Source organism: Bradyrhizobium sp. Ses1 (assembly GCF_059512365.1).
Window position 1 is genome coordinate 1 of the sequence record NZ_JCAMOQ010000008.1, and the last position, 54929, is coordinate 54929.

At 62.1% G+C, this 54929-nt stretch carries 56 protein-coding genes and 2 tRNA genes (1 of these 58 running past the window's edge); 29 read left to right on the plus strand and 29 right to left on the minus strand.

Features of this window, described 5'->3' with window-relative positions; translation table 11 throughout:
• Positions 1-231 precede the first annotated feature (231 nt).
• On the minus strand, positions 232-456 hold the full coding sequence (locus AC5ZG5_RS12030) for a GCG_CRPN prefix-to-repeats domain-containing protein (RefSeq protein WP_080663701.1): 225 nt from the start codon (positions 454-456) through the stop codon (positions 232-234).
• A 244-nt stretch (positions 457-700) separates the two neighbouring features.
• Positions 701-1396 (minus strand): ArsR/SmtB family transcription factor, encoded by a 696-nt coding sequence (locus AC5ZG5_RS12035; protein WP_028164064.1) that lies wholly within the window; start codon positions 1394-1396, stop codon positions 701-703.
• 179 nt (positions 1397-1575) lie between these two features.
• On the opposite strand from AC5ZG5_RS12035, the gene AC5ZG5_RS12040 reads away from it, so the two are divergent.
• From AC5ZG5_RS12040 to AC5ZG5_RS12050, 3 genes are read left to right on the plus strand one after another with little or no spacing between them, the layout of a single operon-like run.
• Positions 1576-1884 (plus strand): NIPSNAP family protein, encoded by a 309-nt coding sequence (locus tag AC5ZG5_RS12040; RefSeq protein ID WP_456645520.1) that lies wholly within the window; start codon positions 1576-1578, stop codon positions 1882-1884.
• Between the two features lie 31 nt (positions 1885-1915).
• Positions 1916-2266: an antibiotic biosynthesis monooxygenase family protein gene (locus AC5ZG5_RS12045; RefSeq protein WP_130230338.1), complete on the plus strand. Its 351-nt coding sequence runs from the start codon at positions 1916-1918 to the stop codon at positions 2264-2266.
• A gap of 33 nt (positions 2267-2299) precedes the next feature.
• Positions 2300-3115 carry an isocitrate lyase/PEP mutase family protein gene (locus AC5ZG5_RS12050; protein WP_456645519.1) on the plus strand — a complete coding sequence of 272 codons (816 nt, stop codon included), beginning with the start codon at positions 2300-2302 and terminating at the stop codon, positions 3113-3115.
• Between the two features lie 64 nt (positions 3116-3179).
• On the opposite strand, the gene AC5ZG5_RS12055 is transcribed toward AC5ZG5_RS12050, so the two are convergent.
• Positions 3180-3587 (minus strand): hypothetical protein, encoded by a 408-nt coding sequence (locus tag AC5ZG5_RS12055; RefSeq protein WP_130230342.1) that lies wholly within the window; start codon positions 3585-3587, stop codon positions 3180-3182.
• Positions 3588-3974: 387 nt separating this feature from the next.
• On the opposite strand from AC5ZG5_RS12055, the gene AC5ZG5_RS12060 reads away from it, so the two are divergent.
• The 7 genes from AC5ZG5_RS12060 to AC5ZG5_RS12090 all read left to right on the plus strand — a co-directional run bounded on the left by AC5ZG5_RS12060 (position 3975) and on the right by AC5ZG5_RS12090 (position 13376).
• Positions 3975-7466, plus strand: coding sequence for an indolepyruvate ferredoxin oxidoreductase family protein (locus AC5ZG5_RS12060; RefSeq protein WP_456645518.1), 3492 nt, complete (start codon positions 3975-3977; stop codon positions 7464-7466).
• A 246-nt stretch (positions 7467-7712) separates the two neighbouring features.
• On the plus strand, positions 7713-8870 hold the full coding sequence (locus AC5ZG5_RS12065; protein ID WP_130230346.1) for a thiolase family protein: 1158 nt from the start codon (positions 7713-7715) through the stop codon (positions 8868-8870).
• Entirely contained in the window at positions 8870-9259 is a 390-nt protein-coding gene (locus AC5ZG5_RS12070; protein ID WP_028164057.1) for a Zn-ribbon domain-containing OB-fold protein, read from the plus strand. The genes AC5ZG5_RS12065 and AC5ZG5_RS12070 overlap by 1 nt, the downstream gene beginning before the upstream one ends.
• Positions 9260-9459: 200 nt before the next feature.
• On the plus strand, positions 9460-10320 hold the full coding sequence (locus AC5ZG5_RS12075; RefSeq protein WP_456645517.1) for a MaoC family dehydratase: 861 nt from the start codon (positions 9460-9462) through the stop codon (positions 10318-10320).
• 183 nt (positions 10321-10503) lie between these two features.
• On the plus strand, positions 10504-11382 hold the full coding sequence (locus tag AC5ZG5_RS12080) for an SDR family oxidoreductase (protein ID WP_456645516.1): 879 nt from the start codon (positions 10504-10506) through the stop codon (positions 11380-11382).
• A gap of 106 nt (positions 11383-11488) precedes the next feature.
• Positions 11489-12445: a dihydrodipicolinate synthase family protein gene (locus AC5ZG5_RS12085; RefSeq protein ID WP_456645515.1), complete on the plus strand. Its 957-nt coding sequence runs from the start codon at positions 11489-11491 to the stop codon at positions 12443-12445.
• A 130-nt stretch (positions 12446-12575) separates the two neighbouring features.
• On the plus strand, positions 12576-13376 hold the full coding sequence (locus AC5ZG5_RS12090) for an NUDIX hydrolase (RefSeq protein WP_456645514.1): 801 nt from the start codon (positions 12576-12578) through the stop codon (positions 13374-13376).
• A 134-nt stretch (positions 13377-13510) separates the two neighbouring features.
• Here the strand turns inward: AC5ZG5_RS12090 and AC5ZG5_RS12095 are convergent, their stop codons facing one another.
• On the minus strand, positions 13511-14878 hold the full coding sequence (locus AC5ZG5_RS12095; RefSeq protein WP_456645513.1) for a hypothetical protein: 1368 nt from the start codon (positions 14876-14878) through the stop codon (positions 13511-13513).
• A 572-nt stretch (positions 14879-15450) separates the two neighbouring features.
• On the opposite strand from AC5ZG5_RS12095, the gene AC5ZG5_RS12100 reads away from it, so the two are divergent.
• Positions 15451-18132 carry a PAS domain S-box protein gene (locus AC5ZG5_RS12100; RefSeq protein WP_456645512.1) on the plus strand — a complete coding sequence of 894 codons (2682 nt, stop codon included), beginning with the start codon at positions 15451-15453 and terminating at the stop codon, positions 18130-18132.
• A gap of 203 nt (positions 18133-18335) precedes the next feature.
• Here the strand turns inward: AC5ZG5_RS12100 and AC5ZG5_RS12105 are convergent, their stop codons facing one another.
• Positions 18336-18686, minus strand: a complete 351-nt coding sequence (locus AC5ZG5_RS12105) for a GrlR family regulatory protein (RefSeq protein ID WP_028164051.1) — start codon at positions 18684-18686, stop codon at positions 18336-18338.
• Between the two features lie 365 nt (positions 18687-19051).
• On the opposite strand from AC5ZG5_RS12105, the gene AC5ZG5_RS12110 reads away from it, so the two are divergent.
• Positions 19052-19390: a hypothetical protein gene (locus AC5ZG5_RS12110; RefSeq protein WP_245474950.1), complete on the plus strand. Its 339-nt coding sequence runs from the start codon at positions 19052-19054 to the stop codon at positions 19388-19390.
• 150 nt (positions 19391-19540) lie between these two features.
• Here the strand turns inward: AC5ZG5_RS12110 and AC5ZG5_RS12115 are convergent, their stop codons facing one another.
• Positions 19541-19927 (minus strand): VOC family protein, encoded by a 387-nt coding sequence (locus AC5ZG5_RS12115; protein WP_456645511.1) that lies wholly within the window; start codon positions 19925-19927, stop codon positions 19541-19543.
• A gap of 339 nt (positions 19928-20266) precedes the next feature.
• On the opposite strand from AC5ZG5_RS12115, the gene AC5ZG5_RS12120 reads away from it, so the two are divergent.
• Both AC5ZG5_RS12120 and AC5ZG5_RS12125 read left to right on the plus strand, forming a co-directional pair.
• Positions 20267-20863, plus strand: coding sequence for a hypothetical protein (locus AC5ZG5_RS12120; RefSeq protein WP_456645510.1), 597 nt, complete (start codon positions 20267-20269; stop codon positions 20861-20863).
• A gap of 244 nt (positions 20864-21107) precedes the next feature.
• Positions 21108-21605, plus strand: coding sequence for a hypothetical protein (locus AC5ZG5_RS12125; RefSeq protein ID WP_456645509.1), 498 nt, complete (start codon positions 21108-21110; stop codon positions 21603-21605).
• A 16-nt stretch (positions 21606-21621) separates the two neighbouring features.
• Here AC5ZG5_RS12125 and AC5ZG5_RS12130 read toward each other — a convergent pair whose 3' ends face one another.
• The 4 genes from AC5ZG5_RS12130 to AC5ZG5_RS12145 form a co-directional block, all read right to left on the minus strand.
• Positions 21622-22002, minus strand: a complete 381-nt coding sequence (locus AC5ZG5_RS12130) for a hypothetical protein (RefSeq protein WP_028164047.1) — start codon at positions 22000-22002, stop codon at positions 21622-21624.
• 326 nt (positions 22003-22328) lie between these two features.
• Entirely contained in the window at positions 22329-24569 is a 2241-nt protein-coding gene (locus tag AC5ZG5_RS12135; protein WP_456645508.1) for a xanthine dehydrogenase family protein molybdopterin-binding subunit, read from the minus strand.
• On the minus strand, positions 24566-25582 hold the full coding sequence (locus AC5ZG5_RS12140) for an FAD binding domain-containing protein (protein ID WP_456645507.1): 1017 nt from the start codon (positions 25580-25582) through the stop codon (positions 24566-24568). Before AC5ZG5_RS12140 ends, AC5ZG5_RS12135 begins: the two co-directional genes overlap by 4 nt.
• Positions 25579-26094 carry a (2Fe-2S)-binding protein gene (locus AC5ZG5_RS12145; RefSeq protein WP_456645506.1) on the minus strand — a complete coding sequence of 172 codons (516 nt, stop codon included), beginning with the start codon at positions 26092-26094 and terminating at the stop codon, positions 25579-25581. The genes AC5ZG5_RS12140 and AC5ZG5_RS12145 overlap by 4 nt, the downstream gene beginning before the upstream one ends.
• Positions 26095-26753: 659 nt before the next feature.
• On the opposite strand from AC5ZG5_RS12145, the gene AC5ZG5_RS12150 reads away from it, so the two are divergent.
• Positions 26754-27683 (plus strand): cupin domain-containing protein, encoded by a 930-nt coding sequence (locus AC5ZG5_RS12150; RefSeq protein WP_456645505.1) that lies wholly within the window; start codon positions 26754-26756, stop codon positions 27681-27683.
• A 1038-nt stretch (positions 27684-28721) separates the two neighbouring features.
• A complete protein-coding gene (locus tag AC5ZG5_RS12155) occupies positions 28722-29711 on the plus strand; it encodes an alpha/beta hydrolase (RefSeq protein WP_456645504.1) in 990 nt (329 codons plus the stop codon).
• A gap of 9 nt (positions 29712-29720) precedes the next feature.
• Here the strand turns inward: AC5ZG5_RS12155 and AC5ZG5_RS12160 are convergent, their stop codons facing one another.
• From AC5ZG5_RS12160 to AC5ZG5_RS12170, 3 genes are all read right to left on the minus strand, one after another.
• Complete coding sequence (locus AC5ZG5_RS12160; RefSeq protein ID WP_456645503.1) at positions 29721-31538, minus strand: glycosyltransferase family 2 protein; 1818 nt, start codon at positions 31536-31538, stop codon at positions 29721-29723.
• A complete protein-coding gene (locus tag AC5ZG5_RS12165; RefSeq protein ID WP_456645502.1) occupies positions 31535-33262 on the minus strand; it encodes a sugar nucleotide-binding protein in 1728 nt (575 codons plus the stop codon). The genes AC5ZG5_RS12160 and AC5ZG5_RS12165 overlap by 4 nt, the downstream gene beginning before the upstream one ends.
• Positions 33263-33428: 166 nt before the next feature.
• On the minus strand, positions 33429-33581 hold the full coding sequence (locus tag AC5ZG5_RS12170; RefSeq protein WP_456645501.1) for a hypothetical protein: 153 nt from the start codon (positions 33579-33581) through the stop codon (positions 33429-33431).
• A 338-nt stretch (positions 33582-33919) separates the two neighbouring features.
• On the opposite strand from AC5ZG5_RS12170, the gene AC5ZG5_RS12175 reads away from it, so the two are divergent.
• On the plus strand, positions 33920-34309 hold the full coding sequence (locus tag AC5ZG5_RS12175) for a DUF1330 domain-containing protein (protein ID WP_130228670.1): 390 nt from the start codon (positions 33920-33922) through the stop codon (positions 34307-34309).
• Between the two features lie 67 nt (positions 34310-34376).
• Here the strand turns inward: AC5ZG5_RS12175 and AC5ZG5_RS12180 are convergent.
• Positions 34377-34448, minus strand: a tRNA-Arg gene (locus AC5ZG5_RS12180).
• Positions 34449-34529: 81 nt separating this feature from the next.
• Between AC5ZG5_RS12180 and AC5ZG5_RS12185 the strand changes: the two genes are divergently transcribed.
• From AC5ZG5_RS12185 to AC5ZG5_RS12195, 3 genes are all read left to right on the plus strand, one after another.
• Positions 34530-35108, plus strand: coding sequence for a bifunctional transcriptional activator/DNA repair enzyme AdaA (locus AC5ZG5_RS12185; protein WP_456645521.1), 579 nt, complete (start codon positions 34530-34532; stop codon positions 35106-35108).
• Between the two features lie 18 nt (positions 35109-35126).
• Entirely contained in the window at positions 35127-35597 is a 471-nt protein-coding gene (locus tag AC5ZG5_RS12190; RefSeq protein WP_456645500.1) for a PaaI family thioesterase, read from the plus strand.
• A gap of 164 nt (positions 35598-35761) precedes the next feature.
• Positions 35762-36580 carry a pentapeptide repeat-containing protein gene (locus AC5ZG5_RS12195; protein ID WP_456645499.1) on the plus strand — a complete coding sequence of 273 codons (819 nt, stop codon included), beginning with the start codon at positions 35762-35764 and terminating at the stop codon, positions 36578-36580.
• A gap of 237 nt (positions 36581-36817) precedes the next feature.
• Here AC5ZG5_RS12195 and AC5ZG5_RS12200 read toward each other — a convergent pair whose 3' ends face one another.
• The 3 genes from AC5ZG5_RS12200 to AC5ZG5_RS12210 form a co-directional block, all read right to left on the minus strand.
• Positions 36818-37051: a hypothetical protein gene (locus tag AC5ZG5_RS12200; protein WP_130230565.1), complete on the minus strand. Its 234-nt coding sequence runs from the start codon at positions 37049-37051 to the stop codon at positions 36818-36820.
• Between the two features lie 1308 nt (positions 37052-38359).
• Positions 38360-38635: a hypothetical protein gene (locus AC5ZG5_RS12205; protein WP_456645498.1), complete on the minus strand. Its 276-nt coding sequence runs from the start codon at positions 38633-38635 to the stop codon at positions 38360-38362.
• 460 nt (positions 38636-39095) lie between these two features.
• Positions 39096-39842 (minus strand): hypothetical protein, encoded by a 747-nt coding sequence (locus AC5ZG5_RS12210; RefSeq protein ID WP_456645497.1) that lies wholly within the window; start codon positions 39840-39842, stop codon positions 39096-39098.
• A gap of 1017 nt (positions 39843-40859) precedes the next feature.
• On the opposite strand from AC5ZG5_RS12210, the gene AC5ZG5_RS12215 reads away from it, so the two are divergent.
• The gene (locus AC5ZG5_RS12215) at positions 40860-41087 is read left to right on the plus strand and encodes a hypothetical protein (protein WP_456645496.1); all 228 of its coding nucleotides are present in this window, start codon (positions 40860-40862) and stop codon (positions 41085-41087) included.
• A gap of 294 nt (positions 41088-41381) precedes the next feature.
• The gene (locus AC5ZG5_RS12220) at positions 41382-42077 is read left to right on the plus strand and encodes a hypothetical protein (RefSeq protein ID WP_456671250.1); all 696 of its coding nucleotides are present in this window, start codon (positions 41382-41384) and stop codon (positions 42075-42077) included.
• 696 nt (positions 42078-42773) lie between these two features.
• On the opposite strand, the gene AC5ZG5_RS12225 is transcribed toward AC5ZG5_RS12220, so the two are convergent.
• Positions 42774-43004 (minus strand): hypothetical protein, encoded by a 231-nt coding sequence (locus AC5ZG5_RS12225; protein ID WP_456645494.1) that lies wholly within the window; start codon positions 43002-43004, stop codon positions 42774-42776.
• A complete protein-coding gene (locus tag AC5ZG5_RS12230) occupies positions 43001-43663 on the minus strand; it encodes an SOS response-associated peptidase (RefSeq protein WP_456645493.1) in 663 nt (220 codons plus the stop codon). Before AC5ZG5_RS12230 ends, AC5ZG5_RS12225 begins: the two co-directional genes overlap by 4 nt.
• A gap of 242 nt (positions 43664-43905) precedes the next feature.
• Here AC5ZG5_RS12230 and ku point away from each other — a divergent pair, with 242 nt between their 5' ends.
• The 4 genes from ku to AC5ZG5_RS12250 all read left to right on the plus strand — a co-directional run bounded on the left by ku (position 43906) and on the right by AC5ZG5_RS12250 (position 46025).
• On the plus strand, positions 43906-44829 hold the full coding sequence (ku, locus tag AC5ZG5_RS12235) for a non-homologous end joining protein Ku (protein ID WP_456645492.1): 924 nt from the start codon (positions 43906-43908) through the stop codon (positions 44827-44829).
• A gap of 20 nt (positions 44830-44849) precedes the next feature.
• Entirely contained in the window at positions 44850-45071 is a 222-nt protein-coding gene (locus AC5ZG5_RS12240) for a hypothetical protein (RefSeq protein WP_456645491.1), read from the plus strand.
• A 25-nt stretch (positions 45072-45096) separates the two neighbouring features.
• Positions 45097-45708, plus strand: a complete 612-nt coding sequence (locus AC5ZG5_RS12245; protein ID WP_456645490.1) for a cell envelope biogenesis protein TolA — start codon at positions 45097-45099, stop codon at positions 45706-45708.
• Positions 45709-45791: 83 nt separating this feature from the next.
• A complete protein-coding gene (locus tag AC5ZG5_RS12250) occupies positions 45792-46025 on the plus strand; it encodes a hypothetical protein (RefSeq protein ID WP_130231616.1) in 234 nt (77 codons plus the stop codon).
• 43 nt (positions 46026-46068) lie between these two features.
• Here the strand turns inward: AC5ZG5_RS12250 and AC5ZG5_RS12255 are convergent, their stop codons facing one another.
• Both AC5ZG5_RS12255 and AC5ZG5_RS12260 read right to left on the minus strand, forming a co-directional pair.
• Complete coding sequence (locus AC5ZG5_RS12255; protein ID WP_456645489.1) at positions 46069-46335, minus strand: hypothetical protein; 267 nt, start codon at positions 46333-46335, stop codon at positions 46069-46071.
• A gap of 148 nt (positions 46336-46483) precedes the next feature.
• Positions 46484-46678, minus strand: a complete 195-nt coding sequence (locus tag AC5ZG5_RS12260) for a DUF3072 domain-containing protein (RefSeq protein WP_130231618.1) — start codon at positions 46676-46678, stop codon at positions 46484-46486.
• Between the two features lie 98 nt (positions 46679-46776).
• On the opposite strand from AC5ZG5_RS12260, the gene AC5ZG5_RS12265 reads away from it, so the two are divergent.
• Entirely contained in the window at positions 46777-47010 is a 234-nt protein-coding gene (locus AC5ZG5_RS12265; RefSeq protein WP_456645488.1) for a hypothetical protein, read from the plus strand.
• A 179-nt stretch (positions 47011-47189) separates the two neighbouring features.
• Here AC5ZG5_RS12265 and AC5ZG5_RS12270 read toward each other — a convergent pair whose 3' ends face one another.
• The 4 genes from AC5ZG5_RS12270 to AC5ZG5_RS12285 all read right to left on the minus strand — a co-directional run bounded on the left by AC5ZG5_RS12270 (position 47190) and on the right by AC5ZG5_RS12285 (position 49501).
• Entirely contained in the window at positions 47190-47405 is a 216-nt protein-coding gene (locus AC5ZG5_RS12270; protein WP_456645487.1) for a hypothetical protein, read from the minus strand.
• Positions 47406-47688: 283 nt separating this feature from the next.
• Complete coding sequence (locus tag AC5ZG5_RS12275) at positions 47689-48576, minus strand: hypothetical protein (RefSeq protein WP_456645486.1); 888 nt, start codon at positions 48574-48576, stop codon at positions 47689-47691.
• 481 nt (positions 48577-49057) lie between these two features.
• Positions 49058-49134 (minus strand) — tRNA-Arg (locus AC5ZG5_RS12280).
• Positions 49135-49231: 97 nt separating this feature from the next.
• Complete coding sequence (locus AC5ZG5_RS12285; RefSeq protein ID WP_130230579.1) at positions 49232-49501, minus strand: hypothetical protein; 270 nt, start codon at positions 49499-49501, stop codon at positions 49232-49234.
• 223 nt (positions 49502-49724) lie between these two features.
• Here AC5ZG5_RS12285 and AC5ZG5_RS12290 point away from each other — a divergent pair, with 223 nt between their 5' ends.
• The gene (locus AC5ZG5_RS12290) at positions 49725-50168 is read left to right on the plus strand and encodes a hypothetical protein (RefSeq protein WP_028164026.1); all 444 of its coding nucleotides are present in this window, start codon (positions 49725-49727) and stop codon (positions 50166-50168) included.
• 806 nt (positions 50169-50974) lie between these two features.
• On the opposite strand, the gene AC5ZG5_RS12295 is transcribed toward AC5ZG5_RS12290, so the two are convergent.
• From AC5ZG5_RS12295 to AC5ZG5_RS12305, 3 genes are all read right to left on the minus strand, one after another.
• Positions 50975-51253 (minus strand): histone, encoded by a 279-nt coding sequence (locus tag AC5ZG5_RS12295; protein ID WP_456645485.1) that lies wholly within the window; start codon positions 51251-51253, stop codon positions 50975-50977.
• A 165-nt stretch (positions 51254-51418) separates the two neighbouring features.
• Positions 51419-52987 (minus strand): adenylate/guanylate cyclase domain-containing protein, encoded by a 1569-nt coding sequence (locus AC5ZG5_RS12300; RefSeq protein ID WP_456645484.1) that lies wholly within the window; start codon positions 52985-52987, stop codon positions 51419-51421.
• 267 nt (positions 52988-53254) lie between these two features.
• Positions 53255-53914: a peroxiredoxin gene (locus AC5ZG5_RS12305; RefSeq protein WP_456645483.1), complete on the minus strand. Its 660-nt coding sequence runs from the start codon at positions 53912-53914 to the stop codon at positions 53255-53257.
• 390 nt (positions 53915-54304) lie between these two features.
• Here AC5ZG5_RS12305 and AC5ZG5_RS12310 point away from each other — a divergent pair, with 390 nt between their 5' ends.
• On the plus strand, positions 54305-54877 hold the full coding sequence (locus AC5ZG5_RS12310) for a hypothetical protein (protein ID WP_456645482.1): 573 nt from the start codon (positions 54305-54307) through the stop codon (positions 54875-54877).
• Positions 54878-54912: 35 nt separating this feature from the next.
• Here AC5ZG5_RS12310 and AC5ZG5_RS12315 read toward each other — a convergent pair whose 3' ends face one another.
• Positions 54913-54929, minus strand: partial view of an alkaline phosphatase family protein gene (locus tag AC5ZG5_RS12315; protein ID WP_456645481.1) — the end only. The gene runs 1822 nt beyond the window's last position; 17 of the gene's 1839 nt are visible here — the last part of the coding sequence; its start codon lies beyond the right edge, outside the window; the stop codon is at positions 54913-54915.

A 54929-nucleotide genomic window follows, 5' to 3' on the forward strand; every position in this document is an offset into this window, starting at 1 on the left:
CCCAAGGCTTCCTCCTAAAAGAAAGCCTTGAATCACGTTCCGTCTGATTTGAGAATCCCAAGAGTCCACACAGCCTAGAGCTTCGGTTCTGATGGAATCAGATCCGAAGCTCTAGATTCTAGTTTTGACGCGTTTTCTGCGCAGATAAGTCTACGCAATCTGCGTAAACTTGATTGCTATGCGAACCGGAGTCCACTTCGCTCGAAAACGCTCTACGCTTTAACGACAAGTTTAGAAAGGCCGGCAACGGCCATGGCGCCAAATGAAGCCGCGGGGGCAGACGCGAGGCGCCACCACCATTCTCGGTGCAGGCCGCACGTAGACGGCGCGGTTGGGTCGGCAACCGCCATACGGACCACGGTGAAAGCCGGGGCCGCAACCGCCCGCCGCGTTTGCGGAGCTGAAGCTCGCGACCATGCCAGCCGCAACGACAGCCGCCGCCAGAACATACTTCATTCTTTTTCTCCCATTGAGTTCTCGCCGCACTCGAATGCGACAGTGATTCGCCGCGCTGGAGTGTCGCAGACGCCGCATCACTTGTCGCGGAGCATAGTTTCCAGGGCTGAATGCGATGTGAACGGAGCGGTTACTTCTTACCGTGGAGCAAAGAAACCTGCTACCAAGTTAGCGTTCTGCAGCATTTGCCGGTGCAAATGACGAAGCAATGACGGCGCCAGTTCTTCGCTGCGCTCGCGTGCCGCTATTCGCCAGTCCCGAATAGCGCAGCAAATCGCTTTTCGCCGTTCCGCGAAAAATTCACCACGCGGCTGCCCGGCGTCGTGTCGCGCGCCGCCCATTTCAACTCGGTGAAGCGCTCCATGATCGCAGCGCCCAGCGTGCCCGCCAGATGATGCCGCCGCTCGCTCCAATCGAGGCACGCCTTGCATACGGGGCGGCGAGGATGGAGTAGCGCGTCGGCGTCGATCTGCAGCGCCTTCGCGATGAAGCGCTTGCCTTCGCCGGTCAGCTCCATCGCGTCCTTGCTCTGCCGGATCAGCCGCTGCTTCTTCATGCTGTCGAGCATCTGAACGCCGAGGTCGCCCGCGAGGTGATCGTAGCAGATCCGCGCGCGGCGGAGCGCGGGGTCCTTCGGCCCGGTGCGCACGCGCATGTGGCCGGCGCGCGCGGCAAGCCCCGCAAGCCCCTCCAGCACGCCTGCGACGTCGGTGCCGGTGAGGCGGTAATAGCGGTGGCGGCCCTGCTTTTCCGGCTCGATCAGCCCGCCAGTTTCGAGCTTGGACAGATGCGAGCTCGCGGTCTGCGGCGTAATGCCAGCTTCCTGCGCAAGCTCGCTCGCGGTAAGTGCCCGGCCGCTCAACAGCGCGGTGAGCATGTTGGCGCGCGCGGGGTCGCCGACCAGCGACGCGACCATGGCGATGTCAGGACCAGCTTTCATACTTCGATCTTAGCCGAAGCATTAGCGTCGAGCAAGGCGTTATCATTCGCGCAACCTGATCGAAGTGTCGCACCGGTGCGAGGTGTCGCACCGGTGGCGACGAGGCGGTCCATCATTCCGCGTGCGCGGACGGATGCTTCCGCCTTCGCCCGCAACGACGCAAGCTGTGGGAGCAACCCATGACCATCACCGCGTTCATCCGCTACCAACTCGATCCCTTCAAACGCGCGCAGTTCGAGGAATATTCCAGGCGCTGGCTCACCATCATTCCCAAATGCGGGGGCGATCTGATCGGCTACTTCATGCCGCACGAGGGCACCAACAACATCGCCTTTGCGCTGATCTCGTTCGAAAGCCTTGCCGCCTACGAGGCCTATCGCGCACGGCTGCGCGAGGACGCCGAAGGCATGGCCAATTTCAACTTCGCCGAGGAACAGAAATTCATCCTGGCCGAAGAGCGGACTTTTTTGCGCCCGGTTACGTTGTAGACTGTCGCCTTCCGGAACGAGGGAGGTGCCGATGATTGCCGTGATCTTCGAGGTCTGGCCGAAGCCCGAACTTCGGCAGCAATATTTCGATCTTGCCGCCGAGTTGCGGCCGATCCTGGAGAGCATTGACGGCTTCATTTCCGTGGAGCGCTTCGAGAGCTTGACCGAGAAGGGAAAGTTCCTGTCGATATCGTTCTTCCGCAATGAAGCCGCCGTCGAGGCCTGGCGCAATGTGGTGGAACATCGCAGGTCTCAGGCGAAGGGCCGCGCGGTCATATTTGAGGACTACCGGATCCGGATCGCCAGCGTGATCCGCGACTACGGCATGAACGATCGCGCGCAGGCGCCCAGGGACAGCCGTGCCGTTCATGAGCCGCACTAGCTCGCAATACCAATCATCGAAAGGAGAGCAACCATGCCGGTCACGATTGCCGAGAAGCGCGCTGCGTTCAGGAAGCTGCATGAGAGCGGCTGCTTCATCCTGCCCAATCCCTTTGACGTCGGCAGCGCCCGCGCACTGCAGCAACTCGGTTTCAAGGCGCTCGCCTCCACCAGCGCCGGCTTTGCCTGGACCATCGGCAAGGCAGACAACCGCGTCACGGTCGATGATGTCGTGGGCCATCTGACGGCGCTTTGCGCCGCCGTCGATCTGCCCGTCAACGCCGATTTCGAAGGCGGCTTTGCCGTAGAGCCGGACAACGTTGCAACCAACGTTGCCCGCGGCGTCACGACAGGGGTTGCGGGACTCTCGATCGAGGACTCGACCGGCGATGCGGCAAAGCCGCTGTACGACTCCAGCCTGGCGGTCGAACGCATCAAGGCCGCGCGCAAGGCGATCGACGCCGAGGATAGCGGCGTCCTGCTCACCGGCCGCTGCGAAGCCTTCCTGTGGGGACGGAACGATCTCAATCTCGTCATTGAGCGGCTGCAAGCCTATTCCGCCGCCGGCGCCGATTGCCTCTATGCGCCCGGCATCAAGACGAGGGACGAGATCGCGGCGGTCGTGAAGGCGGTGCATCCCAAGCCCGTCAATCTCCTGATCGGCGCCTCCGGCCTGTCGCTGCGGGAAGCGACCGATCTCGGCGTGCGCCGCATCAGCGTCGGCGGCTCGCTGGCGCGCAACGCCTGGGCCGGCTTCATGAAAGCCGCACGCGAGATAGCGGAGCAGGGAACCTTCACCGAACTCGCCCACGGCTATCCCGGCGGCGAGCTCAACAAGATGTTCAAGTAGCGGTTCTACAAGAAACACGGCGGGCAGATCATGCCCGCCGTGCCTGCGAGAGTGTCGATACCTCTTACTTATTGCTGTCCGGTTTGGCCGAACGGTCGATCTCCTGGCCGGTCGGATTCGACTGCGGTGGTGTCGGGCGGTTGGTCGCCGCGCCCGTCGTCGTGCCGGGTTCGGTGTTGGCCTTCGGCGTGGTCGATGGAGATGCGGGGTTGGCCGGCTGGTTCTGCGCGCTCTGCGATGGCGGCGTCGTGCCGGCATTGTTAACGGACGTGTTGTTCAGGCCATAGAACACTGCGCCAAGCACCACCGCGATCGCAATCGCGAACATCGCGATCTTCGCACCACTTGCCGGGCCCTCGGCAAGCTCCGGATCCGGCTGCAACTCATTGTCCAGATTGTTGAGACGCGCCTGATGGCGGATCTCGTCCTCGGTCATATTGCTGCGGTCAGGGTCATTCGGTTGGTATGCCATTGGGGTTCCTCCGTTAGCCTAAGTTACAACTCGCGAGCGCTCCCTGACGTTCCCGGTCCCTGCGTGCTGCACGTCTTCGTCGAAGAAGAATGCACTGCACAAAAACACTTGAGCGAGAATCGCGCCGGCCGTTTGACGCCATGCCTGCATCCGCCCACCTGCTGTCGGCCTTCCGGGCACCTTACGGCGTTTCGCGCAACACCCCTCCGGCGCACGAAGCGAAAACAAACCCGGTCATTCCAGGCACGAAATTGCGAACTTCGAAAGCGAGCTGCTTCAGCACAGAATTGTGCTGCGCGGCCTTTGAAAACCGACATAGACTGGTTCTAAGGCGCTTGGATGACTAGCTAAAATCAGTCGCTGCGACCAAGGATTACGAGGGCTTAGATGGGAATCAACCAAGGTCCGATCAGTCTCGACCAGAAGTATACTCAGGGCACCGGCCATATCTTTCTGACCGGCATCCAGGCCCTGGTCCGTCTGCCGATGGCGCAGATCCGCCGCGACCGTGCAGCCGGCCTCAACACCGCGGGCTTCATCTCCGGCTATCGCGGCTCGCCGCTTGGCGGTTACGACCAGCAGCTCTTTGCGGCGAAGCACCATCTTGAGCAGTACAACATCAAGTTCCAGCCTGGCGTGAACGAGGACTTGGCTGCCACGGCGGTCTGGGGCTCGCAGCAGCTCCACCTCTCGCCCGGCGCCAACTACGACGGCGTGGTTGGCATCTGGTACGGCAAGGGCCCAGGCGTCGACCGTTGCGGCGACGTGTTCCGCCACGGCAATGCGGCGGGCTCCGCCAAGCATGGCGGCGTGCTGTGTCTGGCCGGCGACGACCATGGCGCCAAATCCTCCACTGTGCCGCACCAGTCCGACCACGCCTTCATCTCGGCGCTGATGCCCTATCTCTATCCGTCCAGCATCCACGAGATGATCGAGATGGGTCTGCTCGGCATCGCGATGTCGCGTTACTCCGGCTGCTGGGTCGGCATGAAGGTGATCACGGAGACGGTTGAGACCACGGCCGAGATCGACCTCAGCGACGAGATGACGCCATTCGTGATCCCGACCGATTTCGAACTGCCGCCTGATGGCCTGAACATCCGCTGGCCCGACGACCGCTTCGAGCAGGACCGGCGCCTGCAGGACTACAAGGGCTATGCGGCGATCGCTTTTGCCCGCGCCAACAAGGTCAACCGCATCACCATGGATTCGCCGAACGCGCGCTACGGCATCATGGCCTCAGGCAAGAGCTACGAGGATATCCGCCAGGCGCTGCGCGAACTCGGCATCACGGAGGAGATCGCCGCCAAGATCGGCATCCGGCTCTACAAGATCGGCATGCCTTGGCCGCTGGAGCCGGAAGGCGTGCGCAACTTTGCCGTCGGCCTGGAGGAGATCTTCATCGTCGAGGAACGGCGCGAGATCGTCGAGAACCAGGTCAAGCAGGAACTCTTCAACTGGCGCGACGACGTCCGCCCGCGCATCGTCGGCAAGATGGACGAGCACGAGAAGCGCTTCCTTACTTTCGCTGCCGAGCTCAGCGTCGCCTCGCTCGCGAGCTCGCTGACCGAGCGCCTGCTTCGACTCAATCTCAACCCTGAGATCGCCGAGATGCTGCGCGCCAAGGCCGACTGGTTCAACGGCCGCCAGGCGACGCAAATGCAGGCGACATCCCCGATCGCCCGCGTCCCGTATTTCTGCTCGGGCTGCCCGCACAACACCTCGACCAAAGTGCCGGAAGGCAGCCGCGCGATGGCCGGCATCGGCTGCCACTTCATGGCGCTGTGGATGAACCGCAACACCGAGACCTTCACCCACATGGGCGGGGAGGGCGTGCCGTGGGTCGGCATCGCGCCGTTCACCAACGAGAACCACATCTTCGCCAATCTCGGCGACGGCACCTATTTCCATTCCGGCATTCTGGCGATCCGGCAGGCCGTCGCTTCCAAGGCCAACATCACCTACAAGATCCTCTACAACGACGCGGTCGCGATGACCGGCGGCCAGCGTCACGACGGCGACCTGTCGCCGCAGCAGATCACCTTCCAGCTCCACGCCGAAGGCATTCGCGAGATCTACCTCGTCTCCGAGAATCCCGACGCCTATCCGGCCAGCACCATCGCGCCCGGCGTGAAGCTCGCCCATCGCGACGAGCTTGAGAACGTCATGAAGGCGTGCCGCGAGTTCAAGGGCACGTCCGCGATCGTATTCGTGCAGACCTGCGCCGCCGAGAAGCGCCGCCGCCGCAAGCGCGGCCTGATGGAGGATCCGCAGCGCCGCGTGCTGATCAACCCGGCCGTCTGCGAGGGCTGCGGCGACTGCTCGGTGCAGTCGAACTGCATCTCGGTCGAGCCGCTGGAGACTGAATTCGGCCGCAAGCGCACCATCAACCAGTCGACCTGCAACAAGGACTATTCGTGCGTGAAGGGCTTTTGCCCGTCCTTCGTCACCGTCGATGGCGGCAAGCTGCGCCGCCGCGCGCCGCCGGATCTCGGCGCCATCGGTGACCTGCCTGAGCCGCCGACGCGGCCGTCGCTGGAGCGTCCGTATAATATCGCGGTCGGCGGTGTCGGCGGTACCGGCGTGCTCACGATCGGCGCGCTGCTCGGCATGGCCGCTCATATCGAAGGCAAGGCCAGCATGATCCTGGACATGTCGGGCCTCGCGCAGAAGGGCGGCGCGGTGCTGAGCCACGTCCGGCTATCAGATCACCCGGCCGACGTTACCTGTTCGCGCATCGTCACCGGCACCGCCGATCTCGTGCTGGCCGCGGACGAGGTGGTCGCGGCGTCCAAGGAGACGATCACGCTGTGCGAATCCGGCCGCACCGCCGGCATCATCAACAGCCATGTGATCCCGACCGCGGACTTCATCCTCAACCGCGACTTCAACTTCCAGGTTCGCAAGGTCAACTCGGTGCTGGAGAACGCACTGCGCCAGGACTCCGCCTTCTTCGATTTCACCAGGCCGGCCGAAGCCCTGCTTGGCGACAGCATCGCCACCAACATCATGATGATGGGCTACGCCTATCAGAAGGGCCTGTTGCCGCTGTCGGCGGCGTCGATCGAGCAGGCGATCGAGGTCAACGGCGTCTCGATCAAGATGAACAAGGAGGCCTTCCAGCTCGGCCGCCTTGCCGCCGCCGATCCGGTGCGGCTGGCCGCGATGATGAAGGACCAGGACGAGCCGGTCGCGCCGAAGACGCTGGATGCCATGACGCTGGACGAGATCATCGCCCACCGCAGCGCCCATCTCACGGCGTATCAGAGTAGCAGGTTGGCAAAACGCTATCGCAAGCTGGTCGACCAGGTGCGCGATGCCGCCACCAAGGGCGGCCATGGCGAAGCGCTGCCGCGCGCGGTTGCGATCAACTACGCAAAGCTGCTCGCCTACAAGGACGAATACGAAGTCGCGCGTCTCTTTACGGACGGCAAGTTCGAGCATCAGCTCCGCGAGCAGTTCGAGGGCGATTTCAAGTTCAGCTTCAATCTCGCGCCGCCGATCCTGAGCAGGGGCCTCGATGCTCAGGGCCGCCCGAAGAAGCGCGCCTTCGGTCCGTCGATGCTGAGCGTCTTCCGCGTGCTGGCCAAGCTGCGCTTCCTGCGCGGCACGCCGCTCGACCTCTTCGGCTATAGCGCCGATCGCAAGCTCGAGCGCGATTTGATCGCAGGCTACGAGAAGGACGTCGCGACCGTGCTCGGCCTGTTGTCGCCGGTCACGGTCGACACTGCTGTCGAGTTGCTCTCGCTGCCCGATCGCATCCGCGGTTACGGCCCGGTGAAGGAAAAGGCGGTGCAGGACGCAAAAGCCCGCTACGCCCAACTCGCCGCCGACCTCGCCAACCCGCCGCCAGCCCCGAGGCAAATGGCAGCGGAGTAGCGTCGGGCCACGGCGCCGCTGCTTCCTCCTCATGGTGAGGAGCGCGTAGCGCATCTCGAACCATGAGGCCCCACTGTCGCCCACGCCCATCCTTCGAGACGGCCGCTTCGCGGTCTCCTCAGGATGAGGTCGGAGAGTGCGGCCACGACCGCTTCCCTCTCGCCGCACGGAATATTTCCGCGCTTGCCAAGGCCTGCCTGACGGTCCAGAAAAACGCTCGCACCAGAAACGCCAGCGGAGAACGAGTTGACCATCAAAGGCAAGGCTTACATTGCCGGCATCTATGAGCATCCCACCCGGCATGCTCCCGATAAATCCACCGCGCAGCTCCATGCCGAGGTCGCCAAGGGCGCGATCGAGGATGCGGGGCTCACCAAGGACGATATCGACGGCTATTTCCTCGCCGGCGATGCGCCCGGCGGGCTCTGGCCGATGGTCGATTATCTCGGCTTCAACACCAAGAAGTTGCGGCACGTCGATTCCACCGAGACCGGCGGCTGTTCCTACCTGATCCACCTGGGTCACGCAGCCGAAGCGATTGCTGCCGGCAAATGCTCGATCGCGCTGGTGACGCTCGCCGGCAAGCCGCGCACCGGCGTGATGCCGCCGCGCGCCGCCGGCGCCGAGGCCGATTTCGAATCCGCCTACGGGGCTACCACGCATAACGCCTACGGCATGTGTGCCATGCGCCATATGCACGATTACGGCACCACCAGCGAGCAGCTCGCCTGGATCAAGGTCGCCGCATCCCATCACGCGCAATACAACCCGCACGCGATGCTGAAGGAGGTCGTCACAGTTGAGGACGTCCTGAACTCACCGATGATTTCAGATCCGCTGCACCGCATGGACTGCTGCGTCGTCACCGACGGCGGCGGCGCGATGATCGTCACCACGGAGGAGATCGCCAAGAGCCTGAAGAAGCCGCTGGTGCGCCTGATCGGCCATGGCGAAGCGATGAAGGGCCCGCGCGGCGGCAAGGATCTCGATCTGACGTATTCCGCCGGCGTGTGGTCCGGTCCGCGCGCCTTCGAGGAAGCGGGCGTGACGCCGAAGGATATCAAATACGCCTCGATCTACGACAGCTTCACCATCACCGTGCTGATGCAACTCGAAGACCTCGGCTTCTGCAAGAAAGGCGAGGGCGGCAAGTTCGTCGCCGACGGCAACCTGATTTCCGGCGTCGGCAAATTGCCGTTCAACACCGATGGCGGCGGGCTCTGCAGCAACCATCCCGTCAACCGCGGCGGCATGACCAAGATCCTCGAGGCCGTCCGGCAACTCCGCGGCGAAGCGCATCCGAAGGTGCAGGTGCCCAATTGCGATCTGGCGATCGCCCATGGCACCGGCGGCCTGCTCGGCGTCCGCCACGCCGCCTCGACCTGCATTCTGGAGCGCGTGTGATGACTGAAGCGAAGAAATACAATGCGCCGGTGACCAACCCGGAAACCGCGCCGTTCTGGGAAGCGGCCAAGCAGGGCAAGTTCCTGATCAAGCGCTGCACCGCCTGCGGCGAGCCGCATTACTTCCCGCGGTCGATCTGCCCGTTCTGCTTCTCCGACAAGACGGTGTGGGAAGAGAGCTCGGGCGAGGCGACCGTCTATACCTACAGCCTGATGCGGAAGTCGCCGACCGGCCCGTACGCGATCGCCTATGTCACGCTGAAGGAAGGCCCGTCGCTGCAGACAAATATCGTCGACTGCGACCTGGACAAGATCAGGATCGGCCAGAAGGTGAAGGTGGTGTGGAAGCCGACCGATGGCGCGCCACTGCCGTTCTTCACGGCGGCCTGAGAAGTACCTTCTCCCCCTGTGGGAGAAGGTGGCAGCCGCAGGCTGCCGGATGAGGGGTTCTCTCCACAGGCACAGGTGCTCATGGAGGCAACCCCTCGCCCGAACGAGCTTGTTGCTGGCGGCGGAGCGGCCCTCTCCCACAAGGGGAGAGGGCGCAGCAACTAGCGCCGATGGAAAAGGAATCGGGAGGAACGAGAGAAATGCCGATCAACTACGAGCAACTGATGGCCCTGAAAAATCTCGGCCAGAAGTACAGCTACGGCGATCGCGAGGTGATGCTCTACGCCTATGGCATCGGCATGGGCGCCGATCCCATGGACGAGCGCGAACTCGCTTTCGTCAATGAAGCGACGCTGACGCCGCGTCCGCTGAAGGTGGTGCCGACCTTCGCGTCCGTTGCGGCCTGGGGTGCCGGCCCCGGTGAGATGAACCTCAACCGCGTGCTGGTGGTCGATGGCGAGCGCGACATCAGCTTCCACAAGCCGCTCGCAACGGCCGCAAACATCACCGCTGATTCCAGCGTGCTCGACGTGTTCGACAAGGGCAAGGACAAGGGCGCGGTGATCCGCCACCAGACCATCCTGAGGGATGAGAAGGGCGAGAAGCTCGTCACGCTGGTCGCCTCGCGCTTCGCCCGCGGCGACGGCGGCTTTGGCGGACCGTCCGAGGGCCAGCCCGAGCCGCACAAGGTGCCCGAGCGCGCGCCCGACCGGACCGTCGACATCGCAACGCGCCCGGACCAGGCGCTGATCTACCGCCTCTGCGGCGACCGCAACCCGCTGCATTCCGATCCGGAGTTCGCGAAGAAAGCGGGCTTCCCGCGGCCGATCCTGCACGGCATGTGCACCTACGGCATCACCTGCCGCGGCGTGCTGCAAACCTACGCCGATTACGATCCGTCCGCCTTCAAGCAGCACGTCGCGCGCTTCTCTTCGCCGGTCTATCCCGGCGAGACCGTGACGATCGATCTCTGGAAGGACGGCAACGTGATCTCGTTCGAGGCCAAGGTGAAATCGCGCGGCGTCACCGTGATCCGCAACGGCAAGACGGTGCTGGGCTAGTCGGCCTTGGTTGAGGCGCTCTGAGTTATCTCGTCATGCCCGGGCAAAAGCGCGAAGCGCGTCTTCGCGCTAGATGTCCCGGGTATCTACGTTCTTTGTTGCAAATGGCGCCTAAGTCGAGGATGGCCGGGACGAGCCCGGCCATGACGGAGAGGAAGAAAAAACAAAACGGGAGAAGCAACCATGGGATTACTCGACGGCAAGGTGGCGCTGATCACCGGCGCGGGCGGCGGGCTCGGTGAGGCCTACGCAAGACTATTCGCACGCGAGGGCGCGGCGGTGGTGGTCAACGATCTCGGCGGCCCGCGCGATGGCTCGGGCGCCGACAAGTCGATGGCGCAGCAGGTGGTGGATGCGATCAAAACCGAGGGCGGCCGCGCGGTCGCCAATGGGGCCGACATCTCGACGCTGGAAGGCGGCCAGTCGGTGTTCGACGATGCCATCAAGAATTTCGGCCGCGCCGACATCCTCGTCAATAATGCGGGTATCCTGCGCGACCAGACCTTCGCCAAATCGAGCGAGGCCGACTGGGACAAGGTGATCAAGGTGCATCTCAAAGGCACCTTCTGCTGCACGCTGCCGGTTTTCCGCTGGATGCGCGAGAACGGCGGCGGCGTCATCGTCAACACCTCCTCGACCTCGGGGCTGATCGGCAATTTCGGCCAGAGCAATTATGGCGCGGCCAAGGGCGGCATCTGGGGTTTTTCCAACGTGCTGGCGATCGAGGGCCGCAAATACAACATCCGGGTCTGGACGCTGGCGCCGGGCGCCTTGACGCGCATGACAGCAGACCTGCCCCGCTATAAAGAAAACCCCGGCGCCGCGCTTGGCCCGGACGGCATTGCGCCGGCCGTGCTATACATGGTCAGTGATTTGTCGGGCGACCAGACCGGCAAGGTGCTCGGCGTCTCCGGCCCGCGCGGGGTGCGGGAGATGCGTATGATGGAAATGGAAGGCTGGAAGCCGCCGTTCACAGGCTGGAAAGCCGAGGATATCGTCGCCCATGCCAAAGAGATCTTCTTCTCCGAGGAGCAGATCAAGATGGGTGCGCGGCGGTTTTGAGTTACACAGTCGTTCCGGGGCGCGCGCAGCGCGAACCCGGAACCTCGAGATTCCGGGTCTGGTCCTTCGGACGATCCCGGAATGACGAAAGAGGATAGAGGCACGAATGACAAAGCTCACCGCCCAAGCCGCCGGCACGTTCGCTATCGCGCCGACGCCGTTCCATGACGACGGCCGCATCGACGAGCGTTCGATCGACCGGCTCAGCGACTTCTACACCGAAGTCGGCTGCGACGGCGTCACCGTGCTCGGCATCCTGGGCGAGGCGCCGAAGCTGGATGCAGCCGAGGCCGAGCAGGTCGCACTTCGCTTCATCAAGCGCGCCAAGGATCTGCAGGTGATCGTCGGCGTCTCCGCGCCGGGCTTCGCCTCGATGCGTTCGCTGGCCAAGGCATCGATGGATGCCGGCGCCGCCGGCGTCATGATCGCGCCGCCGCCGCACCTGCGCACCGACGACCAGATCATCGGCTACTTCAAGCAGGCGCAGGAAGCGATTGGCGACGACATTCCCTGGGTGCTGCAGGATTACCCGCTGACGCTCACGGTGGTGTTCACGCCCGCGGTGATCCGCAAGATCGTGATGGACTCCCCATCCTGCGTGATGCTCAAGCACGAGGACTGGCCGGGCCTCGAGAAGATCACCACACTGCGCAATTTCCAGAAGGACGGCTCGCTGCGTCCGCTGTCCATCCTGGTCGGCAATGGCGGCCTGTTCCTCGATTTCGAGATGGAGCGCGGCGCCGACGGCGCGATGACCGGCTACGCATTCCCCGAGCTCCTGATCGACGTGGTCAAGCTCTCAAAGGCCGGCAAACGCGACGCCGCGCATGATCTGTTCGACGCCCATCTGCCGCTGATCCGCTACGAGCAGCAGCCGGGCGTCGGGCTCACCGTGCGCAAATATGTGCTGCAGAAGCGCGGCATCATCGCCTCCAGCGCGCAGCGCAAGCCGGGCGCCGTCATCACGCCGCAGGCGAGGGCGGAGGTCGATTACCTCCTGTCGCGCGTGGCCCGCGTCGACCGCCGCGCCAACCTGCAGCCGCAGTCCAGCGCCGCAGGCTGAATTCTTACACCTCATGGTGAGGAGGCGCACAGCGCCGTCTCGAACCATGAGGCCCGGATGTTTCCGCATCATCCTTCGAGACGCGGCCGATGGCCGCTCCTCAGGATGAGGTCCTGAGGAGTGAGCCGCCATGGCCGAGATCGTCACGCCGCGCCCTGCCTCCACCATCCTGCTGCTGCGGGATGCCGCCGCGCGGCGCGAAATCGAAATCTTCATGATGGTGCGCCACTACGAGATCGATTTCTCCTCCGGCGCGCTGGTGTTTCCCGGCGGCAGTGTCGACAAGGGCGACAAGGAGATCATCGCCAACCACACGCTCTATTCCGGCGGCGAGGGGCTCGACGAGAGCGCGCTCAGCTTCCGCATTGGCGCGATCCGCGAGACGTTCGAGGAGAGCGGCATCCTGCTGGCGCGGCCGAAGGGATCGAGCGAGCTGGTGGATGCCGGACGGGCCCACGAGATCGAGCTCGCGCATCGGAGCCGGCTCTGCGAAGGCAAGACCAGCTTCCTGAACGTGCTGGCCGAGACCGGCATGGTGCTGGCGCTGGACGAACTCGTGCCTTACGCGCACTGGATCACGCCGGAAGGCATGTCCAAGCGGTTCGACACCTGGTTCTTCCTTGCCGCAGCGCCCCCGGAGCAGCTCGGCACCCATGACGGCAGGGAATCCACAGATTCGATCTGGGTTTCCCCTCGGGAGGCGCTGGAGGGCGGGGAGAGTGGCCGCTTCAAGCTGCCGTTCCCGACGACCCGCAACCTGATCAGGCTCGGCAAGCAGGCCAGCGTCGGAGAGGCGCTGCAGGACAGCCGCGGCAAATCCATTGTCACGGTGATGCCTATCATGACCAAGACCGCCACCGGCCGCCAGCTCCGTATCCCGCTCGAGGCCGGCTATGACGGCGAGGTCTTCGAGGTCGGCGCCGCCGGCTAGAGCATGTTCCGGAAAAGTGGAAACCGGTTTTCCGAAAAAGATCATGCTCAACAAAGAGATTAGATCATGATCCGATTTCGTCTAATCGGATCATGATCTAATCGCCAGCGGCGCGCCTGCTCAGCCCGGACGGACTATGTGGGCCTCTTAATGGAGAAGTCTCCGCAGACGTAATTCCAGTTCGTCAGCACCTTGTTGATCCATGCCCGGTCCGAAGAAACGATCAATCCAGTGATGTTTTTCGAGTCCGCGCCGAACATGGGCTTCATTGCGAGCACGTTTTCAAACGATACGGTGGTGTCATCATTCTTGGCCTTGAAGACAAGAAAAATAGATGACGCTCCGTCGATGAACAGTCCTGTCGTGTCTTTCGCTTCTTCGTAACAGCCGAAACGGATGTATCGTCGCTCGGGAGGAGGCTGAGTATTTTCGTCGGTGAGCTTATTGATAAAATCGAAACGTTTGTAAGAACCGTTGCCACCGGCGACCAGATCCGAGGTCTTGTCGACGACTGCAATATCTTCGGCAAGAAGAGTAGTGAGATGGTCGGTCGCTTGCTTAGGGTGCGGATTGTTGCGTGCGTATTGGGCGAGAGAAGTGACGAGATCGTCGACCTTGGAAGCGATCACCCTGAATTTTGGCTGAATGCTGCTTCGATCGATGACTGGAAGAATTCCGTCAACGTCATGTTGGGTGAATTTTTGCTCGGCCTGAAAATCCTTCCAGATTAGACCGTCCTGATCTCTGCGGCTCGTAATCGCTGTCGCGTAATCGCGCGAAAGGCATTGCACCGTCTGGTCATTGTCGATGCCGGCCTTGCCGGCAAGCGCAATCATTCCATAGGCAATATCGAGGGTGGAGCGGAAACCGAGGTCCGAGATCCCAAGACGGGCAGCTCGGCAGCTTTGCTCGAGCTTGGTTGCGTCAATCTTGTCTGGCGCAGCCTTCACCTGAGCGCGAAGATCGTCGCGGAAGCTTGGATTTCTGTCCAGCACGATCGATTCGATTGATCGGATCGTCACGTTAATGGCAGCATAGTCGGTGACGTAGCGGTAGGTCCCGGTCCGCAAGACATCGACCGGTCTCGTCTGGGTCCTTCCCGATTTCAGCGCGCCGAGCAACTTGCTGAAAGGGTCGGCCGCGGACTGCAAGTTGGTGATCTTCGAGGCGACCGCAGTCGGCAAGGCTTGCCCTGTGAAGAACGAGAACAGCGGCGATACGATGCCGAGCAGACCAGATACAAACTGGCCAATCGGGCCGCTGGCTGGATCGTCGCTTTCGTTCTTCACTGCGACCAAAGCGGGTTTCGAGCCTGGGACGAGGAAATCTTTCTTGCAGTCCCGATAATCGTACGACGTCCAGTCCTTGCTGCTCGCGCTATAGGCCTGAACAGCTCCGATCGCATCGCTCGGGAGCTTGTCCACGGCGGGAGTGCCTGTGCCGACAGATTTTGTAATCAACACGAGAAGGCTGCGTGTCTTGCCGGTCCATGCGTTCGTCACGCCCTCAAGCGATCCCCCGCGTGGAGTGCATCGGACCTCGACGGCGTAAAGGCCGAGACTTTGAACCTTCGAATTTCTCGATGGAGGCCTGGTCCAATCAACTTGATCTTCCCAAGCGGCACTGACAGGCGTGGCGACGGTAAGAAAACTCAAGAACGATAGCAACTTCGCAAAACGATGCCCCATAAAATCCCCCACTATCAAAGATTGCACGACTAGCAGGCGCAATAGTTGGATGCAAGCTGCCGCCCTGACCAACGATCGTTTCGTCTGTTCTGTCGTTTGGTCTACGCGTGGTCTGTGCGGACGAGCAATGTAAGGTTGTGTCGTGCGCCGATGGAGTCGCTGTGTTCGATTTCGCGGCGGCCTTGTCTCCTCGGCACACGGCCTCCGCGCCTCCAGGCTGCGCCGTTGAAGAGCGGTATCCTGTGGCCAGCTTTCTCAACGTGCCCATCGATGGGCCCCACCCGGCACTGGAGGGGCGCAAAGCCCGCTTTGGGGCTCGGGCCCGGTTTCCACGGAGCCGAATTACGTCGTATATTGGGGTCGATTTCAGCCTGGCCCCCCTTCGCATGACCTCCGAATTGCCGCCGAATCCGCCCCAGAAGCGACCGTTCGCGCTGTCGATCGGTCAGCTTACTTTCGGCAGCTTCCTCCTGGTGCTGGCGGTGATCATCATCACCTCGACCGCCAGCGTGATCGCGATCCGTCACATCGACGCCACGTTCGGCGAGCTGCAGCGGCTGCAGAGCGTCGGCGACCTGGCCGAGGATATCGATCGCAGGATGAACGAGCTGCGGCTTGCGGCACGCGACTTCGTCACTGATCCCGGGACGCAGACGATTCAGGTCGGCGAGGCCGCCAGCGCGCTCGGCGAGGCGCTGAAGAAGACCAGGATCGAGCTTGCCCCCGAGCAGCAGGACATGATCGACGGGGTGACCGAGCGCCTCGCCACCTACCGCGGCGGTATCGAGCGCATCTCGGCGCTGATCAACCGCCGCGCCGAGCTGATCATCGGTCTGCCGCCATTGCGCGAGGCCTTCGAAAAGGCGGTAGCCGAAACGTCCGATTCCGCGACTGCGTCCACCCTGCTGCAGGCCCAGGGCCGCATCGCCACCGCGCTGCTTGCCCACAACCCGTCCGCGGCCGAGCAGGCGGCGCAGAGCATGCGGTCGATGACCATCACTGAGCCGGCGCTGCGCACGGCCGTGAACAATTACGCCGACGCGGTCGTCGCAATATCGATCCGGGAACGCCAGATCGCCGATATCGACCGTGAGGTGCTGGGCACCGAGGGACGGCTGATCCAGCGCGTGACCGAGCTGTTGCGCGAACTCAGTTCGCGCCGCGGTCACGTCCTGTCGCGGGATTTCGCGCGCACGCTTACCGAGGCGAAATGGCAGAGCATCGTGCTTGGCTCGGCCGGCGTGCTGATCGGGATCTTCGCCGCGCTGCTCGTGGTCCGCCGCACTGTGCGGCCGCTCGCCTCAATCACCAAGTCGATCCGCGCGGTCGCAGCCGGCGAGAAGAGCGCGTCGATCCCGGCGACCGACGTCGACAACGAGATCGGCGAGATCGCCCGCGCCGCCGAGGTATTCCGGAAGACGCTGGTCGATGCGGATACCGCGCGCGAAGCAGCGGTGCGCGCGCTCGCCGAGCAGCGGCTTGCAGAAGAGAGCTATCGCAAGCTGTTCGAATCTTCCATCGACGGAATTTATGTGACGACGCCGGGCGGCGCGCTGCTCAATGCCAATCCGGCGCTGGCGTGGATGATGGGCTATGCCACGCCGCAGGACCTGATCAACGGCATCGACGACGTCGCCTCCAATGTCTATGTCGATCCGGCCGCGCGCACCGAATACCAGCGGCTGATGGACCGCGACGGCATGGTGCGCGACTACGAATATCAGGTCCGTTCCCGCAGCGGCGCGGTGCTGTGGCTGTCCGACAGCGCGAGCGCGGTGCGCGACGAGAAGGGCGAGGTGATCCGCTACGAAGGCACGGTGCGCGACATCACCGACCAGAAGCGGGCCGAAGACGCGATCGCCGAAGGCCGGCAGTTGCTGCAGATGGTGATCGACACCGTTCCGGCCGTGATCAACGTCAAGGATCGCAATCTGCGCTACGTCCTGATGAACCGCTACATGGCTGGCATTTTCGGCATCGAGGCGCACGAGGCGCTCGGCCATACCACCGGTGAGCTGATGGCACGCTATGGTGCTGCAAAGACCGACGAGAACGACAAACGGGTGTTGTCGGGGCGAACGGAGCTCGGCTTCTACGAGGAGGAGTACAAGGACGTCGCCGGCAACATGCGGCAATGGCTGGTCAACAAATTGCCGATCCTCGACATCAACGGCGAGATCGAGAACATCGTTACGGTGGCGCTCGACATCGGCGAGCGCAAGCGCAGCGAGCATGAGATGCGGAAAGCGCGCGACGCTGCGGAGGCGGCGCTACGCAATTTGCGCGAGACGCAGAACTCGCTGATCGAGGCGGAAAAGCTCGCGGCCCTCGGGCGGCTGGTCGCGGGCGTCGCGCATGAGGTCAACAATCCCGTCGGTATCAGCCTCACCGTCGCCTCCGCGCTCGAGCGCAAGGCGGCGACCTTTGCCGCGCAGGTCGAGCGCGGCGAGTTGCGGCGTTCGAGCCTGAACGATTTCCTTGCCACGACGAGCGATGCGTCCTCGCAGCTCGTCGCCAATCTCAACCGTGCCGCGGAGCTGATCCAGTCGTTCAAGCAGGTCGCCGCCGACCGCAATTATTCCGATCAGCGCAACTTTGACCTCGGCGACCTCACCGAGCAGGTGGTGATGAGTCTGAGGCCGGGCCTGCGCAAGCACAATCTGACGCTGAATGTCGATTGCCAGCCGAACCTGATCATGAATTCCTATCCCGGCCCTTATGGCCAGGTGCTCACCAATCTCTTCCTCAATTCGGTCGCGCACGCCTTTCCCGACGGCAGGCCTGGTATCGTCGACATCCAGGTTCGCGCTTCCGGCAGGGACAATGTCGAGGTCATCTTCTCCGACAATGGCTGCGGCATGTCGCTCGACGTGCGCCGCCGCGCCTTCGATCCGTTCTTCACGACGCGCCGTGACCAGGGCGGCACCGGCCTCGGGCTTCACATCGTCTACAGCATCGTCACCACGCGCTTAGGGGGCCGTCTCGATCTCGACTCCGAGCCCGGCGGCGGCACCCGCATCCAGATCATCCTGCCGCGCGTCGCGCCCGTGGAGCAGGCCGCAGAGTAATCAGCTTTGCAATGGAGGCGAACGCGCAGCTTGTGCTCCCTTTCCCGCTTGCGGCGGGACTGGGGCGGGGGGTGTCTCCACGAATCGCGCTGTTCGATCGTGGGGAGAGAGCCCCCACCCGGCGCTTCGCGCCGACCTCCCCGCAAGCGGGAGAGGCGAAGTGAACCCGCAGTCAGATCGTCTCAATCTGATGGCGTGATGCGCTAATCGATATCCACGAGCTTGCGCAGCGTGGCGCCGAAGATCTGGCTGGCTTTGCCGACCAGCGCGGTTCCGCTCATCGTCGCCTGCGTGGCGGTGAAAGTTCCGGTGACGCCGATGCCGACCGGCGCAGGTCCGCCGAATAGCGGGTTGTCGCTGTCGCGCGGCGTGGTGTGTCGCTGCACCAGCACTTCGCCTTTGAAGGTGTTGCCTTTCACGGTGTAGGTGCCGGTGTAATAGAGATAGGCATCGCCGCCGACAATCTGGCCGTCGCGGAACACGATCACCCCGCTGCCCTTGCCGACGCGTCCGTCGAGCAGGGTGACGTGAATAGAATACAGGCCGTTTCTCATAGTGCCCCGCGGCCGGCCCCCTTCGCCCAAGGGCTGCCGGTTCAGAATTTATGCCAAAGCGGCATGGCCGGCGCAACGTAGCAGGTTGCCCATGCGTCGCTCGATGCCGTGCGAACCCGAAATGATTCCATTGGTGAACGACGTCTCGATGACGACGTTGTCGCTGACAGCGCTTGGCGAATCAACTTGGCCCGCGAAATGCATAACATTTGTCGGCACCGGCCGGTGGGTGCAGGAGCGAGAGACAGGTGACGAACTGGATCGATTCCGGCCGCATTTACGCGCGCCTACGCGCAGAGCTCACAGGTTCCATCCGTGAAATTACGGACCATCGTCGAACGGTCCGCCTCAGAGTCCCACTCACATTGAGTCTTGTCGCGTTGTTGTCGGTCGCCGCCGTAAGTCTTGTGCATGCGCGCGATCCCGATGGCCGTTACGCCAATTCGCCGCTCAAGCAATGGTTCGACAGTTTGAGGAGCGGGAAGGGGCCGTGCTGCTCCGACGCTGACGGCACCGCGGTGAGCGACGTCGATTGGGAATCCAAGGACGGACATTATCGCGTGCGCATCGACGGCGAATGGATCGACGTGCCCGATGATGCCGTGATCACCGAGCCGAACCGCTACGGCCGCACGATGGTGTGGCCGATCCGCGGCTATCTCGGACTGCAGATCCGCTGCTTCATGCCCGGCAGCATGACCTGACTGCTAGAGCGTTTTCGAGCGAGGCATGCCCTCGGACTTGATCCGAGGGTGGACACCGGTTCGCGTGAAGAAAACGCGTCAAAACAAGAATCTGGAGCTTCGGTTCTGATCCAATCAGAACCGAAAATGCTCGACGCGCACGTCGCACGGTCAGGCATATTTCTTGTCACGCTCCAGGAGCTCGATCGAGATGCCCTGCGGGCCGCGGATGAAGCAGATGCGCACGCCGGGACGGATCGTGGTCGGCTCCGTCGTGAACTCGACGCCCTTTGCCTTGATCTCGGCGGCGACCGCGTCGATGTCGTTCACCGCCAGTCCGAAATGGTCGAGGCCCTGATAGGGCGTCACCGGTGGCGCATTGACGCCGTCGCCCGGTGTGACCGGCGCGATGAACACCTTGGCGCCGCCGAGCTGCACGTCGATGCGACCGGGATTGCGGATGATCTCGCCGCCCAGCACGTCCCGGAGCCATGCCGCGGTTGCTTCGGGATCGGGGGTGCGCAGGTGGATATGGTCCCAGGTAACCTCTATCGGCATTTCATCTCTCATCTTGCTCGATGATTTGTTTGAGCATGATCTTCCCACGCAAATGCTGCGCGTTTGTCGCGGGGAAAACCGGTTTCCACATTCGGATCATGCTCTAACCGCGCGATCCGCTGGTGCGGCAATCTACCGGCTCGGAATCCACAAGGCCATCCTGTCGCAGGTACTGCCGCAATTTTGCCGGGAGAGCTTGGAACCGTAGTTTCGGCGGATGGTTAATTGACTGGCGGTGGTTTCCGTGCAGCAGCGCGTCCCTTTCAAGCCGTGCGGTGATCCGCCGGAGCGGCTTTGCGTGCAGGCAGGAAGCGCTGTCACGCGGGTGAGGACATGGCCATGGGCATCGGCAGGTGGTCGTTTCGAGGCTTTGGCGCCAAGCTGGTTCTGCTCGCCGTCCTCGCCATCGTCGGATCTGCCGGATGGCTGATGCTCCCCGATCCCAGCGATGCCAATAACAAATCAGTTGCCGTGGCGTCGCCGCCCTCGACTTCTCAGCAGAAGGTCGTTTGGCTCGATAAGGCGACTGCGCCGACCGAGCAGGCGGCTGCGCCAGTCGAGCAAGCGATCGCGCCGGCGGAGGATGTCGTCGACGATGAGGCGCCGGCTGCCAGCACCAACGAGCCCTTCACAGTCGAGCGGGCGCCGATCGATGGGCTGAAGATCTCCCGCCAGTTCTGGCGCCGCGGCGGCCTCGGCTCGAAAGCGCTGGTCTGGCTGACGCTGCGCAATGCCAACCACTATCCGGTCAAGGATATCGAGATCGCCTGCGCCTTTGCCCGCGCCGACGGCACGCATCTCACCGACCGCCGGCGCGTGATCAGCGACACCATCAACATGAAGAGCCGCAAGACCTACGCCGGCGTTCTGGTCGGGTTCGTGAACATCAATGCAAATAAGGCAAAGTGTTCCCTGGTCACGGCAAGCCGAGCCTAGACCTTCGGTTCTGATTGGATCAGAACCGAAGCGCTAGATTCTCGTTTTGACAGGTTTTCTTGACGCGAACCGGTGTCCACCCTCGGATCAAGTCCGAGGGCACGCCTCGCTCGAAATTGCTCTAGCTCAAGCGTCCCGAAAAAGTGAACGTTTCGGTTGAACCCGTAGCGTGTGGCCAGGAACTAACTCCCTATATCGCCATTAGGCGATTAAACCGCGTCATCGCGCGGGGGAGCTGTTTGTGATGTTGGTGACGCGTTATTTCCTTTATGTCGGCGGAGCCTTGCTCGCGGCCTTATACGCAGTCGACGCCCTGGTGCCGCAGGACGCGGCCACGGCAAGCCACAGCGCGCCTGGCATCGACAAGTCCACCGTCCGCATCCAGTCTGCCCAGAAGCTGCCGGAACGGGTGGTTTTCGACACCAGCCTCCCGACCATCGTGCCGCCGGCTCCAGCCACCCAGATGGCTGCCGCGCCGCTTCCGCCAGCGCCCGGTGCCGAGTCGTCGGTTGCCCAAGCTCGCGAGCGCGAGACCTTCGCCCAATACGTCCCGGCCGACGCCAAGAAGCACGAGCCGCAGGCGCCGAAGAGGCATAGAGTCGCCAGGGCGCGGGCCTACCAGCCGATGTACGCGGGTCAGCCGATGTATATGGGTCAGCAGCCGATGTTCATGGGCCAGCGGCCGATGCGGGTTGCGCAGCAGTCGCGCTTCGGCTTCTTCGGCGGCTGGGGCACCTGGTAACCGGATTGCGGCCGGATTACTGCGGCAGCTTCGGGATCTTGTCGGCAAAGCCGTTGTAGCAGGTCAGCCGCTCGTCCTCTTCCTTCACGAACCGGCACTCGCTGACGGCCTTGGCCGCGGCCGGCTTCGGCTTGGGTTGCGGCGCGAAGACCTCGTCATAGCAGGTCAGCCGCTCCTTGGTGCCGTCATCGATCTCCTGGCATGCCTGGAGCTTCTGCGCGACGGATGGCTGCTTGCCCTTCTCGCCTTTCTTCGCCGCCGTCTTCTTGGCGCCGACTTGCATCAGGGGCTTGTCGCCGACCATGGGCGGACTGGCGGGGGCGGCCGGCGGGGTCGTACCTTGGGCGAGCGCGGCGGCCGGATACAGAAGCGCCAGCGCCAGGATGATCTTTCTCATATCGAATTGTCCGAAATGGCGGGACCGGAGAGGGCGCCCGAACGGATCGAACCGGACCGCTGGAATCGCCCCAAAACCCAACGTTGTTTACTCGCGCTTGTGCGCCCGTCCAAGCGGGCGCAACGCCGCTCCGACAGGCCATGTTTCTTTACGGATTTTCCGGTTCCTGTCCAGCGGGACGGAGCCTCCGGCCGGCCGCCCGGCCCCCAGCCCCCCAAAAGGAGGGCTAGAGCATTATCGGTTCTGATGGAATGACGCGTTTTCTTCGCCCGAACCGGTGTCCACCCTCGGATCAAGTCCGAGGGCATGCCTCGCTCGAAAACGCTCTAAGCCGCCTTTCGGCGCTCCAGCACCTTGTCGAGGGTGATCGGCAGGTCGCGCACCCGCACGCCGGTCGCGTGGTAGACGGCATTGGCGACGGCTGCCGCGACGCCGACGATGCCGATCTCGCCGAGCCCTTTGATCCCGAGCGGGTTGATCAGGCTGTCCGGCTCGTCGACGAAGATCACCTCGATGTCGTGGATATCGGCGTTGACGGGCACATGGTACTCGGCGATGTCATGGTTGACGATCCGGCCGAGGCCGTGGTCGTAGACCGTCTCCTCATGCAGCGCCATGCCGATGCCGCCGACGACGGCGCCCATCACCTGGCTGCGTCCGGTCTTCAGGTTCAATATGCGGCCAGCCGCGACTGCGCTGACGACGCGGGTGACCCTGATGACGCCGAGCTGTTCGTCGACCTTGACCTCGGCGAACACGGCCGAATGCGTGTTCCTGGCGTGCGCCTTGTCCTCGGCGAACTGGTTGGTCTTTTCCTTCTCGATCCGCTCCAGCGCGCCATGCCGCATGATGTCGGAAATCGAAACCCCGCGGTCGGTCTGCGTCCGACTGACGAGCTTGCCGTCGGAAAGGGCGACGTCTTCCTCGACCGTGTCGGCGAGGGGCGAGCCCTTCATCAGCTTAGCCAGCCGCAACAGCTCGCTCCGAACCTCGCTCGCGGTCGCGATCGCGGCGTGGCAGGCGGAGGCCGCTATCCATGACCCGCCCTCGACCGGTGCCTTGGGCAGCGTGGAATCGGCGAGCTTGACGCTGATATTTTCAATCGGGAGACCGAGGCTGTCGGCCGCGACCTGGGCCATGATCGTATAGGTGCCGGTACCGATATCGGAGGCCGCGCAGGAGACTTCAGCGTGGCCGTTGGCGGTCATTACGATACGCACCGCGGTCGGCATCTGCAGCGCCTCCCAAACGCCGGAGGCCATCCCCCAGCCCACGAGAGTCTTGCCATCGCGCATCGAGCGCGGTTCCGCCTTGCGCTTGTCCCAGCCAAAGGCCGCGGCGCCCTCGCGATAGCATTCGCGCAGGCGTTTGCTGGTGTAGGGCAGGTCTTCGTTCTGGTCGCGGTCCGAATAGCAGCGCAGCCGCAACTCCACCGGATCCATCTTCAGCGCGACCGCGAGTTCGTCCATCGCGCTCTCCAGCGCGTAGACACCGGTCGCAGCACCAGGGGCGCGCATGTCGCAGGACGTCGGCACGTCCAGCGGCGCCACGCGATGTTCATATCGCGCGTTCGGCGAGGTGTAGAGCAGGGCCGACCAGCCGGTGTCGTTGCGCGAGAATTCCTCGAACTGCGAGGTCGTGCCAACAGCCTCATGCGTGATCGTATCGAGCGTGCCATCGCGCCGCGCGCCGAGCGCAAGCCGCTCGATGGTGGCCGGACGATAGCCCAGCCCATACATCTGCTGGCGCGTCAGCACCAGCCGCACCGAGCGCTGAAGCTTCAGCGCCGCCATCACCGCCAGCACCACCTGATATTGCGGCCGCAAGCCCGAACCGAAGGCACCACCGACATAGGGCGAGACGACGCGGATCTCTTCTGGCTTCTTCTCAAACACGCTGCAGAGATACTGCTGCACGTTCTGCACGCCCTGGGTCTTGTCGTAGACCGTCAGCGGGCCGCCGGCTTCCCACATCGCCGTGGTCGCAAACAATTCCATCGGGTTGTGATGCTCGGTCGGGATGAAATAATCCGCTTCGTGGCGGACATCGGCCGCCGCAAATGCCTTTGCGGCGTCGCCGCGCGGCTTGTCGGGCTTCTCGACGACGATGGCATCGTCGCGCTTGCGATAGACGTCAGTGACGAACGCCTGCTTCTCATAGTCGACGCGGACGAGCGATGCCGCATACCGTGCGATTTCCCATTCTTCCGCCACGACCAGCGCGATCGGCTGCTGGTTGAACTTGACCGCGTCGTCATAGAGCGGGCGGAACGGCGAACCTTCCTCCGGGGCGACGTCGTCCTTCCAGGCTTTATCGCTGTCGGCGACCCGCGGCCTGTTCTCGTGGGTGATGACGTCGATCACACCCGGCACGCTCCGCGCCTCGCTGGCGTCGATCCGCGTGATCCGGCCCCTGGCGATGGTTGCCTCCACGACCGCGCCATAGGCGAGGCCGCCTTCGTTGAAATCGCCGGCATATTTGGCGGCGCCGGTGACCTTGGCGCGGCCGTCGACGCGCGAAGTGGCGGTGCCGGTGTAGGTTTTCGCGGTGTTGTTGGCCATGCTCATTGGATTGTCTTGTTCGATTGCGATTGCGGCGTACCGTGCGCAGCCTGCGTCAGCGTGCGGATGATCGCCCGCCGGGCGAGATCGATCTTGAAGCCGTTATGCGCCTGCGGCCTGGCGTCACGAAGCAGCAGATCAGCGGCGCGGGCAAAGCTCGCTTCCTCAGCGGACTGTCCGCGTAGCGCCGCCTCGGCCGCCGGATCGCGCCACGGTTTGTGGGCGACACCGCCAAGCGCGAGCCGCGCCTCCTGGATCGTGCCGTCCTTGAGCTCGAGCGCGGCCGCGACCGAGACCAGCGCGAAGGCGTAGGACATCCGGTCACGGATCTTCAGGTAGGAGTAGTTGGTCGCAAAGCCCTTTGCCGGCACCTCGACCGCGGTGATGATCTCGTCCGGCCCGAGATTGGTGTCGATATGCGGGGTATCGCCGGGCAAGCGGTGGAGGTCCGCGAACGGAATGGCGCGCGCGCCGTTGGGGCCCGTCACGTGCACGGTGGCATCGAGTGCGGCGAGCGCTACGCACATGTCGGACGGATGCGTCGCGATGCAGGAGGTGCTCGCTCCGAGGATGGCGTGCCCGCGATTGATGCCATTGACGGCCGAGCAGCCCGAGCCCGGCTGCCGCTTGTTGCAGGCCGTGGCCGTGTCATAGAAATAGGCGCATCGCGTCCGCTGCACCAGGTTGCCGCCGGTGGAAGCCATGTTGCGCAATTGCTGCGAGGCGCCGGCAAGAATTGCGCTTGCCACCAGCGGATAGCGCTTTTCGATCAGCGGATGCCAGGCAAGGTCGGAGTTCGGCACCAGCGCGCCGATCCGCAAGCCTCCCGATGCTGTCTCTTCGACCGAGCTGAGCGGCAGGCGGGAGATGTCGATCAGCGTCGTCGGCCGCTCGACATTGTCTTTCATGAGATCGAGCAGATTGGTGCCGCCGGCGATGAACTTTGCGCCGCTAGTGGCCGCGATCAGCCGCACGGCGTCGGCGACGTTATTTGCTTTCGTATATTGGAATGGGATCATGGCCTCGTCCCCATCGCCTGCTGGATCGCGGCGACGATGTTGGGATAGGCGCCGCAGCGGCAGATGTTGCCGCTCATGAATTCCCTGATCTCGTCAGGGGTCTTGGCCCGTCCCTCGGCGATCAACCCGACGCCGGAGCAGATCTGCCCGGGCGTGCAATAGCCGCACTGGAAAGCGTCATGGTCGATGAAAGCCTGCTGCAACGGGTCCAGCGCGCCATTGGCTGCCAGTCCCTCGATGGTGGTGACGTGTGCGCCGTCCCGCATCACTGCAAGAGTCAGGCACGAATTGATGCGGCGACCGTCGACAAGCACGGTGCATGCGCCGCATTGGCCGTGGTCGCACCCCTTCTTGGTGCCGGTGAGATCGAGGTGATCCCTGAGCGCATCCAGAAGCGAGACCCAGGGCAGGACCGAAAAGCGCCTCTCTGTTCCGTTGACGGTCAATGTCACCGACACTTTTTCCGGCAGCGGTTGAAGCTTGGCGTCCGATTGCACGGCTCGATCTTGCATCGTCAGCAACTCCGTCTTGCGGGTGACTGCCATCCGCCATTACAGCGGAGAATACTGGCCGTTTAGATTGGTTCCAAAGCGAGCGGCAGCATGTCGAAGCGGCTGTTCCGATTCTTTCCAAATTGCACGCCGGATTCCATGAGTGCATTTGCCACGATGCCGCAGGACATCCCGCTGCAAATTCGTAAGCGTCGCGCTTGCTGTGAATGTATTCCGTGAAGTCGCGGGTCTTTGTCGTGACAGCCTGTTCGGGAGTGTCCTGGTTCACATTGAGGCAACGCTGGTCAATCGTTGCTTCTGTGCGACCCCATATCAGCGTCGAGCCCGGCAACAATCAGGACGCCAGCGCTGGCGGCTGCCGCCATTAAAATCAGGATGATGCTGAGTGCATAGATCATGATCGGTAACCGTGAGGACTGTTATCCGATATAATCAGCAAGAGCAGCCATCGTTCCGCGCCGCGACACCACGAGTTGGGGCAGGGTGAGCATGAATGCTCTCGGGATTGGAAAATCTCTGGCGGCTTTGCCCCGGAAGCGGGCAGCGTTGTTTCGTGCGGTCTGGGAAGAACCTAAGCAGAGGCCGGTGGAATATTGGATGCCCGCGCGACGCATTCGCATGGGCGCCCGGATCAACATCTGGCAGCGATGCAAGCGACCATGGCGAGAAACGAAAGCGATGATCCGTTAAGCAGCCTGGCGCCGTTCTTGCGTGTCAAACCCGAATTACAGGATTTCTGCAGGTTCGGCGGCACCTGGGTCTCGCCGCACGAGGCGTCCGGCGGGGCGCAGTTTCATATCGTGACCCGCGGCCATTGCGTGTTCGAGGTGACCGGTCACGGTCCGGTGAAGCTTGGCGCTGGCGATACATTGCTGCTCCCGCACGGTGACGTTCATGTGGTCCGCTCGGTTTCGACCGATGGCACCATCCGCAGCATCGTGACCGAATTCCGCAACGCCATTCGCACGAAATCGACCCCGGGCGTCGCCTACGACACCGAGCTCGTGTGCGGCGTATTGCTGGGCGAAGCTGCGTCCGAGCAAGCCCTTCTCGCCGCGCTTGCGAACTTTGTCGTGCTGCGCTCGACCCGGCTTCCGCTGGCCGAGCGATTGCACATGCTTGCGATCTGCATCAGCGACGAATTGGATTCGAACGAGACCGGCTCCGCGATCATCGCGACCAATCTGGCAACGGCGCTCTTCGTGATGATGCTGCGCGAACATCTCAAGGAGGCGCCGCCGGCTAGCGGTCTTCTCGCGCTTCTGACCCATCGCTCGACGTCGCATGCGGTGCTTGCAATGCTGCGGGAGCCCGCCCGCGACTGGACGCTTGATCTTCTGGCGAAGGCGTCCGCGGCATCCCGGGCAACGCTCGTCAGGTCGTTCCGCAAGCTGGCCGGACTGGCGCCGCTCGCCTTCCTCACCGAACTGCGTCTCGGCTTCGCGCGACAGCGGCTCATGACCACGAACGACCCCATTTGCGTGATTGCCGCCGATGTCGGCTACCAGTCGGAGGGAGCGCTGAGCAGAGCCTTGCTCCGGCGCTATGGCGTCAGGCCCAGCAAACTGCGGCTCGGCAGATCCGGTTGAACGCCGCATTCCGGTCGCGCCGAGGCGCTGAAACGAAAGGGCCGCTGATTTCTCAGCGGCCCTTGCCGGTTAATAAATCTGTTCGGGATGAAATTGGCCCCGGCAAAGCAACCTTAGCGGTATTGCAGTCTGATTTGGATTCCGTGAAATCACGGTGGCCCCACTGTGAACGCCTTCCGTCTGGGTGCTCCCCGCCGTGAGCACCCCCGGAACTCGATCGAGCGCGACTGCGCAGGACTGGCCACCAGCTCGCATTGAGGATCGCAACACGTGCGGGTTTGCGCTCGCGAGCGGGAGGCTTAGGGCGCTTCGGCAAAACGGCACGGAACATACTTTGGCCGGGTATTGAGTCGAAATGGACTATCGACCGCCTAAGCTACTCTCATCGCCGATGGGCACCGAGACGAGCCGCTTCGATTAAGGCAAACTCCATTGACTTCCGGCGCCCAGCGGCGCAGTGCGAAAACCATCTGACGCTCATTTCCTATGGAGTAGGCGGACACATGGCGAAGAGCATGGGGACGGTATCCACCACCGAGTCAGGGCAAACCATTACATTCTCGCTGGCGGTCGGGCCGGTCAGGCAAGCATGCCGACTTCGGACGACTTTTCGGACCCAGAACCAAGCTCTCAGCTACTTGCACAGGCATCGAACCGAGTTCGAGCATATCGCTCGCGCGAGACTTGCTCGCGGTGAGCTCGAAGATGGTGTGGTCCAGCTAGTGATGCTTTAGGCAGATTGCTCTCATTGATAAGCAGGACGACGGGCGCCTTCGTCGAAGGCTCGCTGCGTGAGGCGGTCGAAGGCTTCACTGGAATGGACACAAGGGAACTTTGCGTCGCCGGGTTCCGACCGGTTCCGCGCCGCAATCGACAAGTGTACGCCGTTCGGCGGTCTTGCGCGACGTCCCGGCCTGAAGCTGCCGCCCTTTTCTCGCCGCCATCATCATTCAGGTAATTCGTGAGGGGCGGGTCTTACGGAGGCGGCTTCTGAAGTCCCGCGTGATCGTCCGACATTTACTGCAAAACGAAGTGATGATGTCCCGCCGTGCTCTGCTGGGCGGGCTTGCATCCTCTGTGGGCGCACTCGCGCTCGGCGGCTGCGCCAGCCTGGGCGCGACCGGCGCGCGCTACGATGCATCGTCGCTGTCGGTGGACCCCACGCTGCTTGTCGCAACCACGCGCAAGCCCGTAAAAGGCGGGCGCGCGAAGCCTTGGTTCGGGCCGGATCGGGCCTCTGCGATGACCGTCGCACGGGCGAAGCTGGTGCCACCGGACGAAAGTCGTTTCTCCCTGGCGGCAGCAGGGCTCGGCGATTGGCGTATTGATCAGGTCGAGCCGGTTTCAGGCGACGTCAGCGATCTTCTCGGGCAGGCCGGCGGCGGCGGATCAGACGTCCTGATCTATGTGCACGGCTTCAAGCAGACGTTCGAGACGGCGGCGCTCGATGCCGCCCATCTTTCCGATGGCATCCGGTTCCGTGGCCAGACGATGGTGTTCTCCTGGCCGTCAAAGGCGGGATTGTTCGACTACGCCTACGATCGCGACAGCGCAATGTGGTCCCGCGATGATTTCGAGCGCGTGCTTCAGGCCATAGTAACGCCTCCGGGCGTCGGCCGCGTCCACATCGTCGCGCACAGCATGGGAACGATGCTGGCGCTCGAAAGCCTGCGCCAGCTCCATGATCGATATGGTGACACCGTTGACGGCAGGATCGGCGCCGTGGTGTTCGCTTCGCCCGACATCGACATGGACGTGTTCTCGTCGGCCATCAACCGCATTGGACCGCTCGCCCGCAAGATCACCGTGATCACCGCAACGAACGACCGCGCGCTCGCCCTCTCGGGGTCGCTCGCCGGCGGCATGACACGCGTCGGCGCCGCCGAGAAGGCCGTCATCGAAAAGCTCGGCGTGCGCGTGGTCGATGCGTCCGACTCGGGCTGGGGCATCATCAACCACGATCTGTTCCTGTCGAATGCGGAGGTGCGGCGGGTGATCCGCCGCCAGATCGACACCTCGGCGGCATGAACGCGGCTGTCACGTAGCTGCGGCGCCAGCCACGCTGCTATTTGGCGGCCACCCACGCCGCCACAGGTCGCGGTTCCGCCACAGGTCTCGCCATATTTTTGTACGAGCGAGCCCTGATGTTTCAGCCATTGCGCGCAGTGCTACGCCGCACAGCAGCAGCCCTCGAGCCAATCTGCTTGCGAGCGAGGGCAAGTGCTGGCGGTAGAGGCTCACCTTGCCGCGCAGGATGGCGACCCATCGCTGCGAGTCGCCTGCCGAACTCGCGCCGCCTCGGTGGACATAATGCGCAAAGCCAGTGAATAGCGTGGCGCTCGACAGTCTTTTCGACCGAATGCACAGGTCAACATCTTCGCCATAGAGGAAGTACTGCTCATCGAACCCGCCCAAGCGGTCCCACAATGCGCGGTTGATCAGGAGCGTCGCTCCGGTGAGCACGGGGACTGTTCGAATACCGGTGCGGCACCAGCCGCCGAGCGCATCCGGATCGAGCCACCCGCAACAGGGCCAGCGCCGCAGGCCCAATGCGAACGCGATCGATTGCCGGAGCGACGGTTCGGCAAGGCAGTTGGTCGGGTCGACGCTGCCGTCGTGCCGCATCATCCGTCCGCCGACAATCGCCTCCGTCTCGCTCGCCAGCGAGGCCGCGATCAACTGATCGATCGCGTCGGCTGCCAGTTCGACGTCCGGATTGACGAGCAGAAGATGGTCGACTTCCTCACCGAAATCGGCGGCTAGCCGGTTGACCGAAGCGGCGAAACCGCGATTGACGAGGTTCGCTGTGATCTTCGTGCGGCATCCGGTTCGTCGAACCAGATCGACCGTGCCGTCGACCGACGCGTTGTCCTCGATTCGAATCGAAAGATCGGACCAGCGGGATTTCAGCGAAGCGAGGCAGGCTTCGATCTCGTCAGCGTTGTTATGCGTGACGATGCATATGCCGATGTGCGGCCGGCGTGGTGCGATTGGTGCAATCGGCCGCGGCTTTGGCCCGATCCACGCGGCGGCACCATCGCTCTCGCCTCGTGTGAGCCGTGCCGAGAGCGCAAGCAGTACGAAGCAGGCGAGGCCAGGGCCTTCTCGCCAGAGCCGCCCGACATCGCCCAATCGGGACCGGAACGACCTCTTGGGCAGGTTACCTGGTTGAACATCGTGCAGTCCTGCAAGGGCGCGATTGCCGTGGTCCCATCGGCGCTTGGCGCGAAGCAGATCCGATCCTTGTGGGATGTTGAACAGGAAGCCGCCCGCCGCAAGCAGTTTTCGTTCGCCTCTCGCGAAGCGCGAGCGCACGAACAGATCGTCCGCCGCGATCAGGGGAAACTCGCGCCACCTGCGGCGGCCCGCCGCGTTCGTGGCATAGAGGCCGGCCCCGACGACGTCGTTTTCCATCCCGGAGAGACGCGGCCACACCGAGGCGAACCCGCGCTCCAGTCGGCCCTCTGGCCGAACCAGCACCATGGGCGGCGCGACGAGAAGCGGCTCATCGGTGGCCAGGCCCGCGACAATCGCGGCCAAGGTGCCAGGGAGAATGATGGTGTCAGCGTCAAGGTAAAGGACCGCCCCGCCGCGACGTTCGCGATCGCCCCGATTGAGCGCTGCGGTCTTGCCCGGACAGGTGTTCGCTACGACGATCAATGTTTGGCGTTCATTCTCGAACGCCGTCAGCAATGACCGGGCGGTCGCCTGGTTTTGGCTTAACGCAGGCCCGTTTGCCACCACGATCACCCGAAGGTCGATCTCGTCGCCGTCGCACCAAAGTGCAACCAGGCATCGCAGAAGCAGCCCAGGATCGCCACCTGCGGGGATGACGACATCAAGGGCGCGGTTCACGATGGTCTCATCGTTCGCGCCCCGACGCTTTCCGCCAGCCAGGTCGCCCCATAGGCCGCGACGAAGACCGCGAAGTCGAACCAGGCCGACGGTCGCAACAGCGGCCTGAGCACGCCCCTGTAACGTGGAACCGGATCTGGAGGAGCAAGGTGCGACGCGCGCGCCAGTTCGCGATTACCACGCAGGTAGCGGCGCCGGGCTCGGATCAGCTCGCGCCAGCCTTGCGGCGCCACCACATGATAGCTCTCCGACGTCAGCAGCAGCCGCTCATTCGGCGCGAACAGCATCCGGACAAACTTGTCGTCCGAAGCGAGCTGCGGGAGCGCGCCCCAACGTCGCCGGCCCTCGGCTGACACCGCGTAGGCGCCCATGGTGACGGGCGAAGCATCGCAATAGGGTAAAGCGCACCAGTAGCGGCAGAACGCGCGCACCACCAGGGAAGGGGAGGGATCGAACCGCGCGCGAGGCGCGGCGAATTGAATGCCTGTGCTCGTCGTGAGCGCTGCAAATATGGCGGAAAGCGCGTGCGGAGATAATCTGGCGTCCTGGTCCAGATAGAGACGAAGGCTGCCGGCAGCCGCCACCGCCTCGGCCGCGGCTATGGCGGCGCGGCGGGTCGGCGGGGTCCGTAGCAATCGCACGTGGAAGTTCCGTGCACGCAGGCTCGCGACATGCGCCTCCGCCGCCGCCTCGCTGTCTGGTCGGCCGTCGTTCAGTGCCAGCAGCACCTCGACATCGCTCGCTTGCAGTCCGTCATCGTCATCGAATTGCTGATCGGCAAGTGCAGCCAGGCTCCGCCCCACGGTGTCGGCTCCGTGATACACCGGAATGATCACGGAAAAGCGCGGCACCGCGCCCCGTGGGGTGCGCAGAGCAGAGCGTAAAGGCATGGGTTCGAATCCCGGAAGGAGGCGCCTCAGCCGGCTGTTCGACTGGGTGACGTTGCGCGGCCGGATCATGTTCGGGCTGAACGAGGCCCGCGAGACCCGCTGGATCTCAGACACCGAGTTCATCTCCTGGCGCATCATGCTGATGATCTCGTACGGCGTCATCGCGGATGAGCCTGAAATGTGCACGAGTCCATGATGGCGCTGCGCTGCCAGCTCTATTGTTGCCAAAGCAGCGTCGGCCAGGCTGATTGCCGATCGCCATTCGTTGTCTATCGCGACGACCGGTTCGTTGCGCTTCAGGCGTGCGGCGATCGTGGTCCATGATGTCCGGCGCTGATTGACCGGGAAACCGAACAGCAGCGAGTAGCGGGCGACCAATCCACAGCCGTGCTCTGCGACGACACGCTCGCCGGCAAGCTTGCTTCGGCCATAGACGTTCGCCGGAAGCGGCACATCGCCTTCATCGTGGAACCCGCCGTTTCCGTCCCACACGAAATCGGACGAGGCATACAGCATCCAGCCGTTCGTGGAGGCGGCGTAAGCCGCCATCCTCATCGCGGCGCCAACGTGGAGCGCATGGCAGGAGGCGGGATTGGACTCGGCGACCACCGGCGGCACTGCAGCAAGGTGCAGGACGCGCGTGGGCGCCGCGCGTTGCAGCAACTCCATCAAAGCCGCGCCGCTTCTGAGATCCACCCATTCGGTGACATGGGCACCCGGCAGCGGGGCACGGCCAAGCGCATGCACATAGTCGCCAGGACGACGATGCGAGAGCGCACGGAGGATATGACCGCCTAACTGCCCCGATGCACCTGAAATCAGCCAGCGCTGCATCGCACTCTCGGAGATTGCAATATCTATCAACAGCAAACGTATCGACCAATAGTTGTAATTTTATCGGATACGCTCTGAAGCTTCAAGGAGAATTCGCAGATTGCGGCGCCGCTTGCGAACTGCCTCGGGAGGATTTCGCCACCGACGATGTCGGGAAGGCGGTTCGTCAGGCCGCCGGCACATATTGATATCCCGCGCCCTTCCGCTCGGCAAAGCCCAGGCCGGGATAGGGCCAGTGGAAGCCCAGCATCTTCATCCTGTCGGTTGCGGGGCGGTCGAGCAGCTTCTTCCGGTTGGCGACGGCCACCCCGTTGTCCATGTCGTAGGCGAACTGCCATTCCGGATGAGGAAAATAGACCGCGGGTTCCGTGATCGCGTTGGCGGGAGGAAGCGTGACTGCCGAAGCCTACGCTTCAAGCCGGCCAGCCTGTTGTCGTTAGAATGACGGCAATACAATAGCGTGCAAGATCGAAAATCGTAGATGGCGTCTTGCAAATGGGTTGTCAGCGCTTGCGTCGCTCCTCCGTACATCCGCTAGGGACAGCAAGCGTTTTGCGCATTAGCAGCCCGTCTGTTTTGAACCTTCAGTTGGCCATTCCGACACACGGCTAGGGGGCATCCGTCTTCGATTGAAATTGCAAAATCGGAGGAAGCGCCATGAGATCTAGTTCCAAACTCGCAATGGTATTGCTAGCGGGCGTCGCAATTGGAGCTATCGCGGTCCAAGGCCTCCACGCTCAAGGAGCTAAGCCGAAAGCTTACTCCGTCGGCGAAATTGAGATCCTCGATGCTTCAGCCCAAGCCGCGTACTTGCCTGCCGCCCGGAAGGCGATCGAAGCAGCCCATGGTCACGCTTTGCGCACCGCGGCCGGACGGATTGTTGAGATAGACGGTGGGCCAGCCCCCAAAGGGGTGGGAATCGTCGAATGGAATAGCTTGGATGACGCCGTAGCGTTCTACAAGTCGAAAGCCTGGGCGGACCTTGCACCGCAGCGTGACAAGGCGGTCAAAGTCGTACGGAGGTACGTCGTCGAAGTCGAAAAGTAGTCGCGGTCCATCCAGGCCGCGCTGCTGCGGCACGCGTGCGCAGATATTGGCTTACCCCGCTCGAGGATGGCGCGTTCGGAGAGGTTCGAACTTCCGCCCCTCGGAATCGAAATCCGATGCTCTATCCTTATGAGCGCGCACCGTCGTGGCGGCGGTCGTTTTCGGACCCGATCTTCCGGAGTGGCTCGCCACCTGCGGCGATGGTCATTATAGCAATCGCATGCTCGACTTCGCCGCACAGTATGAAGCATTTCGGCGCCGCGATCCGGCGTGGGACGGGCTGGTGTTTGTGGCAGTGAAGACGACGGGGGTGTATTGCCGGCCCGTCTGCCCGGTGCGAACGCCGCTCTCGCGGAATGTGAGGTTTTATCGCAGCGCCGCTGCCGCAGAACACGCGGGTTTTCGACCTTGCCTCCGCTGCCGTCCGGAGGCCGCTCCATTCTGCCCGGCCTGGAAGGGGACCAGGACGACTGTCGAGCGTGCACTGGCCCTCATCGAAAACGGTGCGCTTGATCGGAGCAATATCGAAGCATTGGCCGATCGTCTCGGAGTAGGGGCCCGGCACCTCGCGCGCCTGTTTGCCGAGCACCTCGATGCATCGCCCCTGCAAGTCGCGCTTTCGCTTCGTGTTCAACGTGCAAAGCGTCTCCTCGATGAAAGCGATCTTCCAATTCCTCTCGTCGCCAAGCGTGCCGGGTTTTCGAGCGCGAGGCGCATGAGCGCATCTTTCAGCCGGATCTATGGCCGGTCACCATCGGCGTTTCGCAAGAACACGTCGCCAAGAACGAAAACGAGCTGAGCGAGACGGAGCGATATGATGCTGACCAAGACCTTCGGGACGGTGGATGCCGAGACACAGAAAGCGATGAGTGGATTGGAGTTCGTGCAGGGCCTTGCGAGTGGCACGATTCCTCTCAACACCTTGGCGCAAACCTTGGGATACGATGTCACCGAAGCGACACGCGGTCGCGTTGTCGTGACGCTCATCCCAACTGGCGCCCACTTGAATCCAGCCGGCACGGTCCATGGTGGTCTCACGGCGACGCTGCTTGATAGCTGTATGGGGCTCGCGGTCCAATCGATGCTGGACATGGGCGTGGCCCAGACAACGCTCGAGTTCAAGATTTCTCTTGTGCGTCCCATCACGCCGGAAACAGGCCAGATCAGGGCCGAAGGAACGGTCTTGAATTGTGGACGCCGCATCGGCACGGCCGAAGGGCGTGTCACTGACGTCAAGGGCCGATTGCTCGCCCATGGCACAACGACGTGCCTCATCTTCCCGAGTTGAACCCGACGATGGCGCGCTGCGGCCGATAAAGATGGGCACTATTGCTTCGCCGCAGCCCTATGATCTAGCGGCCTGTTTGCTCCCTCCAGTCACCAGGACCGCGACTTGAGCTTCACCTTAATGCAAGAGACAATAGCGGGTTACTGGAGAGCGGAGAGACAGCGATGCTGTTTCGTCTCGCATTTGCCCTTGTGTCGATGACGGCGCTGCTGGTTGATCCCATTGACGCCGTGTCGCAGGACATGCTGCGCAGCGTCGACCTCAACAGTCCCGAAATGTCGACATCGGAGATGACGCGCGCCGAGGTCGAGGCGCTTCTCAAGACGGCGCCTGAGGACGGCGCGGGCCAACGCTCTGCGGATTTGCAAGGAAAGCGGCTGTCGCATCTCGATCTCTCAGGCCTCGACTTTTCCGGCGGCAATCTTCGCCTTGTCAAGCTCAACCGGACTCGCCTAAAACGCGCGCGCTTCGATCGGGCCACCCTGAACCAGGCCTGGCTGGTCGACGCGGATTTGACGGACGCGTCTCTCGTAGGGGCATCGCTGCTCGGCACGCAGATGCAACGCGCCAAGCTTGGCGGCGCCGATCTGAACAGCGCTCGCATCACCGCAGATCTTTCAGGTGCCAACTTGATTGGGGCCACGCTTGCGGGCGCCGATCTGAGCGCTGATATGCGCAACCAATCGATGGGCCTGATGCGTGGCGTGCTCAAATCTGCCGATCTCAGGAATGCGGATCTGAGCGGTGCCAATCTCTCGCGCGCCGATCTGGGATTCGCGCAGCTGCAGAACGCCAATCTGGCGAATTGTAACCTCAACCACGCCGACCTTGCGGGTGCCGACTTGTCCAATGCCAATCTCGCCGGCGCTGATTTCACCGAGGCAGACCTCGCCTCGGCCCTTTTGCCCAGTGCAGCCGCGTTGGAAAAGGCGCGCAATCTGGACAAGGCCCGGAACTTCAACCTGGTGCGGCGCCCACCCTAGCGATCGCAGTGAGCCAAAACCTGGCATTTCGGCCTGAAGCGATCCGCGTATCGCCGCCAACACGATCATGGAAGGTGCGACCTACCGCCATTTCAGATTTCGCAAAACGCCTTGAGTGTCGCGAGCAGCAACTCATCGTTGGAATTCGTGCCGTCGGAGGGCCAATGGCTCCGTTGCGATGCGCAACCCACACCGTCTCCGGCACATAAGCGGCGGCCAATCAGAACAGAATATGGTCTAGCGCTCTCCGAGCCTGATCACCCGTTCGAATGCCGCGTCGACCCCATCCATGAACGCCAACGCGCGGGGCAGTGATGGCGCCTCGTAGATAATGGCACCGCCAGGGCCGCCCCACATGATCTCGACGTGCCAGTGATCGTCGACCCGGGCGATCGACCCGGCCAGCGTGTTCGGGGCGCGCTTGATGTTCACCCTGTCGTCGTCAACTTGATCGGTTCGGAACGTTGTCATGGTTCGGCCCTTCTTTGTCTCGGGCCTCCCGCCTGGACTACGGCCGTATGTAAACTCGCCCCAACCTTTGGTGTTCCAAGGCTGACCACGTCTGGTCGCCAGGGACAGTACCGGTGATGGAGACGCCAGTGGATATTCTACAACGTGCGTTACCAGGCGCCGGGACGTTGCAGGGCGGCCCGACCGCGCCGCAGCCGCAGGCGTGCTCATGCTCCTATCCGGCCCTGTCGTCGGTCAGGTGCTTCAGCATTGCCTCACACGCATTCTCGGCTTCAGCGAAGGTTTTGAACGGCGAACCGCCCACTCTGATCGCAGGCCTGTTCAGATCGATGGGGCGCCACGAGGCAACAAAGCCGGGCTCTCCGTGAAGGCCGGGGCCGGTTCGGCTCTCATTACTGATCACGAACGAGAACCCGCGGCTTATCGCGCTCCAAACTTGGAAGTCTTCCGTCGGACCGATGATGCGGCTGAATTGCATGATGCACCGAAAGCCCTACATGAGAAGGATATCGCTTCGCCGATCGGGAAAAATGCAGCGCTATTGACGTAACGACCGTTTTCCCCAAGCCGCGGATGAACCGTTGGCGGCCAGAGTGCGAGAAAAAATTCTTAATAATTAAACTATTTAAATTTTAAATAAGGAATTTATTACCATTATTTGCGCCTGGTCAAAATGCAGGAGAAATCCAGTGAAGATTTTATCTGGCATTTCCGCGGCGTTTTTTGTCCTCGCTCTGACGATGATTGCCCCGCCTGCAAATGCCTCCGGCGGTCGCCATAGAGGAGACCACCCCCACCACATCAGCGGAGCCCCGGGCCGATTGCTGGCGCCGGTCTTCCGGTGCTCGCCATCGGCTATGGCGTCTATTGGCTGATTAAGCGCCGCCGCAGGCACGACTGAGGTTCTGAAAGGCGGCATATATCGGCGAGGCGTACATGCGGCATGCACGCGACGTGGAGAGGATGCTGTCCCGGTATCGAACCCTTTAGGGACCTCGATAGTGGACAGTCGTGTAACGGCCGCCTGTCACGTCCGGAGAGGAAAGGTCCCAGCTTGGCCCGGTGCTGGGACCTTTCTTTCCGCAGAGCTTCCTGCCAGATCAGCGATTTCAAATAAGCATCTCGGCAGCTTCAGGCGTGATCTTCACGTAGGTGCCGCTCTCGTGCATCCACAAGCTGCGCTCGATCGCGAACTTAAACCTGGCGCCGTGTCCGGGCGGCTTGGCCTTGTCCTGAAAAAGAAACGCGTAGGTGATTTTCTCGATGTGAATGCAGTCCGTCTGTTTCGCTCGACTGCACGCACGCACTTCACGAGCCGGCGAGCGGCTTTCTCCGGACCGGCATAGGGGGATCTAACGCTGGCTTGGAGAAGGCATCGTACTGCTCGTCGTACTGCTCGTCGGAGCCCACATGCCCGGTTTGGCTTTTCACGACCTGCTCCAGCTCAAGTGCTTCGATGGCAAGCTCATCCGCCAAACGCTTAAGCAGCTCGCGTTTGTTCGGATCCGTCGCCGACATGGCCATGACGGCACAATTGTTGGCATCCACCCGAAGCTGGTGCAATCTTCCGCTGAGGTCCTTCATGGCTCACGTCCTCGCTGGCCTGTACGCTACGCGGACGTGGGACTCTAGCCAATCGACGCTAAGTCTCTGTTCGGTTGAGCACAGTTCGCTACTATTTTTGCTCGGGGGAGCTGCAGAGGGGTGTGCGCCCGCCGACCCTGCGGCGCATTCGAATGCATCCAAGCTGAACCCTGGCCAGCACTTTGCGGGGAGCTGAGTTACGCGTTTCTCGCAGTCGATTGCACGGAGGTGTCAAAACGGAAAAAACGAAAAAATGCAAATAAACCAGTGCGTTACGTCGTGCGGAAGTGGCGTGCCGCGGCCGATGAAGATAGGCACTATTGCTTCGCAGTTCCTTTATGACGCCGTTGCCTGCCGCGCGCTACAACCGGTAGTGATCCGACACCGTGCGATTTCGTGTGTTGCAGCCCGTGGGGCGCTCTGGCCGGATAACCTGCGATCTTGCGGTAGCTGTGAACTTTCAGCCCGGACGCGAGGCGACGCGGAACAATCTCCTTGCCCAGCCGGCTATTGACTGCAGGGCGGGCATAGCTCGGATGAGCCACTCCGGAGTCCCGATGTCTCGAAGCATCTCAACTTGACCATCGGCGTGGCGCTCGATGAATTGAGCATCACGAAAATAGTCTGGGTTGGCTTGGTACCAATTTAGATCTCGTGCCCGGTCTTCCCAGAGCTGGGCGCCGTCAGGCAATCGAACGGCAAAGGCCAACTCTCGACGAAAACAGATCGCCTCGATTCTCGCGCGCTGATCTTCGTCGTATTCGATTCCGAACCGCTCCAGCTTTGCGTGCGTGGCTTCGTGCACGATAGCTGAGGCGATCTGTTCTATACGCACAGCCGAATCGGCCACGAATCGCTTGTCGAGCACACACGCCTTGAGTGAATGCTGGTATTCGGCAGGGCCGCCCGGCAGCAGGAAAATCCAAATACGCTCAAGGTCCCTGATAATGCGGGAATACTGCAAGGGACTGTGCTGCTTTACGAGAAGCAGCGCACGTTCGACGCGCGGCAAGTGCTCCGGCGCAAAGTAACTTCCGATCCAAATCCCATCAACCTGCCGACCATAGGACGCCGCCAGCTTTATCCTGTCGATAAGGCTCGGACGAACTTTGGGCGGCTTCTGGCGTTCCCTGCGCATCCTGAACTCGGCGTTCGATGCCTGATTGATACGATACGGTACTTTCGGCCCGCTTACCGGCACGGCCAAAATTCTTACCGGTTGCGTTAGGGGGCGCTAACGAAAACTACGCTCGTTGCGGCTTAGTGTTGCTCTCAACCTCAGAGGTGCCGCAGAAGGGCAGTATCTTGTGCGAGAATTGTAGCACCTCAGCGAGAAGAGGGATCATTTCCACTTCGGCCCAGCAGAGATCGGCGAAGTCGAGGTGTCGTCTGTGGCCCTACAGGTCGAACGACCGAATATTGGAGTATGGCAAGGTCTACTTCCGAACCGATGCATGCGGACGCTGGTCACCGCGTACGAGGCGAAGAACGCTTTCGCATAGCGGTAGACTGATCGCATCTCTGATGGAGCCGACGGCGCTTGCTTCGGGCCGCAACGGCTGTTTGGGCGCCGGAGCCTACATCAGCCAAATGGCTGTCGCCAAGGCTAAAAATCCGACCAGCGCGCAAGCGAGGAAACCACGCTCAACGGCATCCATGGCGTCATTTCCTCTCGTCATCGGCAAATACCTCCGGGGGCACATTATCTACCTTTAAAGCCGTGGTGAGCGGCATCGTTCCCCCGCAAGTTGCCGCGTTTTCCCGGTTGTCTGGCTGAGGAACGCACGCGCTAGCGCCGGAGTTTTTCGCTGAAGACGATCTAGTCAATCTCGCCGGCTCGATTTGCGAGCATTCAAGCGGAGATCAGCGCAGGTAAGTTCATTCTGATCTGTCGGGAATCCGACTCGTCGGATTCGCTCAGATAGGCTGTCTATGTTCAAGAGCAGAATAAATCTCGCTTCGGCTTAACACAGGTAAGTGGACCGCAGCTCGGGTGAGGCGATGCTATTTTTTCCCGAGTGGAGGCGTAAATGGATTTTCCAATCGAAGGTGGTTCTAAAGAGGACTTTCAAATCGTGATTATCGTTATGGACAGGCTGGAACAGGAAAGGGCTCAGCTGCTTGCCCTTCGAAAGAAGGTGTCGGATGCGTCCGCTAGGCGAAAGCTCTGCAGTGCGCGTCGCACTCAACCGCCAAGAACGACGCCAAACCGAGGACATGAGCCATGAAGGACCTCACCGGGAAGTGGCACCAACTTCGAGCTGATGCGAAGCACTTTGCCGACCTCGGCACGTCGGCGACGGATCCACGTCAACGCGAGCTGTTTAAGCGTTTAGGTGATGAGCTTGCTGTCGCGGCGCTTGAACTGGAACAGGTCGTGAAAAGGCAAAACCCGCATTTGGACTTCGACGAGCAGTGCGATGTTCTGTCCAAAGCCATCGCCGGGAAATGAATCATCGGCGCTTGGCTTGCCCGATCGCTGTATTTCATGCTTGCGAGCTTATCTTCCTTGTCGGGGCCGCACCGGAGATAGGCATCAGGGGAGAGATTGCGAATGCCTCGCGGGATCAACCCTCACCGATATTGAAGCTGACGATCCGGATAGGGTTGCGGTACTGGCCCTTCATGAGGTGGCACCGACCGCCGCAACCAGAGTCCCTCATGTGCGTTGATAGCGATGCTCAATCGACGCCCGATAGTGCCGTTGAAGCACTTCTTTCGCACCTGCGTTGCGAAGGGCAGCCAGTTGGAGCGCTTTCTGCTCGAACACGGCCCCGCCTACAACGATCGACGTCCAATAATAGTGCCGTTGAAGCACTTCTTTCGCACCTGCGTTGCGAAGGGCGGCCAGTTGGAGCGCTTTCTGCTAGAACACGGCCCCGCCTACAACGATCGACGTCCAATAATAGTGCCGTTAAAGCACTTCTTTCGCACCTGCGTTGCGAAGGGCGGCCAGTTGGAGCGCTTTCTGCTCGAACACGGCCCCGCCTACAACGATCGACGTCCAATAATAGTGCCGTTAAAGCACTTCCTCCAAACCGGCGCCGCGAACGGCGGCCGGTTCGAGCGCTTCCTGCTCGAACATGGCACCGCCTACAAAGGGCGTGCGTTGCCGAAGAAGTACGGTGCGGCGCGCGGTGCGCTCGGCTGGTGCTTCCGAAATGCGGCTGGCCTCGCGCTCGTCGACGACAACCTGACCTACGTCGAGGGTTACGCCGTAGACCACGAGAGCGGCGGCAGCCCTATCCATCACGCGTGGTGCGTCGATCGTCGTGGCCTCGTGATCGAGACGACATGGCAGAACGTCACCAAAGCCGAATACTTTGGGGTGCCGATCGAGGCCGAGCTGCTGGCCGTCGAGCTGTCGAGGGTCAACCATTGGGGCGTGCTGTTCGCGGACGGCCAGCTCAACGAGCCGCTCGTTAAACGACTGACCGGCTGACAGACTCGTCCGGCCAGCTCCTTCGCAACAGCCGGACCCGCTCAATGCGCCCGCATTGATCGCAGCGATATTGAATGATGTCCTTGTGGTCGCCGCCCGGGTGACTTCCCTCAAGCCGCATCGATTTTTTGCATATGATGCAGGAGATCAGGGTCAGCAGTGGGCTGCGATCGTCGTTCATCCCCCGTCGAACACACAACGCCTAGCACCGTTCCAGCGCGATCTATCGCCAGAACGCAGCGAGGGCGATCACCAGGGCCGCCGCCAAACAGGCGAGCCCGACGATGTAAGGCATGTCGCGCTTCTCGCGTGGCGTCATCGATCGTTCCGGAGCTGTTGGATTGCAAATGGCGGGCTGGAACGCTGCCCCGACGCGACCGGCGTAGGGGAGCACGCCGGGGCTGCGCTTCCTCTCGGCGAACCGTCGGGCCGAGGAGTCGACACGGATCGACCGGGAGGTTACGTGGCCGATCCAAGCGCCCTTGGGCAGGGAAGTCTGTGCACTTTTGCACCGAACGGCGGGGGCGCAGCCGAAAAAAAGCCCCCGGTAGCGCATTGCGGGGGCTAAAGGGAGTCGTCACATTTAAGGCCGCTGAAGTAGAAACGCCGCGAAAGGCATCTTCATCAGTCCGCCATGGCAGTTGCGGTCCATGATTAACGCTTAGGCGAACAGTTCAGGCCCAGCCGGCGTGATCTTTACATACGTGCCGCTCTCGTGCATCCAGAGCCAGCCGCGCTCGATCGCCAGCTTGAACCCACGCCGTACTCAGCCGGCTTTGCCTTGTCCTGGAAGAAAAACGGATAGTTGATCTTCTCGATATGGATGCGGCCGTCCTGCACGGGCTCGACGGCGCGCGCCAGCTCCATCAGACGATGCGCGGCTACTTCCGGCTTGTCGTAGTGGGGTCGATCTTCAACGTATTTCATGCGGCGAGTTTATCTTCCTTGTCGGGGCCGCGCATCACTATCTTCAGGACATCGTTGGGCAGCGGCCGTTGCAGCGCCTTGGCCTCATCCCATGGCGCGCGGAGCCAGACGTCGCGTTCCTCGTCCGTTGTCAGGATCACCGGCATGGCTTTGTCATGGATCGGTTCTACGACCGCGTTCGCCTCGGTGGTCAGGAAGCCATAGACGAGGTGAGGGCCAGGGATCGGCTTCGACTTGGTGCCCCGATCACCCTTGAACTCGGTCCAGATCCCGGCAAAGGCCGTGGGCGGCCGGTCATCACCGAGCGCGAACCAGACCACGTCCTTTTTCTTCGTGGCCGGGTTCGGCTCTGGTGCGTATTCGGCGAAGCTGTTGAAGGGCACCAGGCAACGGTTTTGCGGATTAAGCCAGGCGCGCCAGTATTTCGAAGGGGTATTGCGGATGTTCGTTACTGGTCCTCCGGGTTTTTGCGGTGGCGGCGGCATGCCCCAGCGCATCAGCACAAGCTCGCGGCCGTCGCCGGCGTTGCGCACCACGGGTGCCGGATAATCCGGAAAGACGCCGGGCATCGGCGGCAGGTTGCCGACGTAGCGGTTTACGACCCGGAACAGCGCGCGGATTGCTTCCTGGTTGCTGGTTATCGAATAGAGATTGCACATTACGAGTTTGCTCGGGTGGTTATGGTGATATGCGGCAAGACCATAAATCCCATATCCGAACGCGGGTGTTGTGGCAGCCCATGGGACATGTTCCCTTTTGGTTCACGGAAGATGGAGCGCGCAAAATGGTTCGCGACTGAAGTTCGTAAATAAATTGAAGGACCAGCGTGGAGAGTGTCGGAACAAGCCTTGCTCGATCGTCTTGAATCCAACCGCCTTGGAAAACCGGAGTTCTGCGTAAAATGGCTCCCCGCGCCAACTGGAAAGGCTTCCTGCGTCTATCCCTCGTAACCTGTCCGGTCGCGCTGTACCCAGCCACATCGGAGAGCGAGAAGATCTCCTTCAATCAGCTCAATCGAAAGACCGGGCACCGCATCAGGTACCTGAAAGTCGACGCCGATACTGGCGAGGAGGTCGCTAACGAGGACATCGTCAAGGGCTACATGCTCGACAAGGAAACCTTCATCGAGGTGTCGAAGGAAGAGCTCGAGGAGGTGGTGCTCGAATCCACCCGGACCATAGACATCGACGAGTTCGTCGATCGTGAAGAAATCGACCCGCGCTACTTGATCCGCCCTTACTATCTCCGGCCGGATGGCAAGGTCGGCCACGACGCCTTTGCGGTAATCCGCGAGACCATTCGCGAGATGAACAAGGTTGCGATTGGGCGGGTGGTGCTGACGAACCGCGAGCACATCATCGCGCTCGAGCCGCTGGACAAGGGCCTGGTCGGGTCGTTGCTGCGATATCCGTACGAAGTCCGCTCCGAAGATGAGTATTTCGACGAGATCCAGGACGTCAAAGTCACGAAAGACATGCTCGATCTCGCCAAGCACATCGTGAACCAGAAGAGCGGCCGTTTCGAGCCAGACAAGTTCGAGGACCAGTACGAGACGGCTTTGATCGACCTTATCAACCAGAAGCGAGCCGGCAAGCCGATCACCCCAAAGGAGCGGCCGCGTGGCGACAACGTCGTCGACCTGATGGAAGCGCTGCGGCGCAGCGTCGGCAGCGCCGCGGACGAGACCAAGGCTCCGAAGAAGTCCACCAAGAAGGCGAAAAAGGCGGCTGGGCAAAAGGAGATGCTGATGCCGATTGCCGGCAAGAAGGCGAAGGAGGAGACCGCGAAGAAGCCGGCGGCCAGGCCGCAACGGAAGTCCGCCTGACGCCAGAGTAGGAGAGCCGCATGGACATGAAAGAAGCCTCGGCAATGACGGAAGCCTCCGGGCTGATCAACGAGGACGGCGTCGAGCGGACTTCGGAAACGCGCCGGCGACCCGTCGATTCGCCTTCACAAGATGCCGCGATGCGCTGGGCCGATCGGCTGCGCGAGATCACCATGAACGCTCCGTTGCAGTCGCTCTTCGCTGCCTTCCTGCTTGGGGTCTGGGTCGCTCGCCGGCGGTAGGAGACTCCGCGAGCCTGCACGCCTCATGGTCAGGAAGCTCAAGACATTTCAGACGTCTCTCGGCTTCTTCGATCTCGCGATCGCGGCGCCTTCGATGAAGGCGGCGCTCGAGGCCTGGGGAGCCGGCAGCAATCTTTTCCACCAGGGCATCGCCAAGGAGACGCACGATCCGGACGTTATCGCCGTGACGATGTCCAAGCCGGGCGTGGTGCTCAAGCGCCCCGCTGGATCTAACGGGCGCTTCGCCGAGCACTCTGATCTCCCTTCGGATTTGGGATCTGGCGAGAACGGAGCTCGGCGGGAAAGGCGTCGGCCGACGCGGGCGAAGCGAACCTCTCCCAAGATCAGCGAACGCGACGCGCGAAAGGCCGCCGCCGAATTCGAGAAGGAGCAGAAGCGCCGCGACGCCGAGCGCCGGCGCGAAGAGGCCGCCAGGCAGAGGAATCGCGAACGGCGCGAAAAGGCGACGGCAAAAGCCCGGGCCGCGCTGGACAAGGCCGAGCGCGAGCATGCGAAGAAGGCCGCGGATATTCAGGCTGAGGTCGAGGCTATCGAGAAGCGAGCGCGGGCCGAGGACGACCGGTGGGAAAAGGAAAGAGAACGGCTGCAAGCCGCCCTGCGGCGCGCGGAGGATTAGCCGGCAAGAGCCATTCGCGTCTCCGGAACGGAGTTCGACCGGATCGCGTTGACTGCTCGATCTTCGTGACCGGAGGAACGCACATGAGATGGATTTCGGCGGCAGCTTGCGTGGCCGCGATTTCGCTTGCTTTCGCGCCCGCGGCGGACGCGAAGGGCTGCATCAAGGGTGCCATCGTCGGCGGCGTCGCCGGCCATATGGTGGGACACGGCAAGCTGGGCGCCGCGGCCGGGTGTGTCGTCGGCCATCACGAGGCGAACAAGAAAAACCCGAACAACGCGAACGCTCAGCAGCAGGCGCCTTCGGGGCAAAGGTGAGAACCGCGACGATGGCGAAGCGCTAAGGTTTCGCCGGAGGGCATCAGGCCTCGGGCGGGCACTCCGGGCAGGTGTCGCCGATCGAGTCCAGCACTTCAGCGATCGCGACGGCGGCCGCTTGCGACGAGACGCCCGGCGGCGGGTACTGGCGGGCGATGCCAAAGGCGCGATCACGGGCGTGCGGGTCGCCGCGCTCCTTCATCCACCCGTGCTCTTCGCATTCGCGGACGGCACCGGCTTCCTGAAGCACGGAGATGGCCCATCCTCGCAGCGTCTGGATCGTTGCGCGCCGTTCCCTGGTCATCAGCATTTGGAGGGCTCCTGGTGCGCGAAACGGATCCGCGAGCTCAACTTGCGTTCCGGCGAGCTAGCACAGGGCAGGGATTCGCAAACGCGGGAGCAGTTGCTTTTCCACCGCGAGATCGGTGCGGAACGGCGGCCGTTGACGGGAGGGCGGGCTATTTCCCCAACCCGACCTTCTTCCGCAGCTTCTCGATCAGCTCGGACGCCTCTGCCTTCGTGAGTTCCTTCTCTCCTGGGACGGGCTCGTGCGCCTGCTCCGCAAGGGTTTTGAGGTACGACGCTTGGGCGCCCGTCATCGGATCATGTCCTGAAACCCACTCATTCGGGTCCTTTTCCGTGTTGTCGGCCATGATGAACCTCCAAAAAATCTGGCTCCGGTCCCAACTTGTAACTTGAAAGAATGTTCCCGTTTCGTTCTAATGATGGGCTCCACGCAAGAGGGGCCTCCATGCCGGATCTCGAGTTCGTCCGTCGGGAAATCGAATACATGCGCGTCCAGGTCGGGCGTCAGCGAAACGATATTTTGAAGCTTCAACGGGCGGGGATCTGTAGCGCGTCGGCCGAATTGCTCCTGCAGAGGATGCTGGCGAAGATCGACACGCTTTGCACCGAGCGCGACAGGCTCAAGAAGGTGGCGCCCGGGTCGACCGCCGGCAAGGTGCTGGGAGGCCGGAACTGGTGAAGCGATACTTCTCCGACTCCGAAGATCATCCGCCGTTCCTCAAGGCGTTGGCCGAGGTTCGAAAAATCGGCATGCACGAGGGGTGGTGCTATCACCACGTTCAAGCGATCATGCTGGCCATCGATCAATACGCCGAGGCCGCGACAGGCAACCGGGAATTTTTCTGGAACAGGCCGCATTCAGTCGGCGGTGGTCGGACGCGCGGCGACGATATCCCGTAGCGGACGGTGACAGCGCCAGCTCAGTGAACGAACTGCTTTGGCAGCACCATCACGACGTTGACCTCGCGCTTCAAGATCTTTGAAGCCGTGATCCAGGATATCGCCATCGAGCTCATCGAAGTGAATGCCGGCGAACAGTCGGTCAAACGTCTTCGCGCCAACGATGAGTGCCATGCGGGCTTGTATTGCTTGGTCTTGGACTTCTGTCAGGTTCATGCCCTAGAAATAGGCCTTCGGCTTGATTGAAAGTATCCAAACGGAGGCGGTATGGGGACTTGGTCCTTGCAGGCAGCGGAATCCTGAGTGGCGACCCAACTGCCGCTGCTGCACTGGAGCAGATGACGCCGCCCTGAGCATCGCGCCCGAGTGATTCCAGGGCATGTGGATTGATGTGGAAAGGCGCAGCGGGAGCGTGGCCAACCCTCTCCGAAATTCATACGGACAGCACCCCCCGCCGTTATGGCGAACGTATCAATGCACCCGGAATGATGGTCGTGCCGACCACTCTCGCGAGGCGCACATTGCTCCATGCCAGAACGTTGAGCACTCCAGTTCTGACAGCCGCTATATGGAAGCCAGGGCGTCCACCCGGAGTAGCGAAATAGCAATTGGTGAACGCGACATTGGTCGTCGTGCCGGGACTTGCGAAGATGAAAACGGTGCGATCGCCGTTCCAGAAAATGCAGTTGTTGTAAGTTACAGTTCCCGAGAAATTATCAGCCCACTGCATACAATCTGAACTGACAAAGCCAGGTTGAGGCTCATTATCATTGTAGCACTTGAAGCTACAATTGGTGAAGTTGACCGTCGCCTTGTCTCCCAGGTACGGGTACGCTTGGAACGCGTCAGAGTGATCGCCGACCTTGGCGACACAATTAAAGAAGCACTGGTCCATATTCGTGATACCGCCGCCGTTCTGGCGGGGACCTTCACGCCAATCGATTCGGCACTGGACAAAGTTGCTTACAAGAGAGCCGCTCGATTGGATCGCAAAGCACGCATCGCCATTCTTGTAATTGGGACTGTCGATCCAATCTTTGTTGGCTTGCGTACCAGACGAGAATGGACCGCCGGGTCCTGGAACATTGCCGGCGAACCTCGCGTCGCTGAGTGACATCGGGATCGTGATTTCAGACGGTGGCGGCGCGGCCGCCGCTGATGGACGAATAACGCAGGGACCCGCAATAATCAGTCCCGAGGCTCTCTTTATAAATTTCCTGCGATCCATGTTTGGCCCTGCTTCCGGCTTGTACGTCATACGCAGCACGCCCAATCGCCATTTGCGCCCCGCAATCGTACTTCCCCCGACCGGGAGATGGTAGCCGAGCCCATCATCGATTGTCATGGTGCCCCTCTGCTGCTCGCAACCAAGCAACCGCAGCGCGAGTGCAAGGGGACGTTCGTCTTATATCCTCAGCTAAGCTGGAAGACTCTATGTTCGGACGCGTCGCGCGGGATGGCAACTCCAACTTGTGACACGCAGGCAACGAAGCTAGGCTGATTCAACAAGGGGCTAATGATGCGAATTGGGGCGCTTATTGTAGTCTTTTTCGGGCTGATCGTGTCTGCTCACGCTGCGCCAGCGACGCTGGTTTGTAGTGGCAATCTAACGGCCGACGGCAAGCCGATAAAACGTAGGTGGCGAGACGGCAATATTGGACATTGAACGAATGTCCTTCAAGCATCCATTGTACCCAGAATTCCCGCTAATCCGAGTTGACGAAAACGAACTAACTTTTGGAAGTGAGCTTCCCAAGCTTTCCACTTGGTAGGTGGCTCATCGGGAAAAACGTAGAGGATTTCCAAGACATTTAGGAGGTGCCGGCTGGCGCGCTCGGAGAGATTCGAACTCCCGACCCTCGGAATCGAAATCCGATGCTCTATCCAGCTGAGCTACGAGCGCGTGCGGTTCGTGTCGATTATCAGAGTTGGGCCGGAACGGCCAGCGGGGGAGAGCGGGAAAGATGCTCCCGCACGTCGTTCCGCTCCCGGTCCCGCTTTCAGAAGCAGGGATGCCGGCGGCCGTCCTGGCCGATATAGGCGGAGGCGCTCTGGCGGCATTTTACCGTCGCCGGGCCGTCGTAATAGGCGAACGTACCGGGCGTCGGCCCCGGGCCGTAATTGTGGAGGTAGCTGATCTGATAGGGCAGGTGCCCGGCGTAGTGCCGGTGGTGGTGGTGATGGCGGTAATGGCGGGCGTCGGCCACGCTTGGGGCGGCAGCCATGGCGGCGAGAACCGCTGCGGCGGCGAAAAACTTCAGTCTGGGCATTGTGCGTCTCCAGGGCCAGCCGGGGCGATTCTGGCCGATCCGGCCTTTCATTTAGCGCGGTTTGGAGGGAAAAACTGCGGGAAATCGGCCACATCACGTCAATTTTTGGCCCATTCTGGATGCTTAACGGTTTCCCAACACAGTCCGGCCAGAGTTTTGGGGTCTGGTCCGGGGCCCGCAGCCGGCTTTGTTTGAGGCGACCAAGGCGACTGTCACATTGTTCATGCGCATCACGCTTCTCGCCCTGTTGTTCCTTGCTCTCGCGATGGCGCCGGCGCGTGCCGTGCTGCACATCACGCGCGACCACGGCGGCTACGTCGATGAGTACAAGGCCAAGTACAAGCGCATCCGCGATCGCGGCGATCGCGTCATCATCGATGGCATCTGCAATTCCGCCTGCACGCTGGTGTTCGGCATCGTGCCGATGAACAAGATCTGCGTCACGCCCAGGGCGAGCGTCGGTTTCCACCAGGCCTATTACGACAAGGCCTTCACCTTCGGCATCAAGGTCACGAGCCTCGACGGCACCTCCGACCTGATGTCCTATTACCCGCAGACGGTGAAGGACTGGATCCGCCGCAACGGTGGGCTGACCACCGAAATGAAGAAGATCAAGAACGGCGTTGAGCTCTGGAAGATCGTCGATCCCTGTCCGGAAGAGTGGTAGGGCGGGCCGGTTTCAGTCATTTGCCTCACCGCAATTTCCCTCGTCATTCCGGGGGCCCAATTCCCACGCCCTCCGTCATTCCGGGGCGATGCGAAGCATCGAGCCCGGAATCCATCTGTCCGCTCGCGCATGTGGCGCAATGGATTCTCTGATGTGCAATTGCACATCAGAGCTCGCGCCAAGAGGCGCGCCCCGGAATGACAGCGGAGGAAAATTCGCAAGCGATTTCAACCTGATTTGCGCCGTCCAGCCCTCACACAAAAAACATTCCGCTTCCGCCGTCGGGCAAATCAGTGATTTAACTCCGCGCGTCTCACGGCGGATGAGGGGCGGGTCGCGATCGTCACGAACGTTGCGGTGGGATGCGGTGGACGCGATTGACGTGACTGACGAGCACGCGCATCGCGGACGGCGAAGTCGTGTGGTCCTGGCGCCCCGACGCTGGCGCTAAGTCCTGGGGGATGGAAACATCCCTGAGGATGACGGTGGCAAAAGAGCCCGGTCACCGGGGAGAGCACGAAGGAAACCGTAACACCATCGCGCAGGGAAAGCCGGAATGCTTCGGTTGAACCTGTGGTCCTACCCCCGTGCTTTTTGTTGCGCGGGACCCACGGGTGCAACCAGCACCCGGCTTTCCCTGCGCCCTCTGCGATCGAGGAGGGTGAAAAGTAAAGCAAAACTCGGGCACTTCATGCCGCGAGAGCGCGAACGCACATCGTCACGCTATTTGAAATTTGAATCCGAACCTCGCCCCTCGTCGTCCCGGCGTTCGCCGGGACGACGAGGGGCGAGGGCCGCGGCTTTGCTCAGCGCTTCGACTTCTTGGCCTTCTTTTTCTTGGAGGTTTTCTTGGTGGCTTTCTTGGACGTTTTCTTCGGCGCCTTTTTGGCTTTCTTTGCCGACTTCTTGGCGGCCTTCCCGGTCTTCGTCGGTCTCTTCTTCCTGGCCGCCGCTACCTTCTTCGCCACTTTCTTGGCGGCCCTTCGCACCTTCTTCGCGGCTGTCGCGGCGGCTTCGATGGTGGCCGTTGCGGCGGCGCCGAGCGTGTCGGTGACCTCTTCGATTACGGGCTTGTCGTCGTCCATGTCATCCCCCAACAGTTGAACGAGAGCACAACGATAGCCGGATTCTTGAAAGCGTCAAATCGATGTCGTCATTTGCGCACCGCTCAGTTCGGCGTAGTCGGCAAGCGCGATCGCTCTCAGGGACAGATGCCAGCGACCGGCGCTTCGATTGTCGTCCTGTCTTCGCTACTGCGCGGGCGTGGCGCGCCTGCGGTCGAGCGCTGCGACTGCATCGCTCAGGATCGCCTTGATCCGGTCGATGCCCTGCGGATCGAGCACGGATGGATCAAGGTAGAAATCCAGCCCGGCCGTCCGCTCGACGATGACGTCGCCTTTGGCGGCGTCGTCCAGCACGTTGTCGATGGAATAGGGGATCACCTCGCGGCTGATGCCCTTCATGGTGATCGCGGGCAGCGGGTGGGCCTGGATGATGTCCCTCGCCAACGCGAAGGTCTCATAGCTGACCACGATGCCTCCGGGCTCGGCGATCGATTGCAGCCGCGCCGCCAGATTGGCTTCGGCGCCGATGATCGTATAGTCCATCCGGTCCACGCTGCCGAAATTGCCGACATTGCAGTAGCCGGAATTGATGCCCATGCGCGACTTGAAGGGCTGTTCGATGCCGGCGGCGCGCCACTTGGCGTTCAGCTCGAGCAGGCGGCGCTGCATCTTCCAGGCCATCTGGACGCAGGCCTCGGCGTCCGCTCGATCGCCCTTGGTTTCGGGATCGCCAAAGAAAATCAGCATGGCGTCGCCGATGAACTTGTCGATCGTGCCGCCATGCTGGTGGGCGATCTCGGACATCTCGGTGAAATACTCGTTGAGCAGTTGGGTGATCTGCTCCGGCTGCAGCCGCTCGGTGGTGGCGGTGAAATTCTGGATGTCCGAGAAGAAGATCGTCAGTTTCTTCCGCTCGGTGTGAATGGTGACGTCTTTCTGGCCGCTGAAGATGCTCTTGTAGATCTGCGGCGGGATGTAGCGCGATATCTTCAGCGACAGCGTTGCGAGGAAATCGTTGTTGGATTCGAGCTCGCGGTTCATGGCCTGGATCTGCCGGGCCTGGCGGCGCTGCATCATCAGGAAGGAGAGGCCGCTGATGCTGGCGAGCGCCAGGTAGGCGAGCAGATATTTGAAGGAGAACAGGTTCGCCGCGATCGGCTGCATGATCGCGACCTCCTGGATGCCGCGGACATCGCCCACCTTCCAGTCCGTCTTGGGGCTTTCGGGATGGGAGTTGTGGCAACTGACGCAGGCCGGCCCCATGACGACCGGGGCGACCAGCCGGACACGGTCGCTGAACAGCGATGTCGTCGTGTCGACGATCTTCTGGTCCGGGTTGGTGCGCAGGCTCTGCAGCGAAGCTCTCTCGAACTCATCGAGCTGGTGCGGTGCCCGGTTCTTGAACGGGAAGTCCGAGACGAAGCGGTAGGTGATGTTCTGCTGCTGCTCGCTGATGACCTTGCCGAGTTCGAGCGACAGCGTCGCCGGGATCGGGATGGCGCCCGGAATCGTCTCGTAGTTGTGGACGACCTGGGTCTGGCCGGGATGGGACAATATCCGTCCGACGACGTTCGAGGCGTAATAGGAGCGGACGCTGCTGACGAGGGAATTGAGGTCATTGGCCTGCCGCCGGAGCGCGACTTCAGCGAGACTGGTCAGGTCGAGCCATACCGCGACCGGAAGGGCGGCGAGCAGCAGCGCAATCAGGAACCCCGTCAGTGCCGCGGAGCGTATTTGTCTGGGATTGCTGTCCATCGCGATGATCCGATTCCTGCCCGTTCGCAGACTAAACTTCCATTGCAGCCATCGCCTGTAAAGCGCGGCTACCAAGCAGCTTTCTTCAAATTGATGCGTAACTGGAGCGACTTGCCGCGGCGGATGAAGGTGCGGGTGCCGGCAGTCGGTGACGGCCCTGGGTTAGGCGGAGAGGGCGATCCGGAGGGAGAAAATGCAATTCGGAACAGCTCCATCATGCCCGGCGCAAGGCCGGGCATGATGGTCGGATATCGATGGCGCGAGCCGCTACTTCGGCTGCGGGACGATGCGGATATAGGGCTTCGGCGCCTTCCAGCCCGCCGGGTAGATGGTCTTGGCTTCGTCGTCGCTGACCGAGCCCGCGATGATGACGTCTTCGCCCTGCTTCCAGTCGGACGGCGTCGCGACGCGATGCTTAGCGGTGAGCTGCAGCGAGTCGATGACGCGCAGGATCTCCTGGAAGTTCCGGCCGGTGGTCATCGGATAGACCAGCACCAGCTTGATCTTCTTGTCGGGGCCGATGATGAAGACGTTGCGGACGGTCTGGTTGTCCGCCGGTGTTCGGACGAGGGGATCGCCCGAGGTCGAGGCGGGCAGCATCCCGTAGAGCTTGGAGACGTTGAAGTCGGTGTCGGCGATCATCGGGTAGTTCGGCGCGGCACCCTGGGTCTCCTTGATGTCTTCAGACCATTTGGCATGGCGGTCGACCGGGTCAACGGAAAGGCCCATCAGCTTGACGCCGCGCTTGTCGAATTCCGGTTTCAGCCTGGCGAGCGCGCCGAGCTCGGTGGTGCAGACCGGGGTGAAGTCCTTGGGATGCGAGAACAAAAGCGCCCAGCTATTGCCGATCCAGTCATGGAATTTAATTTTGCCCTCGGTGGTTTCGGCTTCGAAATCGGGGGCGGTCGCGCCAATGGGAAGTGTCATCGTGTTGCCTCATGCTATTGAAGTGGCTAAAGAATTTTCTGTGCCGGTGTGCACGCGAGTATAGGAGCTGCAAGGGCTTAAGTGAACCACTGTAGCTAAAAGGTGAAATCATTCTCTTTTGTGACGGAACTTCGAGCAACTTCTTTTGATCGGCCTGCCTGCGGCGAAAAAACCCATAATGCCCGCAAGAGCACGGATTGCCGTGGAATTGCCTTTTATGGTCCCCATCTGCGGGGTCCGATCTGCTAACGGGCTCGAACCGTGACAGCGGTCACAGCGACCAATTGGCAACTATGTACAAATGTCGAAACCCCGGTTTCGAATCGGTAACCACTCGTTTACGCCGGCATGGAAATGCTGGACTGAAATAAGGAACTGAGAAGTCTCGCTATGTCTGCCCCCAGTATCGAGGCGACCGATGTGGTCGCCCTGCAACCGTCCTGCCGTAAGACCGCCGCGCATGCGCTGACCATTGTACGCGATGGCGTGATCACCGGCGAAGGCCCCACCACCAAGGGCCGTATCCATTTTTCCCGAGCGCTCGATGCCGATGACACCGCCTGGTGCGCGCGCATCCTCACCGCTTCCGCCGTCGCCCACCAGCCGGTGAGCCGGGAGGAGGTCGCGGCGCTGTTCGAGATCAACGAAGCCGCGGCCGAGCGCAGCGACGATGGTCGTTTCGACGACCTCTTGGCCAAGGCGGTCGCCCATCACGCCGCCTCGATGTCCGGCCTGCCGGTGCCGCCGCGCACGGTTGCGCTGTCGCCGGACACCGACATCGAGAGCTGGGCGCCCACGCACGCCGGCAATATCGACATCAAGGTGCTGGAGTGGATCGCGAGCCAGATGCGTGGCAAGCGCCGCACCAGCCACGCGCTCGCCGCGATGGTCGCCACGCTGGTCGGCGCCGCGGCGCTGCCGCTGGTGCAGCTCCCGAATGTGCTCGATATCGGGTTGATGTAAATCGCCCGACAGCGAGAAGAGGATCAACGGCGGGGCTATTTCCCCGCCGTTT

What these genes read in the sequence shown, in the direction of transcription:
- AC5ZG5_RS12030 (WP_080663701.1), bottom strand. Translation starts at nt 456, where the DNA reads ATGAAGTATGTTCTGGCGGCGGCTGTCGTTGCGGCTGGCATGGTCGCG.
- AC5ZG5_RS12035 (WP_028164064.1), bottom strand. Translation starts at nt 1,396, where the DNA reads ATGAAAGCTGGTCCTGACATCGCCATGGTCGCGTCGCTGGTCGGCGAC.
- AC5ZG5_RS12040 (WP_456645520.1), top strand. Translation starts at nt 1,576, where the DNA reads ATGACCATCACCGCGTTCATCCGCTACCAACTCGATCCCTTCAAACGC.
- AC5ZG5_RS12045 (WP_130230338.1), top strand. Translation starts at nt 1,916, where the DNA reads ATGATTGCCGTGATCTTCGAGGTCTGGCCGAAGCCCGAACTTCGGCAG.
- AC5ZG5_RS12050 (WP_456645519.1), top strand. Translation starts at nt 2,300, where the DNA reads ATGCCGGTCACGATTGCCGAGAAGCGCGCTGCGTTCAGGAAGCTGCAT.
- AC5ZG5_RS12055 (WP_130230342.1), bottom strand. Translation starts at nt 3,587, where the DNA reads ATGGCATACCAACCGAATGACCCTGACCGCAGCAATATGACCGAGGAC.
- AC5ZG5_RS12060 (WP_456645518.1), top strand. Translation starts at nt 3,975, where the DNA reads ATGGGAATCAACCAAGGTCCGATCAGTCTCGACCAGAAGTATACTCAG.
- AC5ZG5_RS12070 (WP_028164057.1), top strand. Translation starts at nt 8,870, where the DNA reads ATGACTGAAGCGAAGAAATACAATGCGCCGGTGACCAACCCGGAAACC.
- AC5ZG5_RS12075 (WP_456645517.1), top strand. Translation starts at nt 9,460, where the DNA reads ATGCCGATCAACTACGAGCAACTGATGGCCCTGAAAAATCTCGGCCAG.
- AC5ZG5_RS12080 (WP_456645516.1), top strand. Translation starts at nt 10,504, where the DNA reads ATGGGATTACTCGACGGCAAGGTGGCGCTGATCACCGGCGCGGGCGGC.
- AC5ZG5_RS12085 (WP_456645515.1), top strand. Translation starts at nt 11,489, where the DNA reads ATGACAAAGCTCACCGCCCAAGCCGCCGGCACGTTCGCTATCGCGCCG.
- AC5ZG5_RS12090 (WP_456645514.1), top strand. Translation starts at nt 12,576, where the DNA reads ATGGCCGAGATCGTCACGCCGCGCCCTGCCTCCACCATCCTGCTGCTG.
- AC5ZG5_RS12100 (WP_456645512.1), top strand. Translation starts at nt 15,451, where the DNA reads ATGACCTCCGAATTGCCGCCGAATCCGCCCCAGAAGCGACCGTTCGCG.
- AC5ZG5_RS12105 (WP_028164051.1), bottom strand. Translation starts at nt 18,686, where the DNA reads ATGAGAAACGGCCTGTATTCTATTCACGTCACCCTGCTCGACGGACGC.
- AC5ZG5_RS12115 (WP_456645511.1), bottom strand. Translation starts at nt 19,927, where the DNA reads ATGCCGATAGAGGTTACCTGGGACCATATCCACCTGCGCACCCCCGAT.
- AC5ZG5_RS12120 (WP_456645510.1), top strand. Translation starts at nt 20,267, where the DNA reads ATGGGCATCGGCAGGTGGTCGTTTCGAGGCTTTGGCGCCAAGCTGGTT.
- AC5ZG5_RS12125 (WP_456645509.1), top strand. Translation starts at nt 21,108, where the DNA reads ATGTTGGTGACGCGTTATTTCCTTTATGTCGGCGGAGCCTTGCTCGCG.
- AC5ZG5_RS12130 (WP_028164047.1), bottom strand. Translation starts at nt 22,002, where the DNA reads ATGAGAAAGATCATCCTGGCGCTGGCGCTTCTGTATCCGGCCGCCGCG.
- AC5ZG5_RS12135 (WP_456645508.1), bottom strand. Translation starts at nt 24,569, where the DNA reads ATGAGCATGGCCAACAACACCGCGAAAACCTACACCGGCACCGCCACT.
- AC5ZG5_RS12140 (WP_456645507.1), bottom strand. Translation starts at nt 25,582, where the DNA reads ATGATCCCATTCCAATATACGAAAGCAAATAACGTCGCCGACGCCGTG.
- AC5ZG5_RS12145 (WP_456645506.1), bottom strand. Translation starts at nt 26,094, where the DNA reads ATGCAAGATCGAGCCGTGCAATCGGACGCCAAGCTTCAACCGCTGCCG.
- AC5ZG5_RS12150 (WP_456645505.1), top strand. Translation starts at nt 26,754, where the DNA reads ATGGCGAGAAACGAAAGCGATGATCCGTTAAGCAGCCTGGCGCCGTTC.
- AC5ZG5_RS12155 (WP_456645504.1), top strand. Translation starts at nt 28,722, where the DNA reads ATGTCCCGCCGTGCTCTGCTGGGCGGGCTTGCATCCTCTGTGGGCGCA.
- AC5ZG5_RS12165 (WP_456645502.1), bottom strand. Translation starts at nt 33,262, where the DNA reads ATGCAGCGCTGGCTGATTTCAGGTGCATCGGGGCAGTTAGGCGGTCAT.
- AC5ZG5_RS12170 (WP_456645501.1), bottom strand. Translation starts at nt 33,581, where the DNA reads ATGGACAACGGGGTGGCCGTCGCCAACCGGAAGAAGCTGCTCGACCGC.
- AC5ZG5_RS12175 (WP_130228670.1), top strand. Translation starts at nt 33,920, where the DNA reads ATGAGATCTAGTTCCAAACTCGCAATGGTATTGCTAGCGGGCGTCGCA.
- AC5ZG5_RS12185 (WP_456645521.1), top strand. Translation starts at nt 34,530, where the DNA reads ATGCTCGACTTCGCCGCACAGTATGAAGCATTTCGGCGCCGCGATCCG.
- AC5ZG5_RS12190 (WP_456645500.1), top strand. Translation starts at nt 35,127, where the DNA reads ATGCTGACCAAGACCTTCGGGACGGTGGATGCCGAGACACAGAAAGCG.
- AC5ZG5_RS12195 (WP_456645499.1), top strand. Translation starts at nt 35,762, where the DNA reads ATGCTGTTTCGTCTCGCATTTGCCCTTGTGTCGATGACGGCGCTGCTG.
- AC5ZG5_RS12200 (WP_130230565.1), bottom strand. Translation starts at nt 37,051, where the DNA reads ATGACAACGTTCCGAACCGATCAAGTTGACGACGACAGGGTGAACATC.
- AC5ZG5_RS12205 (WP_456645498.1), bottom strand. Translation starts at nt 38,635, where the DNA reads ATGAAGGACCTCAGCGGAAGATTGCACCAGCTTCGGGTGGATGCCAAC.
- AC5ZG5_RS12215 (WP_456645496.1), top strand. Translation starts at nt 40,860, where the DNA reads ATGAAGGACCTCACCGGGAAGTGGCACCAACTTCGAGCTGATGCGAAG.
- AC5ZG5_RS12225 (WP_456645494.1), bottom strand. Translation starts at nt 43,004, where the DNA reads ATGAAATACGTTGAAGATCGACCCCACTACGACAAGCCGGAAGTAGCC.
- AC5ZG5_RS12230 (WP_456645493.1), bottom strand. Translation starts at nt 43,663, where the DNA reads ATGTGCAATCTCTATTCGATAACCAGCAACCAGGAAGCAATCCGCGCG.
- ku (WP_456645492.1), top strand. Translation starts at nt 43,906, where the DNA reads ATGGCTCCCCGCGCCAACTGGAAAGGCTTCCTGCGTCTATCCCTCGTA.
- AC5ZG5_RS12240 (WP_456645491.1), top strand. Translation starts at nt 44,850, where the DNA reads ATGGACATGAAAGAAGCCTCGGCAATGACGGAAGCCTCCGGGCTGATC.
- AC5ZG5_RS12245 (WP_456645490.1), top strand. Translation starts at nt 45,097, where the DNA reads ATGGTCAGGAAGCTCAAGACATTTCAGACGTCTCTCGGCTTCTTCGAT.
- AC5ZG5_RS12250 (WP_130231616.1), top strand. Translation starts at nt 45,792, where the DNA reads ATGAGATGGATTTCGGCGGCAGCTTGCGTGGCCGCGATTTCGCTTGCT.
- AC5ZG5_RS12255 (WP_456645489.1), bottom strand. Translation starts at nt 46,335, where the DNA reads ATGCTGATGACCAGGGAACGGCGCGCAACGATCCAGACGCTGCGAGGA.
- AC5ZG5_RS12260 (WP_130231618.1), bottom strand. Translation starts at nt 46,678, where the DNA reads ATGGCCGACAACACGGAAAAGGACCCGAATGAGTGGGTTTCAGGACAT.
- AC5ZG5_RS12265 (WP_456645488.1), top strand. Translation starts at nt 46,777, where the DNA reads ATGCCGGATCTCGAGTTCGTCCGTCGGGAAATCGAATACATGCGCGTC.
- AC5ZG5_RS12270 (WP_456645487.1), bottom strand. Translation starts at nt 47,405, where the DNA reads ATGGCACTCATCGTTGGCGCGAAGACGTTTGACCGACTGTTCGCCGGC.
- AC5ZG5_RS12275 (WP_456645486.1), bottom strand. Translation starts at nt 48,576, where the DNA reads ATGACAATCGATGATGGGCTCGGCTACCATCTCCCGGTCGGGGGAAGT.
- AC5ZG5_RS12285 (WP_130230579.1), bottom strand. Translation starts at nt 49,501, where the DNA reads ATGCCCAGACTGAAGTTTTTCGCCGCCGCAGCGGTTCTCGCCGCCATG.
- AC5ZG5_RS12290 (WP_028164026.1), top strand. Translation starts at nt 49,725, where the DNA reads ATGCGCATCACGCTTCTCGCCCTGTTGTTCCTTGCTCTCGCGATGGCG.
- AC5ZG5_RS12295 (WP_456645485.1), bottom strand. Translation starts at nt 51,253, where the DNA reads ATGGACGACGACAAGCCCGTAATCGAAGAGGTCACCGACACGCTCGGC.
- AC5ZG5_RS12300 (WP_456645484.1), bottom strand. Translation starts at nt 52,987, where the DNA reads ATGGACAGCAATCCCAGACAAATACGCTCCGCGGCACTGACGGGGTTC.
- AC5ZG5_RS12305 (WP_456645483.1), bottom strand. Translation starts at nt 53,914, where the DNA reads ATGACACTTCCCATTGGCGCGACCGCCCCCGATTTCGAAGCCGAAACC.
- AC5ZG5_RS12310 (WP_456645482.1), top strand. Translation starts at nt 54,305, where the DNA reads ATGTCTGCCCCCAGTATCGAGGCGACCGATGTGGTCGCCCTGCAACCG.